The 57,406-nt window shown below is 69.2% G+C and carries 48 protein-coding genes and 5 pseudogenes (2 of these 53 cut by a window edge); 22 read left to right on the top strand and 31 right to left on the bottom strand.

All coding sequences use genetic code 11. The annotated features are described in order from the left end of the window. Together ACFV8T_RS01850 and ACFV8T_RS01845 are read left to right on the top strand one after the other, a co-directional pair. Window positions 1–1,396: the 3' portion of an MFS transporter gene (locus ACFV8T_RS01850; RefSeq protein WP_385323364.1), read on the top strand. The gene continues 146 nt to the left of window position 1, outside the view; 1,396 of the gene's 1,542 nt are visible here — the last part of the coding sequence; the start codon falls outside the window, past its left edge; its stop codon occupies window positions 1,394–1,396. Window positions 1,397–1,553: 157 nt separating this feature from the next. After that, window positions 1,554–2,501, top strand: coding sequence for an isopenicillin N synthase family dioxygenase (locus ACFV8T_RS01845; protein WP_385323363.1), 948 nt, complete (start codon window positions 1,554–1,556; stop codon window positions 2,499–2,501). 228 nt (window positions 2,502–2,729) lie between these two features. Here ACFV8T_RS01845 and ACFV8T_RS01840 read toward each other — a convergent pair whose 3' ends face one another. Continuing rightward, window positions 2,730–3,827, bottom strand: a complete 1,098-nt coding sequence (locus ACFV8T_RS01840; RefSeq protein WP_385323361.1) for an NAD(P)/FAD-dependent oxidoreductase — start codon at window positions 3,825–3,827, stop codon at window positions 2,730–2,732. A gap of 424 nt (window positions 3,828–4,251) precedes the next feature. Then, on the bottom strand, window positions 4,252–5,247 hold the full coding sequence (locus tag ACFV8T_RS01835; protein ID WP_385323359.1) for a hypothetical protein: 996 nt from the start codon (window positions 5,245–5,247) through the stop codon (window positions 4,252–4,254). A gap of 806 nt (window positions 5,248–6,053) precedes the next feature. Here ACFV8T_RS01835 and ACFV8T_RS01830 point away from each other — a divergent pair. Then, window positions 6,054–6,932: a carbon-nitrogen hydrolase family protein gene (locus tag ACFV8T_RS01830; RefSeq protein ID WP_385323357.1), complete on the top strand. Its 879-nt coding sequence runs from the start codon at window positions 6,054–6,056 to the stop codon at window positions 6,930–6,932. Between the two features lie 108 nt (window positions 6,933–7,040). On the opposite strand, the gene ACFV8T_RS01825 is transcribed toward ACFV8T_RS01830, so the two are convergent. Continuing rightward, on the bottom strand, window positions 7,041–7,634 hold the full coding sequence (locus ACFV8T_RS01825) for a phosphohydrolase (RefSeq protein WP_385323355.1): 594 nt from the start codon (window positions 7,632–7,634) through the stop codon (window positions 7,041–7,043). 169 nt (window positions 7,635–7,803) lie between these two features. Between ACFV8T_RS01825 and ACFV8T_RS01820 the strand changes: the two genes are divergently transcribed. Both ACFV8T_RS01820 and ACFV8T_RS01815 read left to right on the top strand, forming a co-directional pair. Beyond that, the gene (locus tag ACFV8T_RS01820) at window positions 7,804–8,010 is read left to right on the top strand and encodes a recombinase family protein (RefSeq protein ID WP_385323353.1); all 207 of its coding nucleotides are present in this window, start codon (window positions 7,804–7,806) and stop codon (window positions 8,008–8,010) included. 1 nt (window position 8,011) lies between these two features. Then, on the top strand, window positions 8,012–9,559 hold the full coding sequence (locus tag ACFV8T_RS01815) for a S1 RNA-binding domain-containing protein (protein WP_385323351.1): 1,548 nt from the start codon (window positions 8,012–8,014) through the stop codon (window positions 9,557–9,559). Window positions 9,560–10,060: 501 nt separating this feature from the next. Here ACFV8T_RS01815 and ACFV8T_RS01810 read toward each other — a convergent pair. From ACFV8T_RS01810 to ACFV8T_RS01790, 5 genes are all read right to left on the bottom strand, one after another. After that, window positions 10,061–11,680: a hypothetical protein gene (locus tag ACFV8T_RS01810; RefSeq protein WP_385323349.1), complete on the bottom strand. Its 1,620-nt coding sequence runs from the start codon at window positions 11,678–11,680 to the stop codon at window positions 10,061–10,063. A 300-nt stretch (window positions 11,681–11,980) separates the two neighbouring features. Then, a complete protein-coding gene (locus tag ACFV8T_RS01805) occupies window positions 11,981–12,889 on the bottom strand; it encodes a class I SAM-dependent methyltransferase (RefSeq protein ID WP_385323347.1) in 909 nt (302 codons plus the stop codon). Between the two features lie 165 nt (window positions 12,890–13,054). Then, window positions 13,055–14,158 carry an NAD(P)-dependent alcohol dehydrogenase gene (locus ACFV8T_RS01800; RefSeq protein ID WP_385323640.1) on the bottom strand — a complete coding sequence of 368 codons (1,104 nt, stop codon included), beginning with the start codon at window positions 14,156–14,158 and terminating at the stop codon, window positions 13,055–13,057. A gap of 2 nt (window positions 14,159–14,160) precedes the next feature. Beyond that, window positions 14,161–15,567, bottom strand: coding sequence for an aldehyde dehydrogenase family protein (locus ACFV8T_RS01795; RefSeq protein ID WP_385323638.1), 1,407 nt, complete (start codon window positions 15,565–15,567; stop codon window positions 14,161–14,163). Between the two features lie 7 nt (window positions 15,568–15,574). Then, complete coding sequence (locus tag ACFV8T_RS01790; RefSeq protein ID WP_385323346.1) at window positions 15,575–16,351, bottom strand: (5-formylfuran-3-yl)methyl phosphate synthase; 777 nt, start codon at window positions 16,349–16,351, stop codon at window positions 15,575–15,577. Window positions 16,352–17,017: 666 nt separating this feature from the next. On the opposite strand from ACFV8T_RS01790, the gene ACFV8T_RS01785 reads away from it, so the two are divergent. Next, entirely contained in the window at window positions 17,018–17,791 is a 774-nt protein-coding gene (locus tag ACFV8T_RS01785; RefSeq protein WP_385323344.1) for an SMI1/KNR4 family protein, read from the top strand. Window positions 17,792–17,917: 126 nt separating this feature from the next. Here the strand turns inward: ACFV8T_RS01785 and ACFV8T_RS01780 are convergent, their stop codons facing one another. From ACFV8T_RS01780 to ACFV8T_RS01770, 3 genes are all read right to left on the bottom strand, one after another. Beyond that, a complete protein-coding gene (locus tag ACFV8T_RS01780; RefSeq protein WP_385323342.1) occupies window positions 17,918–18,193 on the bottom strand; it encodes a hypothetical protein in 276 nt (91 codons plus the stop codon). 6 nt (window positions 18,194–18,199) lie between these two features. After that, complete coding sequence (locus ACFV8T_RS01775; RefSeq protein ID WP_385323340.1) at window positions 18,200–18,634, bottom strand: hypothetical protein; 435 nt, start codon at window positions 18,632–18,634, stop codon at window positions 18,200–18,202. A 432-nt stretch (window positions 18,635–19,066) separates the two neighbouring features. After that, on the bottom strand, window positions 19,067–19,201 hold the full coding sequence (locus tag ACFV8T_RS01770) for a DUF6191 domain-containing protein (protein WP_385323339.1): 135 nt from the start codon (window positions 19,199–19,201) through the stop codon (window positions 19,067–19,069). Window positions 19,202–19,344: 143 nt separating this feature from the next. On the opposite strand from ACFV8T_RS01770, the gene ACFV8T_RS01765 reads away from it, so the two are divergent. After that, on the top strand, window positions 19,345–19,695 hold the full coding sequence (locus ACFV8T_RS01765) for a 5-carboxymethyl-2-hydroxymuconate Delta-isomerase (RefSeq protein WP_385323337.1): 351 nt from the start codon (window positions 19,345–19,347) through the stop codon (window positions 19,693–19,695). A gap of 554 nt (window positions 19,696–20,249) precedes the next feature. On the opposite strand, the gene ACFV8T_RS01760 is transcribed toward ACFV8T_RS01765, so the two are convergent. The 4 genes from ACFV8T_RS01760 to ACFV8T_RS01745 form a co-directional block, all read right to left on the bottom strand. Next, window positions 20,250–21,509, bottom strand: a complete 1,260-nt coding sequence (locus tag ACFV8T_RS01760; RefSeq protein WP_385323335.1) for an MFS transporter — start codon at window positions 21,507–21,509, stop codon at window positions 20,250–20,252. Between the two features lie 50 nt (window positions 21,510–21,559). Further along, complete coding sequence (locus ACFV8T_RS01755) at window positions 21,560–22,318, bottom strand: GntR family transcriptional regulator (RefSeq protein WP_385323333.1); 759 nt, start codon at window positions 22,316–22,318, stop codon at window positions 21,560–21,562. 457 nt (window positions 22,319–22,775) lie between these two features. Next, entirely contained in the window at window positions 22,776–23,375 is a 600-nt protein-coding gene (locus ACFV8T_RS01750) for a cysteine hydrolase (RefSeq protein ID WP_385323331.1), read from the bottom strand. Between the two features lie 90 nt (window positions 23,376–23,465). Further along, complete coding sequence (locus ACFV8T_RS01745) at window positions 23,466–24,710, bottom strand: MFS transporter (RefSeq protein ID WP_385323330.1); 1,245 nt, start codon at window positions 24,708–24,710, stop codon at window positions 23,466–23,468. A 139-nt stretch (window positions 24,711–24,849) separates the two neighbouring features. Here ACFV8T_RS01745 and ACFV8T_RS01740 point away from each other — a divergent pair. Further along, window positions 24,850–25,793, top strand: a pseudogene (locus tag ACFV8T_RS01740) (LysR family transcriptional regulator). A gap of 370 nt (window positions 25,794–26,163) precedes the next feature. On the opposite strand, the gene ACFV8T_RS01735 reads toward ACFV8T_RS01740, so the two are convergent. From ACFV8T_RS01735 to ACFV8T_RS01700, 8 genes and pseudogenes are all read right to left on the bottom strand, one after another. After that, complete coding sequence (locus ACFV8T_RS01735; protein WP_385323328.1) at window positions 26,164–27,228, bottom strand: 2,3-butanediol dehydrogenase; 1,065 nt, start codon at window positions 27,226–27,228, stop codon at window positions 26,164–26,166. Between the two features lie 285 nt (window positions 27,229–27,513). After that, a pseudogene (locus ACFV8T_RS01730) lies at window positions 27,514–27,811 on the bottom strand (transposase); the annotation flags it as partial. Window positions 27,812–28,145: 334 nt separating this feature from the next. After that, on the bottom strand, window positions 28,146–30,917 hold the full coding sequence (locus ACFV8T_RS01725; RefSeq protein ID WP_385323326.1) for a hypothetical protein: 2,772 nt from the start codon (window positions 30,915–30,917) through the stop codon (window positions 28,146–28,148). A 293-nt stretch (window positions 30,918–31,210) separates the two neighbouring features. Further along, a complete protein-coding gene (locus ACFV8T_RS01720) occupies window positions 31,211–31,768 on the bottom strand; it encodes a GNAT family N-acetyltransferase (protein WP_385323324.1) in 558 nt (185 codons plus the stop codon). A gap of 191 nt (window positions 31,769–31,959) precedes the next feature. Next, complete coding sequence (locus ACFV8T_RS01715; protein ID WP_385323322.1) at window positions 31,960–32,625, bottom strand: response regulator transcription factor; 666 nt, start codon at window positions 32,623–32,625, stop codon at window positions 31,960–31,962. A 325-nt stretch (window positions 32,626–32,950) separates the two neighbouring features. Next, window positions 32,951–33,799 (bottom strand): annotated as a pseudogene (locus tag ACFV8T_RS01710) (IS5 family transposase); the annotation flags it as partial. Between the two features lie 203 nt (window positions 33,800–34,002). Further along, window positions 34,003–36,309 (bottom strand): FtsX-like permease family protein, encoded by a 2,307-nt coding sequence (locus ACFV8T_RS01705; protein ID WP_385323320.1) that lies wholly within the window; start codon window positions 36,307–36,309, stop codon window positions 34,003–34,005. After that, window positions 36,306–37,010, bottom strand: a complete 705-nt coding sequence (locus ACFV8T_RS01700; protein WP_385323318.1) for an ABC transporter ATP-binding protein — start codon at window positions 37,008–37,010, stop codon at window positions 36,306–36,308. The genes ACFV8T_RS01705 and ACFV8T_RS01700 overlap by 4 nt, the downstream gene beginning before the upstream one ends. 140 nt (window positions 37,011–37,150) lie before the next feature. Here ACFV8T_RS01700 and ACFV8T_RS01695 point away from each other — a divergent pair, with 140 nt between their 5' ends. The 5 genes and pseudogenes from ACFV8T_RS01695 to ACFV8T_RS01675 all read left to right on the top strand — a co-directional run. Continuing rightward, window positions 37,151–37,981, top strand: a complete 831-nt coding sequence (locus ACFV8T_RS01695) for a sensor histidine kinase (RefSeq protein WP_385323317.1) — start codon at window positions 37,151–37,153, stop codon at window positions 37,979–37,981. A gap of 11 nt (window positions 37,982–37,992) precedes the next feature. Then, a complete protein-coding gene (locus ACFV8T_RS01690; RefSeq protein WP_385323635.1) occupies window positions 37,993–38,688 on the top strand; it encodes a response regulator in 696 nt (231 codons plus the stop codon). A gap of 162 nt (window positions 38,689–38,850) precedes the next feature. Beyond that, complete coding sequence (locus ACFV8T_RS01685) at window positions 38,851–39,372, top strand: ester cyclase (RefSeq protein WP_385323315.1); 522 nt, start codon at window positions 38,851–38,853, stop codon at window positions 39,370–39,372. A gap of 130 nt (window positions 39,373–39,502) precedes the next feature. Then, window positions 39,503–40,982: pseudogene (locus tag ACFV8T_RS01680) on the top strand (IS1182 family transposase). 223 nt (window positions 40,983–41,205) lie between these two features. After that, a pseudogene (locus ACFV8T_RS01675) lies at window positions 41,206–41,921 on the top strand (FAD-dependent monooxygenase); the annotation flags it as partial. Window positions 41,922–41,932: 11 nt separating this feature from the next. On the opposite strand, the gene ACFV8T_RS01670 reads toward ACFV8T_RS01675, so the two are convergent. Next, window positions 41,933–42,427: a MarR family transcriptional regulator gene (locus ACFV8T_RS01670; protein ID WP_385323314.1), complete on the bottom strand. Its 495-nt coding sequence runs from the start codon at window positions 42,425–42,427 to the stop codon at window positions 41,933–41,935. Between the two features lie 291 nt (window positions 42,428–42,718). Between ACFV8T_RS01670 and ACFV8T_RS01665 the strand changes: the two genes are divergently transcribed. Both ACFV8T_RS01665 and ACFV8T_RS01660 read left to right on the top strand, forming a co-directional pair. Continuing rightward, window positions 42,719–44,242: a DHA2 family efflux MFS transporter permease subunit gene (locus tag ACFV8T_RS01665; protein WP_385323312.1), complete on the top strand. Its 1,524-nt coding sequence runs from the start codon at window positions 42,719–42,721 to the stop codon at window positions 44,240–44,242. 113 nt (window positions 44,243–44,355) lie between these two features. Continuing rightward, window positions 44,356–44,568: a DUF5988 family protein gene (locus tag ACFV8T_RS01660; RefSeq protein ID WP_385323310.1), complete on the top strand. Its 213-nt coding sequence runs from the start codon at window positions 44,356–44,358 to the stop codon at window positions 44,566–44,568. Window positions 44,569–44,746: 178 nt separating this feature from the next. Here the strand turns inward: ACFV8T_RS01660 and ACFV8T_RS01655 are convergent, their stop codons facing one another. The 3 genes from ACFV8T_RS01655 to ACFV8T_RS01645 form a co-directional block, all read right to left on the bottom strand. Beyond that, window positions 44,747–45,307, bottom strand: coding sequence for an SMI1/KNR4 family protein (locus ACFV8T_RS01655; RefSeq protein ID WP_385323308.1), 561 nt, complete (start codon window positions 45,305–45,307; stop codon window positions 44,747–44,749). A 255-nt stretch (window positions 45,308–45,562) separates the two neighbouring features. Next, window positions 45,563–46,819: an RNA polymerase sigma factor gene (locus ACFV8T_RS01650; RefSeq protein ID WP_385323306.1), complete on the bottom strand. Its 1,257-nt coding sequence runs from the start codon at window positions 46,817–46,819 to the stop codon at window positions 45,563–45,565. Continuing rightward, window positions 46,816–47,184, bottom strand: a complete 369-nt coding sequence (locus tag ACFV8T_RS01645; RefSeq protein ID WP_385323304.1) for a YciI family protein — start codon at window positions 47,182–47,184, stop codon at window positions 46,816–46,818. The genes ACFV8T_RS01650 and ACFV8T_RS01645 overlap by 4 nt, the downstream gene beginning before the upstream one ends. A 181-nt stretch (window positions 47,185–47,365) precedes the next feature. On the opposite strand from ACFV8T_RS01645, the gene ACFV8T_RS01640 reads away from it, so the two are divergent. Then, window positions 47,366–48,919 (top strand): MFS transporter, encoded by a 1,554-nt coding sequence (locus ACFV8T_RS01640; protein ID WP_385323303.1) that lies wholly within the window; start codon window positions 47,366–47,368, stop codon window positions 48,917–48,919. 440 nt (window positions 48,920–49,359) lie between these two features. On the opposite strand, the gene ACFV8T_RS01635 is transcribed toward ACFV8T_RS01640, so the two are convergent. Then, complete coding sequence (locus tag ACFV8T_RS01635) at window positions 49,360–50,037, bottom strand: tyrosine-protein phosphatase (RefSeq protein ID WP_385323301.1); 678 nt, start codon at window positions 50,035–50,037, stop codon at window positions 49,360–49,362. Between the two features lie 423 nt (window positions 50,038–50,460). Between ACFV8T_RS01635 and ACFV8T_RS01630 the strand changes: the two genes are divergently transcribed. Beyond that, complete coding sequence (locus ACFV8T_RS01630) at window positions 50,461–50,985, top strand: hypothetical protein (RefSeq protein WP_385323299.1); 525 nt, start codon at window positions 50,461–50,463, stop codon at window positions 50,983–50,985. A gap of 422 nt (window positions 50,986–51,407) precedes the next feature. Further along, window positions 51,408–52,178, top strand: coding sequence for a cytochrome P450 (locus tag ACFV8T_RS01625; protein WP_385323297.1), 771 nt, complete (start codon window positions 51,408–51,410; stop codon window positions 52,176–52,178). Here the strand turns inward: ACFV8T_RS01625 and ACFV8T_RS01620 are convergent. Then, the gene (locus ACFV8T_RS01620; RefSeq protein WP_385323296.1) at window positions 52,113–52,472 is read right to left on the bottom strand and encodes a hypothetical protein; all 360 of its coding nucleotides are present in this window, start codon (window positions 52,470–52,472) and stop codon (window positions 52,113–52,115) included. The genes ACFV8T_RS01625 and ACFV8T_RS01620 overlap by 66 nt on opposite strands. 10 nt (window positions 52,473–52,482) lie before the next feature. On the opposite strand from ACFV8T_RS01620, the gene ACFV8T_RS01615 reads away from it, so the two are divergent. Together ACFV8T_RS01615 and ACFV8T_RS01610 are read left to right on the top strand one after the other, a co-directional pair. Continuing rightward, on the top strand, window positions 52,483–52,725 hold the full coding sequence (locus ACFV8T_RS01615; protein WP_385323294.1) for a hypothetical protein: 243 nt from the start codon (window positions 52,483–52,485) through the stop codon (window positions 52,723–52,725). A gap of 481 nt (window positions 52,726–53,206) precedes the next feature. After that, window positions 53,207–53,935: an SDR family oxidoreductase gene (locus ACFV8T_RS01610; RefSeq protein ID WP_385323293.1), complete on the top strand. Its 729-nt coding sequence runs from the start codon at window positions 53,207–53,209 to the stop codon at window positions 53,933–53,935. Between the two features lie 432 nt (window positions 53,936–54,367). On the opposite strand, the gene ACFV8T_RS01605 is transcribed toward ACFV8T_RS01610, so the two are convergent. Next, window positions 54,368–54,946 carry a TetR/AcrR family transcriptional regulator gene (locus ACFV8T_RS01605; protein WP_385323291.1) on the bottom strand — a complete coding sequence of 193 codons (579 nt, stop codon included), beginning with the start codon at window positions 54,944–54,946 and terminating at the stop codon, window positions 54,368–54,370. Beyond that, window positions 54,943–55,365, bottom strand: coding sequence for a hypothetical protein (locus ACFV8T_RS01600; RefSeq protein WP_385323289.1), 423 nt, complete (start codon window positions 55,363–55,365; stop codon window positions 54,943–54,945). Before ACFV8T_RS01600 ends, ACFV8T_RS01605 begins: the two co-directional genes overlap by 4 nt. A gap of 1,255 nt (window positions 55,366–56,620) precedes the next feature. Here ACFV8T_RS01600 and ACFV8T_RS01595 point away from each other — a divergent pair. After that, window positions 56,621–57,115 carry a transposase gene (locus ACFV8T_RS01595; protein WP_385323287.1) on the top strand — a complete coding sequence of 165 codons (495 nt, stop codon included), beginning with the start codon at window positions 56,621–56,623 and terminating at the stop codon, window positions 57,113–57,115. Further along, window positions 57,116–57,406, top strand: the 5' end (the start) of a protein-coding gene (locus ACFV8T_RS01590; RefSeq protein ID WP_385323285.1) for a transposase. The gene runs 651 nt beyond the window's last position; 291 of the gene's 942 nt are visible here — the first part of the coding sequence; its start codon is at window positions 57,116–57,118; the stop codon falls past the right edge of the window.

The following is a 57,406-nucleotide window of genomic DNA, read 5'->3' as shown; positions in this document are numbered from 1 at the left end:
CGCGCTCGCGGTGGCGGCCGCCCTGCTGGGCGCCGGGATGCTGGCCGACCTTCACGGCCGACGCCGGATGTACGCGGGCGGACTGGTCGTCTTCGCCCTGGCATCGGTCGCCTGTGCGCTGTCGCCGGGCATGGCCGTACTGATTGCCGCCCGCATCGTGCAGGGACTGGGTGCGGCGGCGATGTTCACGACCACGCTGTCCCTGATCAGCACCCTGTACTCGGGTCGCCGCCTGGCCCTGGCCTTCGGCACCTGGGCGGCCGTCGCCGCCGGCGCCTCCGCCCTGGGGCCGATCCTGGGCGGCCTGCTCACCCAGGCCCTGGACTGGCGGTGGATCTTCTACGTCAACGTCCCCGTCACCGTGACCGCCCTGACCATGACCTTCCGCTACATCCCCCGCACCGCACCACCGGTACGGGACACCGCACGGCGCCTGGACGTTCCCGGTCTGGTGTTGTTCGCGATCGGTGCGGGTGGGTCCGTCCACGCCCTGACCGAGGCACACGTCCAAGGGTGGGTATCGGCAGGGACACTGGTGCCACTGGGAGCAGCACTGGGCGCGTTCGTCGCCTTCCTGCGAGTGCAACAGCGCCGCTGGCACCCGCTGCTGGACCTGTCGCTGTTCCGCCGGCCCGCGTTCACCGCTGCGATGCTCACGATCGCGGTCGGCGAGGGCACCGTCTACGGAATCATGCCGTACACCTCTCTGTGGCTGCAGTCCGTGCAGCACCTCTCCCCGCTCGCCGCCGGTCTGGTCGTGCTGCCGCACGCGGTGGCTGCCGCATCGGTAGCGGTGCTGGGCGGACGCCGGAGACTCAAGCCCTCCCCCCGCCTGCCCGCCCTCGGGCTCGCCCTCGCCGGTCTCGGGGTCGGCGCCGAGGGCTTCCTGGGACCCGATTCGGGCTGGCCCGTCCTGGTGGCGGGCCTGGCCCTGAGCGGGGTCGGCATGGGCCTGATCTTCCAGGTCGCCGCAGCTCTCGCGCTGGGCTCCGTACCGGCCGAGCATGCGGGTACCGCCAGCGGCGCCTACAGCACCTTCGAACAGCTCGGCTACGCCTTCGGAGTAGCGGTCTTCGGCGCCCTGGCCGTCTCCACCATGACCACGTCCCTCCGCAGCAAGGTCACCGATCCCGGCGGCACCGCGCAGACCCTCTCCGGCGGCGGCGCCGACAGTCTCCTGGCCCACGTCCCGGCCGCACAGCGCACCGGTCTGGAGCACACACTCCATGCCGTGTTCGCCACCGGGCACAACACCCTCGCGCTCACGGCGGGTGCCGTGGCCCTGGCCGGAGCTGCCCTCGTGCTGTGGCTGTCCCGACAGCCCCGGGAAGAACGCTCAACGGCCGCAGGCGAAACCACCACTGACGCCCAGCCGGCCACAGCCGCCATCGAATGAGCCCGGCGGCAACCCGATCCCCCACCAGCCGATCCGCGACACAACGCACGGAGCGAAACATGTCCTGACTCGCGCAGAGATCGCCGCACTCCCACGGGCCGTCTTCGGCCTCACTCATACCCCGGCCCTGACCATCGACGTCACAGGAGGAGCCACCATGGCCACCACCCCGATTCCCGTCATCGACCTCAGCCGCTGGACATCGCATCACAGCGCAGACCGGGAGCGGCTCGCCGCTCAGGTCGACCGCTCCCTGCAGTCCACCGGCTTCCTGCTGGTGACCGGACACGGCATCGAACCGGAACTGCCCGGCCACGTACGCGCCGCGGCACACGACTTCTTCCACATGCCCCAGGCGGGCAAGGAGCACTACGACCAGAACCGGCGCGGCTGGATCGGCCGGGAACGGGTGACAACCGCCCGGTCCGAAGGCACCCACACCCCGCCGGACCTGCTGGAGGTCTGGTCATGCGCCGTCGATTCCTCCGCGCGGCCCGGCAACGCACAGCAGATGCCCTGCGACTGGCCCGACGAAGTCCCCACCCTGCGCCCGCTCGTCACCGCATACACCGACCGGATGCGTACCCTGGCCGATACGCTCCTCGAAGTCATGGCGACCGCGCTGCGCCAGCCGGCCGACTTCTTCACCCGCCACACCACGCGCCCGCACTGGGACTTCACCATCAACTGGTACCCGGCGGCCCACGAAACCGGCACCGCCGCCCCCGGCCAGTTCCGTGTCGGACCGCACACCGACTTCGGCCTCATCACCCTCCTGAACCGGCAGCCCGGCAAGGGCGGCCTTCAGATCTACGACGACGAAGCCGGCTGGCAGGACGCCCCCTACGAGCCCAGCGCCTACACGCTCAACATCGGTGACCTCATGGCCCGCTGGAGCGGGGACCGCTGGCGCTCCGGCCGCCACCGCGTTCTGCCGCCGCCCCCCGAGGCCCCACAGGAGGAACTCACCTCACTGGTGTACTTTCACGCCTGCGCACCCCACACCGACATCACCTCGCTGCCGACACCCGTCGGCCGCAGGCCCTACAGCCCTGTACGTGCTGGGGACTACCTCCACGACAAAATGCGAACCATCCTCGGCTGACCCCCGGGTACACGCCGGCCCAACGCTGCGCCGTCAACAGGCCGCCCAGGCAGAAGCCCGTCAAGCAATGGCCCGGGTGGCCGATCACCAGGCCGACATGGGCGGCCCCCGCACCTGCACAACATCTGCGACGCCTGCCCCTCCAGGCCGCATCGAGCGGGCACTTCGCCCGGAAACCGCCCCGAACCCGTACCCGTACCTGTACCCGTCAGCACCATGCCCGCTGAATCACCCACCAGCGCCGCCAGACCAGCGCGCCCGAACATCGATAGCCGACACCGTCGTAGAGGCTGTCCCGAGTTGTTCCGCCGCACGCAGCGCCAGCGAGGCCGCGAGTGTCACCCCGGGATGCGCAGCCAGTGCGACGACCCCCGGAGCGCTCGCCAGCGGTGCGCAGAGCACGCCGTCGCCAGCCGGGATCGGGCGGACCCCTATGGTCACGTCTCCCAGCACCGGTTCCCGCGGCAGTCCGAACGCCTCCCTCACGGCACTCAGGGACGCGCGCACCCGCGCCCGCGTCGCCGTCTCCGTCTCGCCCGGGACCACGTCCTCGGCGCCGACGAAGCCGTGCCGGATGGACGGCCGGATCTCGAAATCCGGCGTGGACACCACCCGGTCCAGGCGTAGTTCCGGTGCGATGAAGGTGAAGCGCGCGGCCGGGACACCGGGTACTTCGATGTGCTCGCCGAGCTGCTCCGCGAGGGCGGGCAGGCCTGTCCCGCAGGCGAGTACGATCCGATCGACGGCGAGTGCCACTCCGGTGCCCTGCAGCTCGTAGCCGCCCGCCCGCCGCGCCCGGATGCGATCCACCCGAGCGGCGACGACGGTGGCCCCGCCTGCCCGCGCGCGGGCGAGGAACGCGCGGCGCAGGTCGTCCGGCTCGACCATGCCCTCGTCGCTCGCGTACGCGACGACCGGCGGCGGCACCCGCAGGCCGGGAAGGAGCTGTCGCAGCGCCTCCGCCTCGATGGTCGCGACGCCGGGACCCGATTGCTCGGCGAATCGAGCCGTCGCGGCTGCGGTGGATGCCCAGCTCACGGCGCCGTTCCAGGTGATGGCGCCGCGCAACGGCGGCGTCGCCGTGACGTTGCGCAACACGCCGAGCGACCGGGCGAGCTCGTTCCGATCGCGCGCGCCCGACGGTGGCTCCGCCGCCGACCCGTGCGAGTTGAGCCAGCCGAACGCCACATCCGTCACCGGCGGCCGCGACTCCTCCGCCGTGCAGACCACGACGGACAGGCCGCGGCGCACGAGCTCGTCCGCCACCGCCGCTCCCAGCGCGCCCGAGCCGACCACGGCGACGCGCATCATGCTCTCCCGGACCATTCGCCCACCTCTGTTTCCTCGGCGACCATGCGCACCGCACGGCGACGGAGCTCAAGCGGGTACGGGGAAGGCCGTGCCATGACTCGATCCTTTCATCAAATCGAGTCTCCATTCGAGCCGGGGCGGTCAGGCCTTGCACGCTTCGCTCCTGGCACCTTCTTGTGCTTTGCCTGCGATCTGAAGGTGAAGGGCGAGGAACTCCAGGAGCTGGGAGACCTCGGCCAGGAAACGATGCCGGCGAAGAACCTCCGCAACTACCTTGGTTCCGAACCGACGCCGCTGCCGCTGCCGAGAGCGCTGAACCTCGAATCGATCGACACTCTCGGCAGGCCAAGGAGCGTCCGGGCCGGCGGTGGTCGCCGCGGGTGGCGGCGAAGGCCCTTCACGCCATCGCGGAAAGGATCGTGTGGGGAACCTCGAGGCCCTAGGCGAGCACCCATCGGGGCGCGTGTCCGGGTTCGGCCGGGCAGGTGAAGACGTGCAGGTCCCGGTCCCGGCCGAAGCGGAGCCGGGTGGGTTGGGCAACGGACGGACCGCCCCGGATCGATGGCTTCCCCCGCAGGGACGGGTCGCGGTCCTCCAGCGGTACCCAGCTGTGCGAGTCGGCGTCCATCTCGTCGCCCCCGGCCGTCAGCAGCAGTCGCATCGGGGTCGCGCAGGACGCGCAGTCGATGGCCATCGGGCCCGTCGACGCCCAGCTGGGAAAGCCGCCGACCCGCCAGCCGGGAGGGATCGACAAGGCGGACTGGTAGTTGGGGGCGTCGCGGCCGTGTTCCGACGCCTGGGCGTCGTCCCACGCGTCGATGCGTGCGATCAGCGGGGCGGGCAGCGTGTCGTCCTCCGCCCAGGGATAGGTGTCCACCTCTTCCGGGTGCAGGACACACGGCTCGGGAAGTTCGTGCTCCCAGCGGAGCAGGGGCACTTCGGGCGGAGCGGTGAGGAAGCGCTCAGCGCGCTCGGTCTCCCGCGCCCGTCGCCACCGCAGGCGGTAGCGGCGCTCCAGGTACGGACCGTGGGTGAACGGGCAGCGGAAGAGCTGCACCAGGTCCGCGTCGTCGGGCCCGGACGCAAGGCCCGGGACATCACGGCGGAAGAGCTGGGCGAGCCCCACGAAGGGCACCGGTCCGTCCTCCCCAGGCGTTCCGGCGCCGGGCCACGGCCGGCTCGGCGGCCACGCGCCTGCGGTCCGGGCGCCGAGGATCTCGTCCGGTGCGTACCCCTCGGTCTCGCGCTGGTGCGGCTCGCGGCAGACCGGCCACGGTTCGTCCTCGGGCCACAGCATCGGCCCGCCGACATGACTGTCGTGCATGTCGGGCCGCCCCGGCCGAGGGTGCAGGCGGGTCGTCCGGCCCCGGTAGAGGGCCAGCTCCGGGAACACGGCCTCCACGGACACCGGTCTGGCCGGCGTGGTCCTCGTCATGCGCAGACCGTACGCGGCCGGGGAATCGCCATGCGAACGGATTGCCGCGAGCCCGGTGCACCACCCGAGGCTGACGTGGGGGCCTCCCGTTCTAGCCATATGTGCCCTTGACAGTCGCGGATCGTCGACTTGGCCGGCCTTGTTCCGCGGTGAGGGAGAACGACCACGAGCGACCACTCATCCATGTGAGCGGCTGTCCAATTCCAGGGGTACTCCTCACTGAACGTCATGAACTGACGTACGACCCGAGTTCGCTCGTCGACCGTGTCCGGTTCCAGCCGACGTTCGCGCTGTTGTTGCCCCCACCCATCCAGCATCGCCTCGAACACGGCTTCCTCCGGGTGCAGCAAGAACACCCCGTCGACGAGCTCCAGCCGAGCCGGCCCCGGCGACTCTCTGTCGCGCCGAACCACACCGCCCACCACCTGGCCCACCTCCCAGGTCCTGTCCTTGGACGCGCTGCGCAAGGTGGTCAGCAAGCATGTTGACGGAGCCTGCGGGCAACGGCATGATGACCGACTGCGTGGCCTACGCCGAACCTCCCGCGACCGTCCCCGGCACGGTCTCCCCTCGGAGGCAAAGGGACCAGCGTCTCAGGTCGTTGTTGCAGCCCGATCGCCTCGGGCGAGGTTGCTGGGGAGCCGTCGCTCAAGGCGTGGAAGGCAGCGATGACAGCCCGTAGGAACTTCAAGCACCAAGTACGTGCCCGCGCCGCCAAGACCGGCGAGTCCTACACGTCCGCCCTCCGGCACTTCCGTCCGACTCCACCAGGAGAGGTCATGTCGGAAGCAAGGAATCCCCAGAGCGTGCGGCTCGCCGTAGCGCAGACCCCCGTACGCGATGACCCCCGAGACGCTGAAGCGCTGCGCGAAAGCGGCCGTGAGGTCCGTGCTCTGATGCGCGAGGCCAGTGCTCAGGGAGCGAGGATCGCGCACTTTCCGGAAGGCGCGATCTGCTTTCCCAACAAGCTCGTCATGTCCGTCGACGGCCCGGACGCGGTCGGCCCGGCGGACTGGGATCGGTGCCAGTGGCCGGTGCTCCACTCGGAGTTGGCCGCGATCACCGAGTTGGCGCGCGATTTGCGGCTGTGGACGGTGATCGCCTCGGTGCACCGCCTGACCGAGCCGAACCGCCCGCACAACAGCCTCTACGTAATTTCCGATCGCGGCGAGGTCGTCACGCGCTACGACGAGCGCCTGCTGTCGAAGACAAAGGTCTCGTACATGTACTCGCCAGGCATCGCACCGGTGACCTTCGACGTCGACGGTGTGCGCTTCGGCTGCCTGCTCGGAATGGAGATCCACTACCCGGAGTTGTTCGCAGAATACGAGAAGCTGGACGTCGACTGCGTCCTGTTCTCCACGACCGGCGTCACCCCGGCCAACAGCGCAGCCCAAGCCCAAGGCCACGCCGCGGTCAACAGCTACTGGGTCAGCTTCTCGGTACCGACACAGCACAGCGCCATCGCCCCGTCCGGAATCGTCGCCCCCAACGGAGACTGGCTTGAGCAGTGCCCCGCGGACGGCTTGCCATCGGTGGTGGTCGTGAACCTTGACGACGGTTCCGAGGCTGCCGCCGAATCAGTGGCCTACGCACGTCCCTGGCGTCGTGAGGCACGCGCGGGCGTCTACGCCGAGCACCAGGTGACCGACCCGCGCAGCGAAGACCGCACTGCGGCCTTCTAGCCTCGCAGACCAGCGGAGTCCAGGCGGCTCCCTCGGAGCGGGGCGTCCGACGGGGCCGTCCGGTGGGTGAAGCACCGGAGTCCGCCAAGGGGTGACTCCTGAGGGCCCTCAGTTGCAGATCGGGAAGGATGCCTGGAATGCCAGGCGCTGGTCGGACTCGTCGCCGATGCAGGCGAGGACCCCGTCGAGCGCGATGAACTCTTCCCATGCCGCCCGGCCAGTCGCTTCGGCCAGCCGGGCCACGACGAGATCTTCCAGGTCGGGGACACGCTTGTTCTTCCAGATCTTGTCGGCGAGGCTGACCATCAGGTCTTCCAGGCCGACACTCGCGTCCGCCCATGACGCATGAGTCGCGGCGAAGCGCGCCAGTTCCGGGCTGATGCCGTGGCCGAGCAGAAGGGCCTGCCCGGCCTCCTCGTGCGCCGATCCGGGCCCGGAGAGTTCGGCGAGGTGCACCGACTTTCCTACGTCGTGCGTGGCCGCCCCGAAGAGCACCGCCTCGCGGTCGAAGATCACAGTGGGGTAGTGCTGTTCCACCCAGTCGACCAGCTGGTGCGCGACGTCATGGACGGCTCGCAGGTGAGCCGCCAGCCGCGGCGGACTTCCCAGCTCCGACAGAAGTTCCATGACACGATCCGGCAGAGGGAGCAGGGGCGGATTGATGGTGCCGCTCATGGCTCTCGACAAGACAGTGCTGGTCATCACCGCGTCAGGGTACTGACAGCGGGCCCCTCTTGTGTCCGTAAGGGGAACCCCCCAACGAACAATCGCGATCCTGCTCGGCGGGAGAGAGCGACCTGCGCTGACGGCGTCTCATTTAGGGTGTCCGGTGACTTGTTCGCTGAGCGGGGGCTTACCGTACGCTTCGGGCGTGAGTGAACGCGTCGGCTACGCGAGATGCAGTCCGGACAAGCAGGACCTCACCGCCCAGCGCGGGATCCTGCTCGGCCTGGACGTCCCGCAGGAGCGGATCTACCTGGACCACGGGCCGACCGGAACCAACCGCGACCGGCCCGGCCTGGCCCAGGCCCTCGCGGCGGTGCCCGCGCCCGCGCCTTCGACCTCCGGCGGGCAGTGACGTGCTGCCCTACGTCCACCGGGTCACCAAGTACGACCCCGCCGACCGCGATGAGCAGGGCCACCACGCCGGCGCCGAGCCCACGATCAGCGACCACGGACCGGTCGAAGCCGCCTACCTGCAGGCCGTTGCCGCCTTCGCCGAGGACACCGGTGTCGACCGACTGGCCATCCGTGAGCCGCAGATCGGAGGCTTCGCCCGCTTCGGCTTGGAGCCACCGCTCGACGGCTACGGTCTGGCCGGCCTGTTCCCGGCCGGCCTCGCCGGGTTCCACGATGGTGTGCTGGTGCCGATCGCCGTCGGCCTCGAACTCGTCCGGGCCATGCTCCGCGACAACGGCGCCTGGTGCCGCCTGGAGGCGGAGGGAGCGTTCGCGGTGCACGTCGGCTGGGACCAGTACCTCTACATCGGCAGCAGCCGCCCCTGCGAAGCAGCGCTGACCCGTACCCGCGCGCTCGGCCTGTTCCCGGAACCCCTGGACGCATCGCCGTACGACTTCGTCCCCGACGACCCACGACACGTGCAGCGGCCGGCCGACGCCGACTTCTGGGCCCGCCTGCACTGGACCGTCAGCGCCCACCACGCCACATTCCTGGAGGAGACCTACGCCGGGAACGCCTCCCGGTGGCACCGCCTCACCCGCGACAACATCGAGGCGGTGCAATCCCAGCTGACCCCTCGCGCCCAGCTGGCGGTGTGGCCGGACCTGCTCACCGATGTCGCCACGGCCGTGGCCTCGCTGCCCGACGAGGGCCTGGTGGAGATCATCTGGGAGGACGAGGACGGGCAGATCACCAGCACGGTCGCGGACGATACCCAGTTCGACGCAGCTACCTCCCAGCTCACCAGCGCGTCTTCTGCCGGCGTCGTATCCCTGACCACCGATGAGCATCACCCTCTGTTCACCGCTGTACTGCCCGACAGCGACGGTGTTCTCCGCGCACGCTGGCAGACCGAGCCGACGCCCAGCGACCGGGACTGGGCCTTCCTGAAGACCCTGCGGCGCGGCCAGGTCGTCACCGGCACGGTGACGACCATCGCCAGCTTCGGCGTCACCTTCGTGGACATCGGCGGCTTCACCGCGATGATCAACATTCCGGAGCTGTCCTGGCGTCCGATCAACCACCCGTCCGATGTCGTCAGCGTCGGCCAGGAAATCACAGCCGAGGTCCTCGACGTCGACCTGGTCCGGGAACGAGTGCCGCTGTCGCTCCGAGCAGTGCAGGAAGACCCCTGGCCGCGGGTCGCACAGCAAATCGGGCAGGTGGTCACCGGACCGGTCACCAAGATCGTCCCCTTCGGTGTCTTCGTCCGCATCGAAGACCGGGAGGACGGCTTCCAGGGGCTGGTGCACACCAGCGAGCTGGATGAAGCGTCCGAGAACGAGATCGAGGTCGGTGATGCCCTCGCCGTGAAGATCATTGTGGTCGATATCGCGCGCCGCCGCATTGCCCTGTCGCGTACCCAGGCCCGCACAACCAGCCCTGAGGACGACAGCAAGGGTGGATCAGCAAGAGGAGCCAGCAAGCCGAGCTCGACCGGGGCATAGCCGCGCTTCCGGTGGCCAGGGCGTTCACCGGGATCCGCCGTCCGGCCGGAGGCACACAGCGCGTGGCGCAGGAGAACTCCCCTGACAAGGCTCTGGACCGCATCAGGTTCCTGGCCGACTTGAGCCACAATCTTCCGGGCATCGCACGGCCACGGCCCAGGAGACCGCCCCGTCAGGGTAAGTCCTCCGGGAGCTTCGAACAGGCGATGGCCGAACGACCGATGAGCTGAGTCCGGAACACCGCCAGCCCAGAGGCGCGGGCATGGATGCTGCGTCACATCGAACAGGCAGGGCGAACCTGGATGCCGCCCCCACCACTGCCGGCATCCCGCAAGAACCCGTCGCCGATGACGCCGCAGCAACGGGTCGGCCTTCTGCTCAGGCGCTGGCCGGTCAAGACCCCTGCCGAGCTCCAGCCACTGCCTCCGGAAGCGAACGTGCGCCGTACTCCCGGAGACCTTCGCAGCGCTGCCCTCGACGGGCGCGCGGTCGACCTCTTCCTCACCGGTCGCCGAAGGTCACCTCCTTCGCGTCCTCGGCGTACTCGAAGTTGCCGGTGAAGCCCCAGTTCTTCCAGCCGCCGTCCCCCTTGTCGGTGATGGTTCCGCTGTCGAGGGCGAACACATCGACACCGTCCACCACCGCAAGATGTTCGAGGCCGGACACCCCGGAGAAGGAGAGGTTGTTGAACGATTTCGCCACGATGATGTTCTTGCCGGGGAAGCTGCGGCTGTACTCGTCGATCAGTGAATGGGTCAGCTCGGCGTCGTCGCCCGGCACCTTGCCCGAGTAGTCGGTACCGGGGTACGGCCCGCCGTCCGTGTACTTCGGCGACTCGTCGTCGAAATTGACCGTGCCCGATCCGGTGGCAGTGGAATCGGCCTCCAGGTCGGCGGGTTCCGGCTGGTCGAAGGCCACCTCCGAGCCGTCGCGGGTGAAGTCGCCGTAAAAGGCCCAGTTGGTGTAGCCGCCGTCGCCGTCGTTGCTGAACTTGCCCTTGTCGAAGACGTAGATGTCGAACACGCCCCGGCCCGAGGCGATGTCGTCCTCGTTCTCGGCGCCATGGTATTCGTTGGAGTTCAGCCGGTACCTGCCCCGGTGGACGAACGAATCCGGCTCCTCGGCCCAGTGCGACGCCTGTTCCGAGTGCATCGCGACCACGTTGTAGTCGGGGTAGCAACGACGCATGTCGTTCACGAGCATCCGCACCGCCTGCGTCGATCCCTCGTTGTCCAGCGGGGAATACGTGTCGTAGTACCGGCTCCGATCGGGCGGTTCCTGTCCCTCGACCTGGCAGCCCTCGTCGCCGGGCTTCCAGCCCTCCTTCCGCTTGGGACGGGGCGGCTCCTGGAACGTGACGGTGCGGCGGTCCTCGCTGATGTCGAACACGCCGTGGAACGCGCGGTTCTTCCATCCGAGGTCGGCGTCGTCCGCCCAGGTGAACTTGCCGGTCTTGAACGCGTACACGCGGTACGCGGTGCCGCTGATCTCCACTGTCTCGATCAGCGCCGTACCGTCCATCTCCTGCAGGTTGCCCTCGTGGGGCTGCGCGATGACGATGTTGTAGTCGGGGAGGCAGTAGGCGAGGTCCGCAAGCGCCAGCTTGACCCGCTTCTCCTTGTTCTTCTCGTTGTCGATCTTGTCGATGACGAAGTTGACCAGCCAGGAGTACCCCCAGGCGGCGGCCTTGCCGAGAACGCCGCTGCCCGGAACGGACACCGACGACTGCGATTCCCGCGGCTCGAAGCACAGGTCGGGGAGTGCGTTCACCGTCTTGCCAGGAGACTTGCCGACGGACTTTCTGACGGACTTGCCGACGGGCTCGCCGGCTTCGGTACGGAAGAGGGTGCCGGGCTTGACGGGGTCGTCGTCGGAACCCGTCTGCCGATAGTCGCGCTCGCGCTTGACATCGTTGTCGCCGAGGCAGTCGCTGCCGCCGCCCGGCGCCGCACCGATGCGGCAGACCTGTTCGCGTGCGAGGCGGGAGATGCCGCCCCCGATGGTCGCCGCGGCGATTGCACCGACCACGACGGCAACGATCCCCAACAGGGCCAGGTACTCGATTGCCGTCTGCCCCGCGCTCGCGCGCATGTCCAGGCGTATCCGGTCACTGCGTTTCACGCGTCACCTCGTCGTGGATTACTCGCGTCACCGGAGCCGTATGCCTGCCGGGGCTCGAACTGTAACGACGGCCCCTGGACCCACAGGTAGGGTCCGGGGGCCTGTCCCCCGGACCCAGATCACTGGACCCAGATCACCGGCCCTGGATCACCGGCCCCGAACCCGGACCTGGACCCGGATCGGGGCCTTCGGCAAGGGCCGGCCGCCCCGTCGCCGCACGGGAGAGCCCGCCCAGGGCCGCCGTCGGCCTGCCCGGTCGGGTCCGCCGCACGATCGGCGGCCCGGTCCCCGGTGGCAGCGTCATGGTCGGGGCTTGTTCGCGAATACCCAGCGGTTGCCCGCCAACGCGTCGTTCTGCTCGGGCAACGGGCCGCGTCCGTGATGACGGGTGAAGTCGAAGGGGGTCCGGACCGATGTGTCCCAGCCCCTGCTCACCAGGTCCCCGGCGGAGTCGGGCCGCGGCTCTCTGTCGAACAGGTTGAGCAGGTCGATGCCGATCTGGTGTGCCGTCGAGGTGTAGAGCGGGCTGTCGCGGTATTCCAGCAGGTCCTTGTCGAGCTTGACCTCGAACGCCAGCGCGCTTCCTCCCGTGCTCAACCGGTCCACCGTGTCGATGAGGTCCGTCTCGGCGGCGGCGGGCAGGTAGAACAGCAGCCCCTCGGCCAGCCAGACGCTCGGTGCGTCCGTGTCGAACCCGGCGTCGGCCAGCGCTCCGACCCAGTCGGCGCGCAGATCGATCGGGAGGGGTACGCGCGCTGCCTTCGGGGTGGCCGACAGTCCGTCGAGCACCTTGTGCTTGAACGCCAGCACGCCTTCCCTGTCGATCTCGAAGACCACGCAGCCGGGCGGCCAGTCGAGTCGGAACGCCCGCGAATCCAACCCCGCCCCGAGCAGGACCACTTGTCGGACGTCACCCGTGTGCACCGACTGGAGGAGAAAATCGTCGAGGACCCTCGTCCGCAGGCCGAAGTATCGCGCGAACCGCCCCCACAGCGGGTTGGTGTCCCCGTCCGGAACCTGTTGCATCCGGACCGGCCAGCCGGCGGACGCCGGTGCGGCGAGCACGAAGTGCTCCGCATAGACGTCCCGTGCCAGGGTGTCGTGGCGGTGGGTCTCGATCGCCCGTGCCGCGGCGACCAGGAGAGCGGTCAGGCCGACACCTCCTTCCACGCCTTCCACTCCGGTGTTCAGAGACGTTGTGCCGACCACATGTGCTCCCTTGGGCGAGTTGAGACCGCGAACAGCGAGGATCGCGAATGACGGATCAGCGGCGGACGCACGGCGCCACCGCTCAGGGCGCTCCGTTCCTCGGGGAGCGCCCGACAGCACACATTCCTGCGGCCGGCGGACGGGCAGGGGCGTCGAACACCTCGCTCATCGGCTCCTCCCCTCCGGAAGCAGGACGGGTTTGACCACGCGGCCCGCGTCGCAGTCGCGTTCGGCCTCGTTGATGTCAGCGAGTGGGTACGTACGGATCAGCTCGTCGAAGGGAAACCGCCCGGCCTGCCACAGCCCGGTCAGCCGCGGAATGAGCAGTCCCGGCACCGCGTCCCCCTCGCAGATGTGGGAGATTCTCCTGCCCCGGTCCAATGTCCCCGGTTCGAGCGGCAGCGCGGTACGGAGCCGTGCCACCAGACCGAGATGGCCAGTCGGACGCAGGGCCCGGAGCGCGTCGTTGATCAGCTGGGCGGAGGCCGTGGTGTCCAGCGCGTACTGCGCGCCGCCGTCGGTCAGTCGCCGGATGCGGCCGGGCAGGTCGGCCGATGCGGCATGCAGTGGGATCGCGCCGAATCGTTCGGCGAGGGCCAGCCGTTCGGGGTGCCGGTCGACGGCCACGGTGACCGCTCCGGAGGCGGCGGCCGCCATCACCGCGGCCAGGCCCACCGCTCCTGCGCCAAGGACCGCGATGGTGTCGCCGGGCCCGGCGCCGAAGGAGTTGAAGACCGCTCCGGCGCCGGTGAGGAAGCCACAGCCGAGCGGCCCGAGCAGTTCGACGGGCAGCGAGGGGTCGGCCCGGACGGCATTGCGGGCGGGGACCACCGCGTACTCGGCGAACGAGGACTGACCGAACCACCGGGGGGCCAGTTCGTCCCCGGCCGCGTCGGTGAACCGCGCGGCCTTCTCCTTTCGCCCTCCGAAGAGATTGATCGAGGCGAAGGAGTCGCAGTAGGCCGGGGCCGCGTTTATGCAGTTCCGGCAGTGCCCGCAGGAGTCGAAGCTCAGCACGACGTGGTCGCCGTTGCTCAGGCCGGTGTGCGAGCCGCCCGTCTCCACCACGACCCCGGCCCCCTCGTGGCCGAGCACCGCCGGCAGCGGTGAACGGCCGTCCGAATGCCGGACCGCGAGATCGGTGCGGCACATCCCGCAGCCCGCGATCCTGACCAGGATCTCGCCGTCGGCCGGTCCCGTGTTCAGGATCACCTCCTCGACGGCGAATCGGCTCTCGTACGAGCGCAGTACCGCCGCGCCAAACCTCATCGTCACGCCTCCTCCGGACGGTGCACGACGAACGGCCTGAGGTTCCCGTAGAGCCCCCACGGCCCGCCCGCGACGCCGACACCGCTCTCCTTGATGCCCGCGAAGGGCTGAGCGAGGGACAGTTCGGCGTGGTGGTTGATCCACGCCGTCCCGCACTCCAGCCGGTCGGCCACCGCCTCGGCCCGGTCGAGATCGGTCCCCCATACCGAGCCGCCCAGCCCGAAGCCGGTGTCGTTGGCCGCCTCGACGGCTTCGTCGAGGTTCCGGTACGGCAGCACCGGCAGGACCGGACCGAACTGTTCGTCCGTCACCACCGGGCTGCGGGGCGGGACATCGGCCAGGATCGTCGGGGCGTAGAAGTAGCCCGGTCGGTCCGGCCGGTGGCCACCGGCCACGGCTCGGGCACCGTCTGCCAGGGCCTGGGCCGTATAGCGCTCGACCCGGGCCAGTTGGGGGATGTTGTTGACCGGACCCAGCTGCGTGCGCGGGTCGAGGCCGGATCCGACGACAGTGGTCTTCGCGCGCTGCGCGAGGGCCTCGACAACGTCGGAGTAGAGCCGGGCCGGCGCGTAGACGCGCTTGACCGCCATGCAGACCTGCCCGCAGTTGCGGAACGCCGCCCAGAACAGCCGGTCCGCGATCCGCTCCACATCCACGTCCTCCAGCAGGATGGCGGCATCGTTGCCGCCCAGCTCCAGGGTGACGCGGCCGAGCGACGCCGCCGCGCCTGCCGCGACGGCCCGTCCGGTGGGAATCGAACCGGTGAAGGTCACGTGACGGATCCCCGGGTGGGATGCCAGGCGGGCCCCGAGAGGTTCATGACCGGTGATGATCGTGAGCACGTCCTCGGGGAGGGCGGTGGAGATGACGGATCCCAGCAGCCGTGTGGCGAGGGGCGTGAAGGGCGAGGGCTTGAGCACCACCGTGTTGCCTGCGGCGAGCGCGGGCGCCAGCTTCGCCGACGCCAGTTGGAGGGGAAAGTTCCACGGGACGATCGCGGCGACGGGCCCGAGCGGCCGCCAGCGGATCTCGCTCCGTACCGGGCGACCGTCCGTGATGGGCCGGGGCTCGGGGTCGAGTTCGGCGAAGTAGCGCAGGCGGGCTGCCGTGCGGGCGATCTCCGCGTACGACTCGGACAGGGGTTTGCCCTGTTCACGGGTGAGCAGAGGAGCGATCTCCGCCCCGGCGACCTCCACGGCGTCGGCTGCCGCGAGCAGAGCGGTGGCGCGGGCGCCGCGATCGGTCCGCCAGCTGCGCCAGGCCTCGTGGGCCCGGCCGACAACGACGTCCAACTCGTCCGGCTGCTGGTCGGGGGCCTCCTCGATTGCCTCGCCCGTTGCCGGATCGAGGACGGCGAAGCGCTCGCCGACGGTGTCGGGCGACACCTGACGGGGCTGGCCTGTCGCCATGCCGCGGTCAACTCGCGGCGGCAACGGCAGCCGTGTGTTCCCGGGCATGCCGGTCCATCTCCGCCCGGAAGGCGGCCACCAACTGCGGCTGAATCCTTCCGGTGGTGCGGTCGCCCCCCTCGCAGACCGCCCCGCGCACCCCCACGATGTCCGTGCCGATACGGGTCAGCGTGCTGAGGTCTCCCACCTTCACACTGCCCGCGAGGGCGGCGAGCAGCTCGGCCTCGTGGGCCCGCCGGACGAACTCCGCGCAGACCTCCGGCGGAACGTGGTCGAACAGCCGGGTCCCGTCCTTGACCGCGGTGTCGAGCATGGCCGCGTCGGAGCCGGAGCGGAGGGCGATGTCGGGCAGAGCGAGCGGGTTGACGCAACCGATCCGGTGGGCGTCGGCGTAGCCCGAGGCGACGACGAACGCGTCCGGCCGGTAGTCCTTCACCGCCCGGACGACCCCTCGCATGACGTCGATGGCCTGTTCGGGCGTCGTGCATCCGTAGAGGCCGACTTTGATGTACGTGGCTCCGGAGACAACCGCACCGAGCGCCGCCTGGGCCACCGTGCCGGGCTTGTACGGCACGTCTCCCACGGTGGCGGACACCGGCTTGTCCGCCGGGACCGCGTCACGGATCTCCTTGATGACCCACGGGAAGTTCGCGCCGAGCGAGCCCTCGTCGGGCTTCTTGACATCGACGATGTCGAGGTGATCCGCCGCCTTCGCGCAGTCGAGGGCTTCCTCGACGCTGTCCGGGGAGATGAGAAGCAACAATGTGGACTCCTTCCACCGCATGTCCACCTGGCCGAGAGGCAGGTGTGCGGTGTCGTCTGGATCCCTTGCGGTCAACTCATCATTCCCAGGGCCCGTGACCACCGGTAGGGCGCGCGGATCCCGAACGGTGTTGTCACGGCGTACCCGGTGCGCCGTGCACGCCGGTTCGAACCAGCACGTGCCCGAACCGCGGATGCCCTGGCTGTTCACGGACGGCTCGCTGCTCCGCTCCGGCCGGATCGCAGACGTCTGCCCGGATCGCGGACGTCTGCCGGGCTCGCGGACGTCTGCCCGGCCGAAGACCGGAGGCCCGGTTCGAAGACCGGAGGCCCGGCTAGAAGACCGGAGGCCCGCCACCTGCTACGCCGTGCGCAAGACCGTACGCCCCTGCCGACCTCGTCGGCCGGGTCGGGCAGCCCCGTCCGACGGTCGTCGATCCGACGAGGCCGTTCCGCCGAAGGCCGGAGGTGCTCCCATCAAAGGGGCTGGTCATGAAGAGGCTCCCTTCCCTCGACGAGCCCGACCTGCCTGGCGCAGTCCCCGGCGCAGTCAACGCCGGAGGGCGGCAGCCGAACGGCGGAGCGCACCGGGCGCAGCCTCGGTGTGGAGTGTGCGCCCCCGGGGCCGAGGTGCGAGGCCCGGGTCTCCCCTGCCTGTGCGGCACGGCCATGTGACAGGCTCGTGCCCGTGACCCCCGACCTTGTCCTCCTTCGAGCGTTGATCGACGAATCGCCCGCAATCGCCACTCGGCCCGGATGTGGTGCGCCGGAGGCGTGGATCCGCTCGGCCGAGTCGGCCGTGGGCCCGCTCGCGCCGTCGTTCCGGTGGTGGCTGGCCGAGTACAACGACGGCGAGCTCGACGGCGAACCGCTTGCGACGCTCGCCCCACCCGGCGAGCGGGGCACCGACGACCTCACCGCCGAGTGGCGCCTCGACGAGGACCGGCTCTGCTTCTACACCGAACCGGACGGCGACGGCACCTACCACTTCGCGCTCGACCGTTCCGCGGAGTCGAGTACGGGCGAGGAGCACGCGGTGATCCGGCGTGCTCGCCACAACGGCGCGGAGAAACTGGTGGCGGACTCGTTCGCGGGCTTCCTGACCCTGCACGTGGCACGGACCGCCGGGCTCGGCGACACCCCCACTCCCGCGCTGGCCCGGCTCTGGCGGTCCACGCCCGGTGTCCTCCTCCCCAACGGTGTCCAGGTCTACGGTCCGCTGGACATCCTCGAACGCAACGAGACCTACGAGGTGAGCACGTACCAGCCGGACTGGGTGCTCATCGGCGACGACAGCGGCGGGCGCGGTCTGTTCATGCGTCGCGGGAGCGGTCACCGGGCGTCCGTCCACAGCCTTGACCTCGGGGCGGGTGACAACGACATCGACGGCCCCGGCGTCGGCGAGTGGGTGACCGATGACCTCCTCGGCTGGCTGACCGCCGGGGCCGACATCGGGCGTTGACCTGGAGCTGCGACGTTCGTGGGACGAGCCCGTAGAGACCGCCCCACCCCGTCCCGGCCCGCCCCACTCCACACCTGAGCCCGTTGACCAGCGCTGGTGAAGAACTCCGGCTGGAGTACCACTGCGTCACGAGTGGTAGAGCACCCGTGCGACCATCGTGTCGCCGGGCAGGCCGTCCAGGTAGGCGTTGAACATCCGCTTGTAGTCGAGGCCGCCGGCCTCCACCCACCGGCCGTCGAGGGTGAGCAGGGCGGGGGTGGGCAGCACGGCGGCCACATGGCGGGTCACGTAGGTCTCCAGGTCCTCGTCGAAGTGGCGGACGGGGTCGAATGTGAACCGCTCCTCCAGGGCGGGGTCGGCCTCGATCGCCTGGATCAGGGGCTGTTCACGGAAGGCGGCCACGGCGGCCTACCTGGCGTGTTCGGGCTCCAGGTTCCTGACCCGCTCGGCGAAGTGGCGGAAAGGCAGCGCGGGCGGGTAGCGGTCGGCGAAGGCGCGGTACGCCGTCCAGGTGCCGGCCGCCCGGCGGGCCTCGGCGGCGCGGGAAGTGTCGAGGTCGAGGATGCCGCACGGGCCGCCGTGGCAGCGGGAGGGCGGCAGGTCCACGGGGGGTTCGGTCCAGTCGTCGCACCGCACGAGCCGGGGGTCGTCCTCGTGGCCGGGCAGTACGTCGAAGAGACAGCCCACCCCGGAGACGAACCAGTAGCTCCACTCTCCCACCCAGTCCGGGTGAGGGCGGTCCTCACGGTCGTACCAGAAGGGGGCCATGGCCTGCCCGATCGCCTGCTTCAGCCCGTCGGAGCCGACGGGCGGCAGGCAGACGGTGATGCGCTGTTTGCCCATGGTGTCCCCTCCTGTGGTGCGGTCCGTGCCGGGTGCGTGGTCGGACGGCGCGCGTGGTGCGGTGCGCGACCCACCTTTGCAGGTCGCGCCGGTCAGATGGCCGGCAGGGCCGGCAGGAGACGAGTGGGTTCGTCCCGTCGGCATGGGCTCTGCGGCCAGGATCACGGGCAAGTTCATGGGGCCGGGCCGTGAGCCGAAGTCGCCTCGGTGCTTATGCGTTGTGGCCCCAACCGAGTACGGCGGGCGCGGTGGTTTGGCCCCGGCTTCCACTTGGGCCTCTTGTGTGGCCGGGGCGGCTCTTGCGGGCCCGCGTGACGCCTCCGGCGACGCCTGAGGATCGGCGCGGCCGCGGTGCTGACCCGGGCCTGGACCGCGGTCTTCGGTCCCGGGGCACCCGTGTCCTGAACAGGCGTCGGCAATCCGCCGCCGGGATCACAACCGCCGGATCACGGACCTTCCGGAATCCAGGCCGATGCCCATCCGCGGCGGAGCCCCGTCCCGGTCGCCGGCCCGCTGGACGGCCTCTCGTTCCCGCTGCTCCCGCTGCTGCCGCTGCTGCCGCTGCATCTGATTGCAAGTGAAGGCCTCTGCGAAGTCGGCCCTCGCAGCGCGGCCTGCACAGTGAGAGTCAACACGGGGCGGTAGCGGTCGGCTGAGCCGCCCTTAGGGTGGGAGCCGATCATGTGATCCCATCCGAGGAGCTGCCCGCCATGCCGCAGATCACCGTCGACTACTCCGGCCCGCTCGACGCAGCCTTCGACCGCCCGGCCTTCGCGCTCGCCCTGCACCCGATCGTCGTCGACACCGTCGACGCCCGCCTGGAGGCCTGCAAGACCCGCTTCCGCCGGGTCGAGGACTTCACCGTCGGGACCGAGACCGAGGGCCACGCCGTCCTGCACATCGAGATCGGCCTGCTCCACGGCCGCACCGACGCGACCAAGGCCCGCCTTGCGGCCGCCGTGCTCGCTCTGGTCGCCGCCGAGGTCAAGCCGGTCGATGGCGTCACCCTGCACACCTCCGTCGAGATCCCCGACCTGGACGCGTCCTACCGAAAGCGCTGACACACCCACTTCCCGAACACCACGAACGGGCTGTCCGCCGGCTCCCCGGCCAGGGCCTGGCCGCCACGCGAGCAGACACCGAGCCCTCCGCCGGGCGAGCCGGTAGTGCGTGCCCGGCTGCTCCAGGAGCCCGAGCTCTGTATGCGGCCTGCACCAGGCAGTGACCGAGAACCGCGAACTGCGCGGGCAACCGGCCCGGCCCACCCCTCGCATCCGGTTCCTCACCTCCAGGTCCGCAGAAACAGGGCCAACCACGCTCCCAGCACGGTGACCTCCGAGTCGAACACGACCTTCTGCGCCGGACCCGCCCGTCCATCCGGTTCGGCAAGCTTCGCAACAACCGGGACGAGTGTCGCAGGCTTCAAGACCAGGTCTACGCCTCGGCCACCGTCATCGCCGCCCTGCTCGCGGAGAACGCAGTCCTGCGCGAGCAGGCCACCGGACGATCAGCCGTCGTCATCCCTCTGGCCCGCACAGACTTCGTGCCTGGGTGAAGCCCTCCTGACTCTGCAGGTGATACATGAGCCGCTTGTTTGTCAGCCACTTGTGAAGCCTCAGCGCGCGAGCTCGGGGGCCTTTTCCGTGGGCAATGTGCGCATGGTTCGAAGCGGTGACAGGAAGTTGGGGAGGACGCTCAAGGTCATACCGGCTGCACCGATCCACAAGGTGCCTGTTGCTCCGAACACAGAGCCCGAGGCTCCACCCAACAGTCCACCAAGAGGAATGCCACCCCAGGACACGAAGCGAGTCGTTGCGCTCATCCGGCCCAGAAGCCGATCCGGTGTCACGGCCTGTTGGAAGCTTGATTGAGACACAACGCGGACGACTCCGCCCAGCGAAAGAGCCGCGAGTCCGATCGCAGCCACATACACGCTCCAACCTGGTCGCGCCAGTGGCATGAGGACGGTCAACGGACAGGTGACCAGTGACGCGAGCCAGATGACCGGACCTTGCCCGACCCGACTGGAGACCGTGGTTGCCAACAGTGCGCCCAGCAAGGCGCCACAACCCATTCCCGACAGAATGAGGCCAATACCGAAGGGCTGGAGACCTATCTCCCGCTCCAAAAAGACCAGCAGCATGCTTTGGTACATGACCAGGAAGAGATTGAATACCGCATCGCCGAGCATTATTGCGCGCAGGGTGGGGTGTTTCAGAACGAACTTCAATCCCTCCTTGATCTCTCGACCCAATTGATGATGCTCACTTCGCTCTGGCTTCTGTTCGCGTTTCCGGATAGCAATCGCGAGAAGTCCCGACATAGCCATCCCGGCCGAACTCACCAAAAGCGTTGCAGGGGCGCCGATCAGGCCGACCAGCGGCCCTGCCACCGTCGGCCCGCTGATACTGGCCACCGAGCGCATTGTCGACAGTTTTGAGTTTCCCTCCACGAGATTGCTGCGTCCCACCAAGTGCGGGAGATAACTGACGTACGCGACATCGAAGAAAACAGTCAACACGCCATGGACCAAGGCGACTGCGTAGAGCCACCAGATGGCGAGAAGGCCTGCCCACCACGCCACCGGTATCGTCAGGAGGACCAGCGCGCGAACGAGATCAGTGCTGATCATCACCGATCGCTTCCGCATGCGATCGACCCACGCGCCCGCCGGCAGCCCGACCAGGAGCGAGCCTGCCGAGGTCATCGCGGCCAGCAATCCGACCTGGAACTCGTCGGCGCGCAATGCCGCTATGGCAACCAGAGGCAGGGCCAGAAAGATGATGCGGTCGCCCAGCTGCCCGAGCGCAGTGGCAGCAAACAATCGTCCGAAGTCCCGATCGTGTAAGAGGCCGAGCCGGGAGGATTTTGACATTCGAATACCCCACTGTCGAATTTGCGATGTCTCTCTGATGGCATCAACGACTACGGACGGTCGACTCCGAACTCGTAGACCACTTCCCGGCGCACGTCCGGAATGACCATGTCGGCCGTTTCCACCGGACGTCCGTCCGTGTCGTAGATGGTCCGCTCGATCTGAAGCACGAGGTCCCCCACACTGATCCCCAGGAGGTTCGCCTGCACCTGGGTGGCACGAGCCGGGCGCGGCACCTCGACCACAGTCGAGATGACCACGCCGATGGAGCGCATGCGCTCGACCACCCCCTTTCCCGCCAGGGGACCCATCTCGGGCAGCACGATCGGCGTTCCATCCGTGATAGCCATCGGCTCCCAGGATTCGGAGAGCTGGACCGGTTGCCCGTCGGCGAGGAACTCGTAATGCGTATTGACGCAGAGGTCTTCGGGACTGATGGCGAGCCGCTCGGCGATTGCCTCGGGGGCGGGGACGCGCACCTGGCTGTGTGAATCCCAGGCGTCGGCCCTGCCCCGCTCTCTCCCGCCCGCCCAGGAGGGAGAGCCCTCCTGGCGTTCGCGGTGCCGCGAGCGGACCAGCCGCAGGCGCTCGCGCGGCAGGCGGACGTAAGTGCCCGAGCCGGCGCGTCCTTCGAGGAGACCGTCGATGATCAAACGGTCCATGGCTCGCTGCATGACGTTGCGTCCGACCCCGTACTCCTCGGCGAGCCGTGCCCGGGACGGCAGGCGCTCCCCGATCTCCCACTCTCCCGAGAGAATCCGTGCGCGCAGCACGTCGGCTACTGCGAGGTACGGCGCCTCTCGGGGCATGGGCGATCCTCCGGTTGTCCTGCGCTGCGGCAGCTGGTCGTTCCCAGGGGGCGTTGGCAAGCTACTGCACCGGATGAAAGCTGCTGGAGTAGAAATACGCTCGGCGCTCACGCGCCTACGGAGGTTCGCGGCATCGTGCCCGTGATCGCCGGCCGCGGCACCCCGCGCGGAGTCGGGCCGGGCACCTTCGCTGGTGATCGCTTCGATCCAATTCACCATCGTGCGCGAGAACGCCGCAAGGAGCATCAGTAGACGTTGCCGCGGCGACGCTTGGTCTCGAAGGCGCGCTCGGCCTCGAAGCGCGCACGGCCTGGAGGCCCTCGCCGTACAGGTCGATCACACCGGTGCAGGCGGCCGGGGAGAGTTCCGGGCTGTTGCTGAGCCGGCACCGGGGTGTGGACGGCCGCCACACCGGGTGGGTGCGGCGGCCGTGGGTGGGATCGGCTCGTGGTCCGGGTCACTCAGCCCGGAGCAGGGCGTGCAGCTCGGCGGTGTCGATGATGTGGGCCCGTGAGGGGAAAACTTGATGGAGCAGGACGTTGTGGGCCTCGGTGTCCGGGTCGGCGACGCCGTCGGACAGGACGTGGAGCTGGTAGTCGCGGTCGGCCGCGTCGATGACGGTGGACAGGACGGCGCCGCTGGTACTGATACCGGAGACGACCAGAGTGGTGATGCCGCGCTCGCGCAGCTGCTGGTCGAGGTCGGTGGTGGACATGCCGCTGTAGCGGATCTTGCGCACGATGATGTCGCCGTCCTGGGGAGCCAGGCGCTCGTGGATGGCGGCGGCAGGGTCCTCGTGGTGCATGACGCGGTGTTGGGCCAGCGGGGCGAAGGACTTGTTGGTGGCCGGGATCGCGTCCCAGTCGGTCTCGGTGAAGCCGACGCGTACGTAGGCGATGGTGCCGCCGTTCGCGCGAACGGCGGCGATGGCGCCTTCCACGCGACCGAGCAGCGCTTTGCCGTCCCCGCCTTCGGGCAGAGCGGCCAGGATCGCGGGCTGGCAGTCCATGACGAGAAGGGCAGTGTGCGTGGGGTCAAGTGCAGGGGCAGTACTCACGTGAGTGTTCTCCTTGCTGGTGGTGTGCCTGGTCGACGCGGGCGCCCATCAGCGGACAAGCTGCGGGCCGCAGCAGCGAGTTGCGGGGTGTCATGAGTGGCTACGGTCGAGTTCCGGCTCGTGCTGCGGCGTGTGATCGTGTCGGGGAAGCAGGAGCGGGGTGGTCAGGATGAGCAGTCCCGCGACCGTGAGAGCGGTGCGTGGGCTGGTGGCATCGGCGAGCAGCCCACCGAGCGCCGTGAGGATGGCGATGGACGCCTGCTGGCCGATCGACCAGGCCGACAGGGTGCGGGCGACGAGATGCTTGGGGGTGCGTTCGAGCCGGTAGGTGGCGAGCACCGGGGTGTACAGGCTCATGTTGATGATGATCGCCAGTTCGACAGCTATCACGGTGACGAGGCCGACGATGCCGGGACGGACGAAGGCCAGGCCGATCAGCCAGATGGCGCGCAGGGTGCCGACGGTCCGGAAGACCCAGTGCTGGCCGTAGCGGGCCACGACACGGCGGGCCAGCCGGGAGCCGATGAGTCCGCCGACGCAGGGAGCGGCGAAGGCGAGGCCGTACTGCCAGGGCGGGAACCCGAGCTGGCGAAGCAGGAGCACGGCCAGCAGCGGCTCGGTTGCCATGATCAGACCGGCGACGAGCATCTGGTTGAGGTAGAGCGCCCGCAAGCCGGGATGGCCCATGATGTGTCGCCAGCCGTCAAGCAGTGCGCCCGCCCGTGCCGGGCTTCTGTCGGTTGGTTGCGGCGCCTCTTCTCGGCCGCGGATCGCGGTGATGCTCAGCGCAGAGAGCAGGTAGCTGAGCGCGTCGGCCACCACGGTGATGACCGGCCCGAACAGGGCGATCGCCGCCCCGCCGAGCGGTGGCCCGACCGCGATGGAGCTCCAGTTCGTCGACTCGAACCGCGCGTTGGCCACGAGCAGGTCATCCGGCCGGACGAGGGCCTTGAGGTAGGCGCCGCTGGCCGCGTTGAAGGCGATCTTGGCTGCGGCGACCAGGGCCGAGATCACGAGCAGTTGGGCAAAACCGAGCCATCCGAAGGCGTAGGCGACCGGGATCGTCGCCATGACCCCGAACCGGGTCAGATCCATCGCGATCATGACCGGGCGCTTGCGCCGGAACTCCACCCACGGCGCGAGTGGCAGCGCGATCAGCGCGCCCACCGCGGGCCCCACCGCGGACAGCGCCGACACCTCAGCGGGGCTGGCGTGCAACGCCAGCACGGCGATCAGCGGGAATGCTCCGAACCCCAGCCCGGACCCGTAGGCGCTGACCGCATATGCCGCCCACAACCAGCCGAACTGCCGACCCAACGGTCTCCTGCCCACCATGCTCAGCATGCCCCTTTGATGTCCCACCCGAACAGACTGTCGTTGACCAGTGAGAGCTAAGCGAGCAGCACAACAGCAGGTCAAACAACTGCCCTGCCAGCGATTCACAACCATCGGTTGTTCGCTGAGGTGGAGCGGCGTGGATCTCGAAGCCGTGCGTACCTTCGTCGCCGTCGCGGAGGCGGGCCAGTCCCAGGAAACCGCCGCCGGCCTGTCGATCACCCAGTAGGCTGTCTCCGAGCGCATCGCCACGCTGGAGAAAGATCTGGATGTGCGCCTGTTCACCCGCACCGTCCGCGGCGCCCGGCTCACCATCGACGGCCAGGCGTTCCTGCCCCACGCCCGTGAACTTCTCCGGGTGGCGGAGCGGGCTGATGCGTCCGTCCGTCCTGGCCGGCGCGCTCTACGCGTCGATGTCGTCAACCGGCGGATCGTGACAGCGGGTTTCTCCAGGACTTCTACCGCATGCATCCCGAGATCGAACTGGATGTCGTAACCCTGGACGCCGACGTCGACGGCGCAATCGCCGCTGTCGAAGCCGGGACGATCGACGCCACCTGCCACGCGGTTGCCCCGCAGCAGCACCTACCAGACGCGATCAACACTGCTCAAGTGATCGACGAGCCGCACCAGCCGCTCGTCGGACCGCGCCACCCGCTCGCCAACGCCCGTGCCGTCGCGCCAGGGCAACTCGCCGTTCGCCGAATCCGGAAGCCCGGCCTGGACGCCCGCGGCGAGGTGGCCGCCTACTGCGACGAAATCGCCACCGCCTTCGGCGTCACGATCGACGTGGTCGGACCCGTCCTCGGGAACGAGGCACTGCTGGACGAGATCGCCGACTCCTCGGACCTGGCGACCCTGGTCGGCGAAGGCTCGCGGTATCTGTGGCCGGACAGCTATGACCTGCGGCGCATACCGATACGCGACCCGGCACCGGTCTGTCCGATGTCACTGATCTGGCGCGACGACAACCCCCATCCCGCGCTCATCGAACTTCGCAGCCACCTCGACTCCAGACGAACGGACTCACCCGATATCAGCGTCTGGATGCCGAAATGGGAACGGGCAGTCCCGAAGTCATGAGCGAGACACGCACATCATCGGCTTCCCGCACTGACCGGTCGGCGACACCAACAGCCTTCCCTTCCGTCCGGCATCAGCTGCACGCGAGGAAACAGGCTCGACCATGTTGTGATCGCGGCCGTGGAGCCAATCTCATGAGATGGCGCAGTCAGCGCTGAGAACGATCGAGGAGTGCGGCTCATCGGCTGCTATCGCCGGGAGTGAGCAGGCTCGTTGGCTCGGCGATCACCTCTGGAAAGGGCTTGAAGCAGCGGTGGACGTTCTCCGGCCACTTGTGCCGGAACTTCGCCATGAGCATCGGACAGATGACGCCAGTGGATGAGGCGGTGCTGAACGAGCCCCGGAGCCCGTGGCCGGGTCTGCCGACGGGTCAGGAGCGGGGGTCCACCAAAATCTTGACGGCTGTCTCGTTGTGGTGGATCAGGGTCTCGAAGCCTTCGGTCACGAGGTCGTCCAGGCCGATGGTCTTGGTGATGAACGGCGCCAGGTCGATGCGCCCTTCCTGTACGAGCTTGATGGTTTGCGGGTGGGAGTTGACGTAGGCGATCGTGCCGCGCAGGTCGACCTCCTTGAGGACGAGTTTCTGCATGTCGAGCGATGCCGGCTTCCCCCAGATCGAGATGACGGTGATGACGCCGCTGGGCCTGATGGCATCCAGCAGTGCGTCGAGGACGACGTTGACGGACGTGGCCTCGAATGCGACGTCCGCGCCCCTGCCGCCGGTGAGGCGCCGGACCTCCTCGGCAACGTCGGTGACGGCGGGGTCGATGACGTGGTCGGCGACCTTGGTGTCCAGCGCCTTCTGCCGGCGCAACGAGCTGAGCTCGGTGACCGCGACCTCGACGCCCATCGCCTTGAGCACCGCGCAGGTGAGCAGCCCGATAGGACCGGCGCCGCCGACGAGGGCGAAGTCGCCCGCCTTCGCGCCCGAGCGCTGGAACGCGTGGTATCCCACCGACAGCGGCTCGATGAGTGCCGCCTGGTCCAGCGGAACGTCTCCGACCGGGTGCACCCACCGGCGTTCGACGACGATCTTCTCCGCGAGCCCGCCGCCGCGGCCGCCCAGCCCGATGAAGTTCATGTCGGGCGAGATGTGATAGGCCGGGTTGTTCTTGCTCGTGTCGACATCGGGGCGCAGGATGTAGGGCTCGACGACGACGTGGTCGCCCGGCTTCAGTCCCTCGACGCCATCGCCCACCGCGTACACGACGCCGGACATCTCGTGCCCGAGCGTCACGGGGGCGGACTCGCCCGAGACCGGGTGCGGGTGGCCGGCCGGCGGGACGAAGATCGGTCCGTCGAGGTACTCGTGCAGGTCGGTGCCGCAGATCCCGCAGTACGCGACGTCGATGCCCACCGTGCCCGGTCCTACAGCGGGCTCCGGGATGTCCTCGATGCGGATGTCACCACGGTCGTAATAGCGTGCGGCCTTCACTTTGGGCAGGCTCCTTCGTCTGTTTTCTGCTCACGCCTCGTGTCGAGTCTCGCCGTGGAATGAGGCACGCACCTCGCGCGACGCATTCACACTAAAAGCTAACAGTACGGTTCAATATGGCCAGGCGCTCACGCCGTAGGTGGTACCTGACTGACTCTCTTGTCGCAGTAGGCGCGGGATCGTGGGTCGGCGAGGGCTGCGAACGCGGAGAGGAAGAAAGCCCTTTTGAGCTGTTTGTTTCCGCGTCCGGAGGGTTGCTCGCCTCAGATCGATGCCGCCGAGTTACGGGTAGAGGTCGGCGATCCGTCGCATCGCCAGACCGGGCAGACGGGCGACCCGGCAGCTCCACGTCCCTCGCGACCGCCCGGGGCAGGGCGCCGATCGCCGCGGGCTGGTCGACCACGACGAACACGGTCCCGTGCTTGGCCCGGAGCTTCGCGAACACCTCGCACAGTATCGGTTCGCTGTTGAGCGGGCGCTTGTCGAACGCCTTCTTCCCGGCCGGGGTGACGGCGGTGGCGTGGTGTTCGCCCTTGCCGATGTCCAGGCCGAGGAAGACGTCGATGCCGCCGGTGTCAATCACGTGCGTCCTTCGGTCGTGCCTGCCCGGCCGTCCGTCGGCACCGATCGCCACATCCACATCACGAAGAGCCTCCCTGCCTCCCTGCCTCCCTGCCTCCCTGCCTCCCTGCCTCCCTGCCTCCCTGAGAAGTCGGTGGTCATGCCCCTAATCAGTGGGCGGGACCCCGAGAAAGGCAATGGGAGGTGGAACGGGATGACGTCTTGAACCGTACGGGCTTCCGTGGCCCTCGCCCGACCCCCTCGCGCCGATGGCACCGGCCCCCGTGGCGGGGGCCGGTGCCATCGGCCAGGTGGTGCGCTCGGGCACCGTCAGCGCGGTACGTGGACCCCGGGCGTCAGCCCTGGCGCGCGTCCGTGACCTTCCCCGTGAGGAGGGGGCCCTCCAACCACTCGTTCTCCTTGAGGATGTTCACCTGCATCCGCAGGGACTCCTCCGACTCGGTCAGCGCGTCGGTGACCGTGGGCACGGACACTTCGGTGCTCGTCTCGCCCTTGGGGACGGACACCCAGAGGGAGGGACTGTTCGTGGACAGGGGCCGCTCCGGGTCGGCGTCCTCGCCGAGGCTGGAGAGCCACTCCTCGTCGACGTCCTTCGTGGACAGCTCCGTGCCCTCGCGCACCTGCAGGAGGTCGAACCGCGTCTCGATGCTGACGTCGGCGGGCTGGGAGAGCTCCACCTTCCAGGTGAGCTTCTGGCCCTCGGTGACCGAGTCGGCGACCGGGGTCACGGTGACCGTGGGCATGGGGTCGTCGTTCTCGACGAGCACGCCCCCGAAGGCGCCGCCGACCGCCGTGCCGCGCACGGCCTTGGCCGCGACCTCGTGGCTGAGGTCGTAGTTGAAGCGGGAGTTGCCCTCGACCGTGATCGGCACGTCCACGGAGCCACCGGCCTTCACCGTTACGGTGCGGACGGTGGACTCGTGGGTCTCCGGGTCGCGGACGGCGAGCTTGATCACGCCGGTGCCCTTGCCGGTGACTTGGATGGGCACGCGGTAGGTGCGGGTGCCGGAGTCGCCCTCCTTGACCGTCAGCCTGCCGATGTCGACGCGCGGGAGCGCTACGGGGCGTACCGCCGGGGTGCCGGGGCGCCAGCCCCAGGCGTCCATCAACCAGAGCTCGCCGGAGCCGCTGCGCGGGGTGAGCTCCAGCGACTGCGTCCGCTTCAGGTCGACACCGGCGCTGACGGCGGCCTTCAGCGGGACGCGGACCTCACGCGCCCAGTACGCGGCCGTCGAGTCGGAGCCGGGGAGGCCGTCGACGGTGACCTGACCGAGCCCCACCCGCTTGCCGGAGGCGTCGGTGAGGGCGACGTCGAGCCGGGTGCCCCGGGTGTTCGGCGGCACCATCACCCGCAGGGCGAGCACGTCGGAGCCCGCCAGCGAGAAGGCGCGCTCCGGCGTCAGCCGGACCGGGGTGCCCGGCTCGGTCCAGCGGGCCGTGACCGCGTTGCGGCCCGGCTCACTGGTGGTCTCCGCCCAGGATGCGAAGTGCGGCGACCTACCGGGGGCGGAGTCCGGCCTACAGGCCCGGGTGGTACTCGTCGTGATCTGCTGGCACACGCGCCCGTTCGTCACCGAGAGCGGGTCGTCGGGCCGGATCGCCGGGGTGCGGTTGCCGCCGACGGCGTGGGTCAGCACCCGGGCGGGATCGGCCGAGGGCGCGCGCCGGTCGGAGCCGTCGAGCAGCGGGCGGACCCGGTCGTCGCCCGCGAGGAAGAGCCGCGCGGCGGCGGCGATGTAGGTGGCGCCCGCCTTCTGCTGCTGCTTGGCGCTCAGCCGGGTCTCGGCCCGTGCCGAGCAGACCGGGTCCGGGTTGTTCTTGTCGTCCCAGAAGTCGTCGGCGGCCGGGGCCTCGGCCTGGCCGGGCGTCCACTCCGTGTTGAAGAAGTTGTGGTTGGCGCCGACCATGTACACCGCGCTGTGCAGCGCCGTGCCCTGGCCGATGCCCCGGGTGCCGTCGAGGTACATCTGGCCCTGAAGGTCGCTCACATCGCCGTCACAGCCCGGCAGGATGGTCATGGAGGGCACGTCGGGCGTGGGGTTCTGGCCGAAGTTGGTGGGGCCGATCAGGACGGTGCCGCGGATCCGCCAGCCCACCGGCCCCCGGTAGCCGTCCTCGGCGGGCGGCGGCGGGGAGACGCTGTCGAGAGCCGCCCGGTTGACGCCCTCGCCGCCCCGGGAGTGGCCGACCAGGAGCACCTTCGAAAGGTCCGCGGGCTCCGTCGCGCGCACGGCCTTGGGTGCCTTCGCGGGGCTCGCACCCCACTCCGCCCAGCGGGCGAGGTGCCGGCGCACCAGGGACGAACGGGCCTGCGCCCCGAAGTCGGCCGCGCGGCCGTCCTGCGCGTTGACACCGTTCGCGGAGATGGAGACCGTCACATAGCCCTGGGATGCCAGGAGCTTCTGGTCGTGCAGAAAGCCGCGGTAGCTCGGGATCTCCTTGTTGCCCGGCTTGCACGGCCACTCCATGCCCGCGCTGTTCTTGCCGGGCTCGTAGCAGGTGGCGCCGCGGCCGTGGACGAAGAGCGCCAGCGGTCGCTTCCCCGGCGCGTCCGTCGGGCCGACGACCGTGGCGCGCATCTCCACGGGCTCGGCGTAGCCCGGCAGCCTCACCGACTTCAGGGAGTACTCACCACTGATGGTGTGGTACTTACCGGCGACACCGGGGTCGACCGGGTTGGCGGGGAACGGCTCCTGGGGTGCCTCCGCAGCCGACGAGCGCCGCTGACGGGGTGCCTGGCCGGCCTTTGCGGCGTCCAGCCGCCGCGAACCGGCGACCACCTGGAGTTCGCTCACGGGGCCGATCTTCGCCCCGTCGAGGCCGAGACGGAAGGTGCGTTGGTCGGGGGAGGGCTTCGGTACGCCGAGGGTCCGCTCCCCCGAGCGGAACTCGACCAGGGCGCCACCCATGCCCACGGGCTCGGGGGAGCTCCAGACCAGCTCCCTGCCCTCGAAACGCCACCCCTCCGGCAGCCGCTCCCCGGAGGCGCCCGGCGGCGTGCCGGGTATGGACTCGGCGGCCGGCTGCGCATGCGCCGGCCCTGGCACACCCGCCGCCAGCGCCACGGCCGCCAAGGCAGCCGTCAGTACGCGTGAGACCTGTCTCACGATGGTTTCTCCTCATCGTTGGTCATGCTTCAGCGCCCCAGGAATCCCAGGGGCACCCCCCGCACCGGGAGAGAGTGACGTGCCATCACCGGTTGCCCCACCTCGGGGAATCTGACAGGAATCTGACAAGACTCTGACAGGAGTCAGACGAGGTCAGCCGGGAGTCATGGGTCCGGTCCGCTGATCAGGGGGTCCTGGCCCAGCCGCACATCGCGCTGGGTGATGAGGATGGCCTCAGCGTCGTCGCCTTGCCGACGGTGGCGCAGCTACCGGCCCCGGCACGAGAACGGGAGTCAGAAGCCTCGACCGGACGGCGTGACCAAGGACCACACGCCCGTCCACTGTTCGGCGCCCCACGCCTCGTACCGTTGCACCTCGGTGAACCCCAGCTGCGCCGCGAGGCGCATCGAGCGGTCGTTGGCGGTCTGGGTGCAGAGCACCACCGGCTCGCCGGGAAGCGCGTCGGCGAACCAGCCGAGCGCCGCCACGCACGCCTCGGCGGCGTACCCGTGTCCCCATGCCTCCGGCAGGAGCAGGTAGCCGAGTTCGGCCTCCCCGGCATCCGGACGGACATGACTCCGACGCTCCGCGTCGCGCCGGTTGAGCTCGATGGTGCCGATCACCGCTCCGGCGAGCTCGATCACGAAAAGGCCGGGGCGCCTCTCGGGCGTCTCAGGCAACGCGCGCTCGCACTCATCACGCGGCCGGGGGCCACCGATGCAGGCGCCCACCTCCGGCGAGGAGATCAGCTCGATGAACGCCGCACGGTCCCGGGACTCGGGCTCGCGGAGCACGAGCCGCTCGGTCCTGATCGGGGCAGGTGGCCAGGCGGCGGCTCCGAGTTCAGTCATGGCGGGCAAACTGTCGCACGCCCGTCGGCCAGGAACCTCAGCCGACCGACAGCGGCAGCAGCTTCTGATCCGTCGGCCCGCTCTGGATGTCGGTGTCCGTGGCCGGGAGGTCCGGCGCTGATCGCGGCGCGCAGCGCCTCGGTGGTGTCGGGTCGGACGGCCACCGTCACGCGCACCGGTGCGTCGCCGTCTCAGGCAGGCTCGACCAGGCGGTAGCCGATCCTGCGGACGGTCTGGATCGGATCCGGGGGACCGAGCCGATGTCGGATCCGTCCGATCAGCGTGTCGACCGGGTGGGATTCCGGCTGGTGCTGTTCGGCGGCGCACTTGGCCAGCTGGTCACGGGTGACCAGCGCGCCGCCGGCCAGCATCAGGGCCCGAAGGACAGCGGCCTCCGTGACGATCAGGGTCAGCGGTACCCCGCGGCGGGTGAACGTGTTGTCGTGTCGGCCCCATTCCAGATCGCCAACGCGTAACCGGGACGCCTGGGCGGGAACCACGGGGGCGCGGCAGAGGCTGCGCATCCGGGCGGCCAGTTCGGCGGTACTGAAAGGCTTGACCAGGTAGTCGTCCGCGCCCTGTTCGATGAGGGCCGCCCGTTCGCCGTGCGAATCGAGTGCGGTGAGCATCAGGACCGGGCGGGTCCAGCCGGCCCGGCGGTGGGCGGCGACCAGGCGGAGGACATCTCCGTCGGGCTGGGCTCGGTCGGCAACAAGACCGTGGCAGGTGGTGGCACCCAACTTGAGGTCGGCGTCGGCGAGGTCGGCGGCCACGTCGACGTCGAAGCCGATCCTTCGCAGGCACTCGGCAATCACTGCCGCAAGCTCCGGGTCGTGCTGCACGACGAGTATGCGCATGCCGTCAGATTCTAGGCGGTGAGTGCCGGGGCGAGTGCTTTGCGGTGAGCGGCCCAGGCCGGGGAGAGGGCGGCCCTGCCCCACTCGGGAGTCTCGTAGACCACCGGCTCATGGGCTCCGTCACCGGGTGGATCCCCGGTTGGTTTGGTCGTCTGCCGCGTGCTCGTCGGCGGTGCCACCATGGTGGTTCGGGATCAGACTTGAATTCGGCGGTACCGGCGGCGACGACGGCGCGAGCGCCGCCGGAGCTTCCCCCCACCGTGCCCACAACGCCCATAGGCCTTGGCGCTTTGCGGCCGCTTAAGACCGACCGGCAAATGGACCACTCGAGGCGGCGTGTGGTGGGACGCTGATCCCAGCGGTAGCGAATGGTGGCGTGGCGGATCAGCATACGGAGTGTGACGAGTGCTGCGGCCGGGTGGAGGCAGAACTCGACGACGGTGCTGTGCTTCTCGGTGCAGCGTCGTAGTTTGCCGTAGCTGCTCATCCACGAGTGCGTTCGCTCCACGACCCATCGCTTGCCGGCCTGGATCGGGGCGGGCACGCCTTTGCGGGCGATCTCACCGGTGAAGCCCAACTCCTGGAGCAGAGCGCGGGACGTGCTGCTGTCATAGCCCCGGTCGAGGTTGACGTTCACGTCGTCCGGCAGCGGCCCGACCTGGTCCATGGCTGCGTGGAGAGTCGGTCCGAGCAGAGGCGAGTCGTGGCGGTTGGCTCCCGCCGCGACCAGGCCGAGCGGGACGCCGCGGGCATCGGTGGCGACCGAGCGTTTCAAGCCCTGCTTCCCACGATCCACCGGGGACCGGCCCGCACTCTGGCCGCCACACGGGGCCTTGGTGATGCAACCATCCACGGATATCTCAGACAGTTCCAGGCCGATCATCCGGTCGTACGCTTCCAGGGCGAGAACGTGCACCATTTCGGATATCCCCTGCTCAGCCCACTCTTTGACACGTCGACGGATGGTCCGGTCAGAGCATCCGGGGCCAGCGACCCGTTCGTAGCCCGAGCCGTGGACCAAAGCGAGCACCACGTGCTCGAACACAGTCCGGTCGGGGACACAACGGCGGTGGCAGCCAAGCGGGTGGCCCGCGGCAAACTTCCCCCGAGCGGGCAAGAGCGCTACGAACTCGTTCCAGAGGGGTTCGAGCAGGCAAGACGGCAGTACGGGCACGGCTGTCCTTCGTGATCACTGAGGTTTTCTCAATGTTGATCATTTCCAGATCCTCTTGAGGACATCAGCGATAGAGCATCTACGTCCGAAACCTGACTGGTTCAGCGGCCGTCGAGGGTCGGCTCTGTTAGCGGCCTGACGGCTGGCGCGTCGTCGGCCTTCCGGGAGACTTGATCAGGCCTTGCTTTGGGGCGGGGCGGGGTTCACTCGTTGTGCAGCACCTCGGCGATGGTGAGCCGTGCCGCCGAGCGAGCCGGGACCAGTGCGCCGAGGACGGCGATCGCGACGCCCGCCAGGGTCAGGGCGGCCAGTTGCGGCGCGTGCCAGACGTCCTTCATGGACTCCGGGAAGGTGAGCACTCCGGCATGGTCCACGAGCAGCCGGTGTCCGGCCATCCCGAGGGGGATGCCGATCAGGCCGCCGACCGCGCCCAGTCCCGCCACGGACGTCACTGTCATCGCCACGACCTGGCGCGGCGTCATCCCGATCGATTTGAGCATGGCCAGGTCGCGGCGCCGCTCCCTGGTGTTCAGCAGGACGGTGTTGAAGACGCCGAGCGCAGCGACGATGGTCAGCAGCAGCGTGAACGCCGATGAGAAGCCGACTACGGTAGTGGTGGCGGCATCCGGCGAGTCACTCCTCAGCGACGGATAGAGGCCCGAGTCAGCCTCCTCGATCCCCTTGACGTAGGCCTGGGCATCGGCATGGGGGGCGAGCCGGACCGTGTAGCCAACGGCGCTCGTTTCCGGAGCGAGTTCGGCTGCGGTCTGCCAGTTGGAGTCCATGGCCTGGGCGTTGCCCAGCATGACTTCGCCGACGACGGTGACGCCGGTCTGCCTGCCGTTCAGATACATGGTTGTCCGGTCACCGACCGCGAGCCCGTGCTGTTTCAGGAACGACGGCCCGACGGCGACCTCACCCGGTCCGCTCGGCCAGTGCCCCTTGACGATCTGCTCAGCCTCGGCCGGAGCGTCCCCGCGGTAGAAGTTGACGAATACGGTGTTCGTGGTCCCCGCGAGACGCACCTTGGTGAGCGCGCGAGCGGTCACCCGCTCCGCTCCGGGAAGGGATCGCAGCCGTGCTTCGATCTGGCTGTCATCCAGCTTCGGCACGTGTCGGCCTTGTGCGGGCGTGCCCACCTGTACGTCGACCAGCGCGACCCCGCCGTGCTTGCCTGCCTTCCCGGCCGCCACCATGCTGCTGGCCAGGCCGGTCGTCAGAGTCACGGTGGTGACCCCGAGGATGACGGCCGACATCGTCATCATGGCGCGGCCGGGGCGGGTGAACGGCTGGCCCAGGCCCAGGCTTACGGAGCGCGGCAGCCGGGTGCCGCTGAGCTTGCGTTGGACGCGCAGCCCGCGCCCGGTCCGCGGCGCGGTGCCCGCGCTGATCGCCTCTGTCGCGGAAAGCCGGTGTGCGCGCAGCGCGGGGATCAGCGCGGCGGCGGCGACGAGGGTGGGCATGGCCAGCAGGCAGATGACGGGCACCCAGGGGCTGGTGGCAATGGTGGCGGTGCCGGTTTCGATTCCGGAAAACGCGACGTCGAGGATGGGTTGCTCCAGCAGGGTGCCGAGCAGCGTGCCCAGGACGCAGCCCACGACCGCGGGAGCGGAGATCATCGCGAGGTAGACCGCGACCACCTGGTTCGGGGTGAAGCCGAGGGCCTTGAGCACGCCGATGTGCCGGTATCCGGAGACGACCGCCCCGCTGACCACGTTGCCGACGATCAATGCCGAGACCAGGAGGCCGAGCACGCCGAACATCGTCATAAAGGGGATGTAGGAATCGGCCGATGCGGAGAAGGCCTGCTTGAGGGTGAGGTAGGACTGGGCAGCGGTCAGCGAGTCCGCTGGTTGTCCGGCGGTGACCGTTGCCAGGCCGGCGCGAATCCGCCCGTCCGTCGAGGCCGACGTGAAGCGGTAGAGCATCTGGAAACCGGTCGGGTGCAGGGCGGTCATCTGCTCGGGTGATACCCAGGCTCCGGCGGACTTGCTCATGCTGGTGGCGAAGCCGACGACGGTGAGCGGCGGGGCTCCGGGGACATCGAGCTTCGTTCCCAGCAGACGCGAGGGATTGCCGCCGACAGGCGAGTTGACGACGATCTCACCTGGGGCGGTGGCCCAGCGGCCGGCCAGGAGGTCGACGCGGTCCACCGGGCCTGCCGGATCGGCCCGGCCCACCACGGTCAGGGGACCGGCCGACATCCACAGCCATCCCTTGGGGATCTCGATGACGGCCCGGCCGAAGGGGCCGGCCGCAGCCTGGACACCCGGCCGCCGGACCGTCTGTTCCAGGTGTGTGTCCGTGGTCTTCGAGGCATCGAAGGTCGCCACCACATGGGCGCCGCGTTGGCGGGCGAAGGCGCTGTCGAAAGGAGACGAGGCGGCATTGAGCACCGACAGCGCGAGCAGGATCGTCGATGTAGAGCACAGGACGACGAGTCCGATGACGACCGTCTGGACCCTGCGGCGCTTGACGGCCGCGCGCGAGGCCCGCCATACGGCGCTCATACGGTCCGCTCCAATGTGCTCTCGCTGGCCACCCGGCCGTCGGTGACCTCGATCAGGCGGCTGGCGCATCGGGTGGCCAGATGCGGGTCATGGGTGACGATGAGCAGGGTCTGGCCGATCTGGTTGAGGTCGATCAGCAGGTCCATCACCTGCTCGCCGGAGCGGCTGTCCAGTGCGCCGGTCGGCTCGTCGGCCAGCAGCAGGGCCGGACGGTTCATCAGTGCCCGTGCCACCGCAACCCGCTGGCGCTCGCCACCGCTCAGCGCGGCCGGATAGACATCCTTGCGGTCGGCCACGCCGAGTTCGTCGAGGAGTTCCAGTGCACGGCGGCGCGCCTGCCGGGCCGACGTCCCGGTCAGCTGTGCGGCCAGCGCCACGTTGTCCAAGGCCGGCAAGTCGTCGATGAGATTGAAGAACTGGAAGATCATGCCGATATGCCGCCGCCGGAACAGCGCCAGCCCGGTCTCGTTCAACTTCCCCAGATCCTCGCCGTGTACGACGACCGACCCGAAGGTCGGACGGTCAAGACCGGCGACCATGTTGAGCAAGGTGGACTTCCCGCAGCCCGAAGGACCCATCACCGCTACCGCTTCCCCGGCCCGGATCTGCAGGGAGACATCGTCCAGAGCGACCGAGTCGCCGTACTCCTTGCGCACGCCGTCGAGGCGCACGACCACCTGTTCTTCGCTGCTGCCACTCATGTCAGGAAGCTAAGCGCAGCGTCTCGGGTCGAAACATCAGCCTGCTGAGGTATCCCGTCGGCCTCGTCATCCCAGAGATGTAGGGCGTTGGATCCCGGGGATGATGCGGCGGGCGGCGCGGTGCTGCAAGGATGATCACCATGTGGGAATCGGGGACGGGCTGGCTGACCGCCGCTCTGGCGGTGGTGTGCGCTGCCGCTGGATGGCTCGGCGCCGCGCTCGTCCGGGCCCGGCGCCTGCACAGGAAGGCGATCGAGGACCGGGGCCGGCTTCTGGAGCGGGAGCGGGAGAACGCGGCCCGGACCGCCGTCGACGCCGAGCGCGCCCGGATCGCCCAGGAACTGCACGACATCGTCAGCCACAACGTGAGTCTGATGGTGGTCCAGGCGGGTGCCGCGCGCGAGGTGCTGACCACCATGCCTGACGCGGCTGCCGAGGCCCTGGTGGCGGTCGAGGGCGCCGGCCGGGATGCGATGACCGAGCTGCGGCATCTGCTCGGCCTGCTCGCTCCGTCGCAGAGCGGCGAGGACGAGGCCGACCTGACCCCGCAGCCGAGCCTCGGCCGACTCAGTCCGCTGATCGACCGGATCGCGTTCGCCGGATTGCCCGTGGAGGTTCGGATCTCCGGGAAGCCTCACTCGCTCCCGGCCGGGATCGACGCGACCGCTTATCGGATCGTGCAGGAGGCGCTGACCAATGCGCTCAAGTACGGCGACGGGGGGAAGGCCGAGGTGACCGTGCGGTACGCGGACAACCATCTGCGGGTAGAGGTGCTGAACAGCGGGCCCAGCGTGCTGTCCGGCGGAGGATCCGCGACCAGGCCGTCGGGCACGGACCGCAGGGACGGCGCCGGGCGCGGGCTGCTGGGGCTCAGGGAACGGGTCGCCGTGTACGGCGGCGATCTGGACGCCCGACGACGACTCGGCGGCGGGTACCGGGTCCGAGCGCGTATCCCGCTGGACCGGGCGTGACGGCCCCCACGGTGGCCCCACCCCCGCGCGTGCTCATCGCCGACGACCAGGAGCTGATCCGTACCGGGTTCCGCCTGATCCTCACCTCACGAGGGATCGATGTGGTGGGCGATGCGGCCGACGGGGCCGAAGCCGTGGCGTTGGCCCGCAGCCTGCGGCCCGACGTCGTGCTGATGGACATCAGGATGCCGAACCTGGACGGCCTGCAGGCGGCCCGGCTCATCCTGGCGGAGAACCCGGACTGCCGGGTGATCATGCTGACCACCTTCGACCTCGACCACTACGTCTACTCCGCGCTGGCCCTTGGAGCGAGCGGTTTCCTTCTCAAGGACGTCACCCCCGCACACCTCGCCGCCGCCGTCCGTCTCGTCGACACCGGCGATGCCCTCCTCGCCCCCACGATCACGCGCCGCCTGGTAGAGCGCTTCGCCCCCGGCGAACCCAGGCACAGCGTGGGCGGTGACGCCGCAGCGCCAGCGATCCACCGCGACCTCGCCCAGCTCACCCCCCGCGAGCTGGAGGTTCTTACCCTGATGGGCCGGGGCCTCTCCAACACCGAACTCGCCCAGGAGCTGACCCTCAGCGAAGCCACCGTCAAAACCCACGTCGCCCGCATCTTCGCCAAGCTCGCCCTGCGCGACCGCGCACAGGCTGTCGTCCTCGCCTACGAGACCGGACTCGTGTCTCCCGGTGAACACCGCGATTAGCGCCGGTCGGGGTACCGGAATGCGCGAGCCACGCGTGAGCGGACGGCGTACCACGCGCCGCGTCGAGTGAGTGAGTGGCTAGCTGGGAAAGTTCAAGCAGGCAAAATGCCATCGCTAGGAGCGTGGGTCAGTAAGCGGTACTCATGGGTTTCGTGATCGCTCGTGCGGGATGATCTCGGTATACGTGGTGAGGACAGCCTGTTCGAGCCCGAGTCGGTCGAGACGAAGTTCTTCGCTGTCTTCGCGGGGTCAGCATCTCGCGCAGGTCGCTACGGCTCTTCTCATAAGCTGATCCACGCCCATGTCCTGGACAGGAAGCGTGAGATGACAGACGACGTAAGAGCCATCGCACAGCGCATGTATGAGGCATTCAATGCCCGTGACCTCACCGCGGCGAAGACGATCTTCTCCGGCGACTTCGTGAGCCACCCGTTGGGCACCGTTGGTGTCGACAGTGTTGTGAAGGCGTGGAGCGGGCTCCACGCCATGTTCCCGGACATCCAGGTCATCGTCGAGGACATGCTCGTGGATGCAGACAAAGCTGCAGTCCGTACGAGCCTGCACGGCATCCCGGCGGGAGTTGAGGAACAGGCTCTCCCCTCGATGATGGAGATCTTCCGGGTACAGGACGGCCGCATCGCCGAGCTGTGGGGCCTATCTTCACTCAGCCGCCCCGGGCGCTGAACTCAGCGCTCAGCCTCCATCCTCGGTTCACGCGTTGAGCAGAGAACCGGGTTTTCGCTGTTCGGCGGACAGCAGAGCGGCCGTGGGTGATCAGGTGCGGGATGATCTCGGCATGCGGAGTGGGGAGGGTCTGTTCGAGGTCGAGCCGGTCGGGCCGAAGCAGCCGCAGGGCCGTCCGGCGGCGGTGGACAAGCGTTTCAGGGCGTTCGACCCGCACCAGGTTCTGCTGCTGCCCCCGTCTGGACGACTGGCTGCCCCAGGACCATCTCGCCCGGTTCGTCGCCGACCTGGTGGACGAGGTGCTGGACCTCGGGCCGGTCCTGGCGGACTACACCGAGAAGCGCGCCTAACCGCCCTGCAACCCGCGGCTGATGCTGCGTCTGCTGAGCTACGGCTACACCACCGGGGTGCGCTCCTCACGGGCGATCGAGCGCAAGTGCGCCGACGACATCGCGTTCCGATACCTGGCCGCCGACCAGGCCCCGGACTTCCGCTCCATCTCCCGGTTCCGCCGCCGCCACCTCGACGCCCTCGCCGACCTGTTCACCCAGTCCCTGCACCTGGCCACCAAGCTCGGCATGGTCAAGATGGGCCGCGTCGCACTGGACGGCACAAAGCTCGAAGCGAGCGCCTCCAGGCACAAGGCGATGAGCTACGGCCGCCTGATCGAAAAGGAGGAACGGATCGAAGCCGAGATCGCCACCCTGGAGGCCAAGGCCACAGCCCTGCTGGCCGACGCCGAAGCCACCGACACCGCCGAGGACCAGAGCTTCGGCATCGACGGCAAGTACACCGACCTACCCGCCGAGCTCGACCGACGCGAGAAGCGCCTGGCCAAGCTGCAGGCCGCCCGCGCGCAGATCGAGGCCGAAGCCGCCGACACGGCACGCCGCCACGCCGAGGGCCTCGAACGCCGCCGCCAGGAACGCGCCGGCACCCGCTACGAGCAGGCCGTCACCGACGCCGGGCACAAGGCCGCCGCGAAGGCCCGCCCCAAGCCCAAAGCACAGGCCAACTTCACCGACCCCGACTCGCGGATCATGAAGAACAGCGACGGCGCCTACATCCAGGCCTACAACGCCCAGGCCGTCGTGGACGAAGAACACCAGGTCATCACCGCCGCCGACGTGACGACCAACGCCTCGGACGCGCTGAACTACACCACGATGCTCGACCAGTCCGCTGCGAACACCGGCGCCCACCCCCAGCAGGCACTGGTCGACGCCGGCTACTGCTCCCAGACCAACCTCGAAGCTGCGAAGGAACGCCAACTGTCCTGCGGCACCGACACGTTCATGGCCACCGGCCGACTCGCCCACGACAAGCAGGTCCCGCCCGGACCACGCGGACGCATCCCGGCGAACGCCACCCTCAAGGAGCGGATGGCCCGCAAGCTGCGGACCAAGCCCGGCCGGGCCGCATACCGCCGCCGCAAGGCCATCGCCGAACCAGTCTTCGGACAGATCACGACCTGCCGGAACGGCCGCCAACTCCTCCTACGCGGCAAGGACGGGGCCCGCGGCGAGTGGCGACTGCTGGCCGCCTGCCACAACCTCCGCAAGATCTTCCGAAACGCCGGAACAACCGGACTCGCCGCCCTGGCCGGCTGACCAACCCGGCCTCCCGGCCCCGCCACGGGCCCCTGCCAAGCCGAACCCCCGACGAACAGGACGCCGAGCACGGCCTCACAAGCGCCCGCAGGCCGACCGCGACCGATCCCACCGATCACGGTCAGCCAACCGCTTGCTCGTTACTGACCCACGCTCCTAGGCCATCCCTTGTGACTACTGAGCGTAAAGAACTCCGTGATCACGTGGGCTCGTGGCCGTTCTGATGACGCTGCCACCTCACGGGCGCCTATTGCCGGTCGGTCTAAGCCCCGTGGCGGAAGCTGAGACCATGTCTGATCCCATAGTCATTGTCGGTAGTGGCGCCGCTGGTCCGACGCTTTCGTGCGAGCGGGGGCTGGCCGGGGTTCCCACGGTCGTACTGGAACGTCGGTCCGAGCTCCTGGAACGTTCCGGCGGCATGCTTCTCAACGCACACATCGCGGACTTCCTGCGCAAGAGAGGCCTGGAAGAACGCTTCCGGACACCGGATACGCCTACCTGGGGGCGCAGTCACTTCGGTCTCGTCTACCGGGATATCGACGGCGAACTGGCGGAGACCGACTACGACTTGATCGTTCCGCAGTGGCGCAGCGAGCAGTTGCTGCGGGAGGCCGTCGAGCTGGGTGTCGAGGTGCGGCTCGGCCAGGAGGTCATCGGCATCGAGCAGGACGCGGACGGCGTGACGCTCACAGTGGTTTCGCAGGAGGGCCCAGCAGTCTGCGTGCCGCCTATGTCGTCGGGTGCGACGGGCCCCGCAGCCTTGTGGCCGAGGCGACCGGCTTCGAGTTCGAGTCCCTCGCCCCCGCGTACTACGGGGTCACCGCCGATGTCGTGGTGGACGACGAGGCGCAGGCGCTGTTCAGGGCGGGCTCGTATCCGAGTGGTCAGTTCGGTGTCCTGCCGGTCAATCCGGCGGATCCGACCGAGGTGCGGTTGATGACGGTCGAGTTCTACCGTGAGCCTCCCTCCGACGGGGAGCCGCTCACGGTCGAGGCCTGCTTGCGGGACCGGGCCTGCGGGGACAGGTGGCGGGCCAGCACGTCCAGGGCCTCGGTGACCTCCTTGAGCCCGTCGGGATCGTCGCCGAGCGCGTCGGCCAGCGCGCCCTCGATGGAGGTCGCCCTGACCTGGGCCATCCGGTCGGAGGGGCGGGCGGACTGCCGGACCAGGAGGCGGCGGCGGTCGGCGGGATCGGGGTTGGTGACCACGGCGCCGGCTTCCTTCAGCCGGGCCACCGCGGTGGAGACCTGGCTCTGCGGAAGACCGGTACGGGCCGCGATCTCGCCGACCGCGCTGTCCGGGTGGGTGGCCAAATCGCTCACCACGATGAGGACCGAACGCACACCGCCGCCGTAGCGGGCCGCGCCGCCCTCAGGCTCGGGCATCGCGCCCTCCCCGATCTTCATGAGAGTGCGTCCCAGCAAGAACAGCTCGACTCCATCCATGCCACCACATTACATCACCTTCGATACATCTTCCAGAGATACATCTCTCGGAGATGCATTCCCGAGACCTCGGAACCCCGAGCCCCCACACCCCCAAGCCCCCGAGCCCCCGAGCCCCCGAGCCCCCGAGCCCCCAGACGCTCGTCGCACGCCGCCGGAGCCCACGGGCATCGAGATGCATCGAAGCAGATACAACAACTCCGATGCATCTATCTTGATACATCAAAGAAGATGTATTAGCTTCGAAGCAGACGCCGGGACACCGGCCATCGACGGACGAAGGAGACGGTCGTGCTCAAGTGGCGCGGGAACCCCTGGGCAGTCCTGGTGACGCTCTCGCTCGGGTTCTTCATGACCCTGCTGGACCTGACGATCGTGAACATCGCGATCCCCGACATGATCAACGACCTGGGAGCCTCGCTCGACCAGACCCTGTGGGTGGTCAGCGCCTACGCACTGACGCTTTCGGTGCTGCTGATCACCGCGAGCCGGCTCGGCGACATGCGCGGCCCGCGCAACCTGTTCGCCGCGGGCCTGGTCGTCTTCACCCTGGCAAGCATCGCCTGCGGATTCGCCCCGAACGCGGCGGCCCTGATCGCCGCCCGCGGAGTACAGGGGCTGGGCGCCGCCCTCCTCGTGCCGCAGACGATGACCCTGATCGTGTCCGTCTTCCCGGCTTCACGGCGCGGCTCCGCGCTGGGCATCTGGGGCACCGTCGCGGGCCTGGCCACCCTCTCCGGGCCGACCCTCGGAGGCATCCTGGTCTCGGCCGTGGGCTGGCGCTGGATCTTCCTGGTGAACGTACCGATCGGGATCGCCGCGCTTGCCCTCACGTTCCTGATCATCCCCGACATCCGCCCCGCCCGCACCCACCGCTTCGACCTGATGGGCGTTCTCCTCGCCACTGCCACCCTGTTCTGCCTGGCGTTCGGTCTCCAGGAGGGCGAGCGCTACCAGTGGGGTCCGGGCATCTGGGCGCTGCTCGCCGCGGGCGCGGCCCTGGCCGTCGGGTTCCTGCTGCACCAGCGCGGCCGGCAGGGCCGTGAGCCGCTCGTCCCCTTCGCGCTCTTCAAGGACCGCAACTTCACCGTGATGACCGTGCTGGTCGGACTCGTCTCGATCGCCATGCTGGGGCTGGTGCTGCCCTTCAACCTCTACCTCCAGTCCGTCCTGCACATGAGCGCGATGAAGGCGGGCCTGGTGCTGGCCCCCTCCTCCCTGGTGTCGATGGCCCTCGGCCCGTTCGCCGGGCGCATGTCCGACCGGATCGGCGGTAAGTACCTGATGATCACCGGACTGGCCCTGTACGCGTCCGGCAACCTCGCCATCGCCCTGATCGCGGGCCCGGCGACCTCCTGGTACGCATTCGTCCCCGCCACCCTGCTCACCGGGCTCGGCGTCGGATGCCTCGTCGCCCCGATGTCCACCGAGGCCATGCGCAACGTGTCGTCCCAGCTCGCCGGTGCCGCCTCCGGCGTCAACAACACCGTCCGTCAGATCGGTTCGGTCATCGGTGCCGCCGCTGTCAGCGCCCTCGTGCAGGGACAGCTCTCCGCCGGGATCTCGGCCGGCCAGACCTACTCGGCCGCTTTCCTCTCCACACTGCACAGCACCGTGGCCCTGCCCATCTCGGTCCTGATGGTCGGTCTGCTCGCCTGCCTCCTGATCCGCAACCACACCAAGTCCCGCACACCGGCCGCCGACCCGTCCGCCAACCCGGCCACGCCCTCTGTCGCCCCTCCGGCCGAGGCCGGCCCCCGGACCGGTCAGGCCGTCGGCACCGCAGCGGGGCAGGCTGACCGGAAAAAGCTTTAGTCGAGCTTTAGAGCGACCACCGATCCTGCGCGCAGCGAAGCACCCCCTACTGCCAAGCCGAAGCAATGAGGACTTCCGAACAATCCGCACCTGCGCCGAAGGAGACGGCAGTCATGGAGAATCCCAACGTCATTCTCACTGGTGGTCCTACGTTCCTCATCCACGAGGAGGACCGCGTGCGCTACGTCGCGAACACGAACTCCAAGGTGAAGGTGCTCTCGGGCAATCGGTACGAGCACTTCGAGCCGACCGACGAGACCGTCGTCGAAGACAACCAGGAGCTCCAGGTGTTCGCCTGGAGCGGCTGCACCTACGTCGCCGAGTAGAACCAAGAAGGCCGAACGCGACCGGAACCGGTCAGCTCCGGCCGGCGACACGAAACGATCCACGAGGCAGCGGCCCGGCACCGTACCAAACCGCTGCCTTTCCCTGTCCGCACCACCGCGGGAACGGGCCGTACTCGCTCGGCAGCGGAGGCCGACCGTGATCAGCATCATTCACGCGTCATTCCGCGTCGAACCAGGGCTTGTTGGCAGCCCAGTGCTCGACCCACCCTGCGAATCCGGGTTCAGCCGTGGTGAACCCGAACCCGGCTCCGAATGGAGTCGCCCCTTCGCCGGTGATGAACCAAACGTGTCCGCGATGCGGGCCGGTGACGACGAGATGCCAGTACATACCGCAGCCGTCTGTCCCGAGCACGATTGTCCCGTGATTGAACATCTGGTCCAGGATCGGTTCAATCTCCTCCGACGGCCTTGAGTCCTCATCCCACAGCCAACTCGAGGTGAGCGGGAAGGGCCGGCTCAGGTCGCGTTCGTCCCGGCCGTCACCCCAGTCGGCGGGCAGCTCTGCCAGTCCCACCAACCCATAATCCGGCGGACCGGAGTGCGACCCGTCGGTGACCTCCGCAACGAAGGTCCGATAGGGCTCCGGCAGGACTATGCCGTGCTCCGCTTCGAAGGCTTGCACCGCTTCCCAGCCCAGCGCGGCCTCACCGCCGTCGTCGATGCCGAAGGCCGCACGAATCGCAGCGAGGTCGTCAGGGTCTGCGTGCTCGGTGTTCATGCGGCCTATTGGTATCAGCCGGCAGTGACAGCGACCCCAGCACATCGGCTTGGGTCCCTGGCTGCCGGTGCGGCCCAGGACGCGGGCGGCGGCGAGGCCGTCCATGATGCGTCCGGACATCAAGGGGTACGCGAACTCGGTGATGGCGCCCAGGAGCAGGACCGGAAGAGCATCGAGTCGATGGCGGTGGAGGCGTCGTTGGCGGTGGAGGCGTCGATGCCCCTGGTCGAGGACGACCAGGTGGCGTGGGAAGGGTCAGCCCGAGGCGGGACGTGGCGTCAGTCGGGCGGCGCGGGTTTCCAGGTAGCGGCGCTCGGTCAGGCTGCTGGTGCCGTGGGCGGCGCGGTGGTAGTACTCCCGGGCCGCCGGATGGTCGCCGGCCATCTCCAGCAGGTGTGCGCGGACCGCGTGCAGCCGGTGGTGGTCGGTAATCCGGTCGTCCGCGGCCAGATGGTCCAGCAGGGCCAGGCCGGCCTGCGGTCCGTCGATCATGGCGACCGCCACCGCCCGGTTCAGGCTGGCCATCGGGTTCGGCGAGAGCCGCTCCAGGATCTTGTACAGCGTGTTGATCTGGCGCCAGTCGGTCTCGCCGGTGCTGGGCGCCTCGTCGTGCAGCGCGGCGATGGCGGCCTGCAACTGGTAGGGGCCGAGCGTCGAACGGGTCATCGCGTCGGTGACCAGCGCGACGCCCTCGACGATGCGACCGCGGTCCCAGCGCGAGCGGTCCTGCTCGTCGAGCGGGATCAGCTCGCCGTGTGGGCCGGTGCGGGCGGCCCGGCGGGCGTCGGTGAGCAGCATCAGGGCCAGCAGGCCGGCCACCGCGCCGTCGTCCGGCAGCAGCCGGTGCAGTAGTCGGGTCAGCCGGATGGCCTCGGCGGCCAGGTCGTCGCGGCGCAGCCGGTCGCCGGAGCTGGCGGTGTAGCCCTCGTTGAAGATCACGTACAGCACGTGCAGTACGACCCTCAGTCGGTCCGCCCGGTCCTGCCCCACCGGCATGGTGAACTCGCTGCCGGCGGCCTTGATCCGTTGTTTGGCCCGGCTGATCCGGGACGCCATGGTCGGTTCCGGCACGAAGTAGGCGCGGGCGATCTCCGCGGTGGTCAGGCCGCCGACCGCGCGCAGTGTCAGCGCGATCTGCGAGGCCGGGCTCAGCGCCGGGTGGCAGCACAGGAACAGCAGGGTGAGGGTGTCGTCCCGGTCGGCCGGGATGTCCTCGCCGGGGCCGGGCGACGTCGGGTCCGGCTCCAGGGCGGCCACCGCGTCCTCGCGTCGGCGCCGGGCCTGTTCGCTGCGAATCTGGTCGACCAGGCGGCGGCCGGCGACTGTGGTCAGCCAGCCGTGCGGGTTGTCCGGGACGCCCTCGGTCGGCCAGCGTGTCGCCGCGGCGAGCAGCGCCTCCTGCACGGCGTCCTCGCTCAGGTCGAACTGCCCGTACCGGCGCACCAGCGCGCCGAGGGCCTGCGGCGCGAGCGCGCGCAGCAGGCCCTCGACGGTGGCGCGGTCGGAACTCACGCGGTCGGGCCGCCGGAGAAGATCACCTGGCGGACCTCGATGCCCAGGCCGTTGAACCGGGCGTCCGGGATCATCGCGGCCAGTTCCAGCGCGCGGTCCCTGCTCGCGACGTCGACCAGGTAGTAGCCGCCCAGGAACTCCTTGGCCTCCAGGTAGGGGCCGTCGGTGACGACCGGCACACCGTCGCGTACGCGGACCACCGAGCTCTGCGACGGGTCGGCCAACGCCTCGGTGCTGATCATCTCGCCGGACTCGCGGGTCGTCTTCATGAATGTGCCGTGGCCTTCCATGATCTCCTGGCGCTCGACCTCCGTCAGTTCCTCCATGATGGCCGGGTTGATGTGCATGATCAGCAGGAACTTCATGTCCAACTCCTCACCGTCGCGGCGCCCGGTCGGGCCCCGTCATCGGGTAGTCGTCGCGGACCGAACGGTCTTGACATACCGGCGACGGGTTCAGCAGATCAAATATTTCTGCCGGCGCGGGTCAAGATCCGCCGATCGGCTCCGACCGTACCGCGACGATCCACCCTGAGGAGGTTGCCCCATGAGCACGACGACGACCAAGACGGCACCAGCCGTGGACCGCGCCGGGCGGCGGGCCTGGCTCGGCCTGGCACTGCTGGCCCTGCCCACGCTGTTGGTCGGCCTGGACATGAATGTTCTGTTCCTGGCACTGCCGAGGCTGACGGCGGACCTGGGGCCGAGCGGCACCGAGCAGTTGTGGATCACCGACAGCTACGGGTTCATGACGGCCGGGTTCGTGATCACGATGGGCACCCTGGGCGACCGGATCGGCCGGCGAAGGCTGCTGCTGATCGGCGCGGCCGGGTTCTGCGCCGCGTCCGTGCTGGCCGCGTTCTCGACGGGCGCGACGATGCTGATCGCGGCGCGGCTGCTGCTCGGCCTGGCCGCTGCCGCCCTGATGCCGTCCACGCTGGCGCTGATCACCAGCATGTTCGCCGACGGCCGGCAGCGCGGGCGGGCCATCTCGATCTGGGCCACCTGCAACTTCACCAGCGCGGCTGTCGGGCCGGTGCTCGGCGGGTTCCTGCTGCAGCACTTCTGGTGGGGTTCGGTGTTCCTGGTGGCCGCGCCGGTGATGCTGCTGGTGCTGGTGGCCGGGCCGGTGTTGCTGCCGGAGTACCGCAACCCGGACCGGGGCAGGCTGGATCTGGTCAGCGTGGCGCTGTCGATGGCGGCCGTGTTGCCGATCGTCTACGGGATCAAGCGACTGGCCGTGCCCGAGGGCGGCGGCCCGGCGCTGCCGGCGGTCGCGATCGTGGTCGGCGCCGGCGTCGGCGCGCTGTTCGTACGGCGGCAACTGCGCCTGGCCACGCCGCTGCTGGACCTGCGACTGTTCCGGAACCCGACCTTCACCGCGGTGCTGTGCGCGCTGGTGCTGGCCGGCCTCGTGATGGCCGGCACCGCACTGCTGGGCACCCAGTTCCTGCAGAGCGTGCTCGGCCTGTCGCCGAGCACCGCGGCGCTGTGGTTCGCGCCGATGGGGCTGGCCATGGGGCTGGGCACGATGCTGGCACCGGCGCTGGGCCGGAGGCTGGCGACGTCCGCCGCAATCGCGGTCGGGCTGGCCGGCTCGGTGCTGGGCTGTCTGCTGATCACCCAGGTCGGCGCCGGCGGCGGGCCACTGCCGTTGGCGGTCGGGGTGGCTGTGCTGGCGCTGGGAACCGGTCCGCTGTTCGCGCTCGGCATCGGCGTGGTCGTGGGCGCGGTGCCGGCGGAGCGGGCGGGCTCGGCCGCGTCGATGTCGGAGACCAGTAACTTCTTCGGCGCGTCGCTGGGCATGGCGCTGCTCGGCGCGGCGGGCGCCGGCCTCTACCACCAGCGGATGGCAGGCCCGGTGGCGGGCGCAACGTCGGCCGGGCTGCCCACGGAAGCGGCACGCCCGGCCCGGGAGACGCTGGCGGGCGCGGTCGGCGCGGCGCACCAGCTTCCCGACCGGGCCGCGGCCGACCTGCTGCGCGCGGCGCACGACGCGTTCACCGCCGGGCTGCAGGTGGCCGGCGTCGTCGGCGCGGTCATCTTCGCGGGCCTTGCGGTGTGGTTCCTGCGGGTGCACCGCCGATCCCAGCGGGGCTGACCGGCGCCCGGCGCATCCGCACCGGCCCGGAGCGGGTCATCGCTGCGGCCGAGGAAGCGTTCCGTCTGCGGGTCCTCGCCCAGAGCCGTGCCCGACACCCAGATGACGACCGTCGGAGGTGTGCTCTCACCAGGACATCGCGTTCGAGGAAGGCCTGTCCGCGGCCCGTCCCTGGACGGCCCCGTGCACGGGCACTTCCTGCCGCCGAGCCCAGGCCGAGTCGGACGCGGCCGACGGGATCGACTGGGACATCGCCGTCGATCCGAGAGCGGCTGGCTACCGGCCGGCCTCGGGGCAAGCCGGACAGCGTCAGTACGGACAAGGGCTACAGCAACCGCCGGCCCCGGGGCCAGAAGGTGTCTCAGGGGTGGCTGGTCGGGAGCGAGCCGTCGCCCATCAGTGCATCATGAGTGCCCCGCCGTCGTGATCCTTTTGGCGCGTCATGCTTTGTCGAGCAGCACTGACAGTTCCCGCTTCGTAGCGCCCTGCGCCTGGAGGTAAGCGGGTACGGAACCGTGGTGACTGCGGATCCACAGGAGCGCGCGGTGGAGGTGCTCGGCCGCGACCGGCCGGGGGTTGTGCCCTCGCGGAGCCGACGGCTGCACGGCTGACAGGCCCAGCTCGGTGTTGGAGCGCACGAAGTCCGTGGTCACCTCCGCCTCGGACGCCCCGAACAGGGTCTGCACGACGGCGACTACGACACCGGTCCGGTCCTTTCCCGACGCGCAGTGGACCAGCACCGGCCCACACTCCTCGGCGGCCAGTCGCCGCAGCACCGCCAGTACGGCACGTCCCGCGTGCTCGGCCATCAAGGGGTACAGCTCCATCTGCTCATCCGGCCACCGCTGCTCGGCGAACACCGGAACGTGCAGATACCTGATCCCCGTACCGTGCAAGGCGTCCGGCCGGTCGGTGACCTCGGGCCGGCTGCGCAGGTCGACGACCGCACGCACCCCCAGCCCTTCCAGCTCCCGCGCACCGCCCGCCGACATGGCGTGCAGCGCCCCGGACCGGTAGAGCACACCACGCGGCAATGCCCCCACTTCGCCGGCGTCCCGGAAGTTCCGCACCCCGTCGATGCTGGTCAGCGCCGTTTTCCCCACCCCATGGATCGTCATCGGCTCACTGTACGTCCACGCGTTCGGGGAAGTGTTCCGAGGTGTTGCACACGCCGTCGGAACAGCTTTCCAACCTGTGAACGCGCGCTGGGGCCAGCCGCTGAAACACCCGTACACGCTTCAGGCGGGTGCCGCTGCGGCAGGCAGGCGGTCTGTCGGACTGTCCCCCGGGCGGAGTCGGTGCACGATCGACGCCCTCGCGAACCACTTGAACACCCTGAAACACCCTCAAGACCGATAGCGGCGGAGCGGGGGCATGCCGGAACGTCTTCACCGATCCGAGGTTCGCGTACTCCGGGCCTGTCGATGAGCACAACACAGTCGACGTCGAGACAGTGTTGCGGCGGGTCCGAGCTCTCACCCGCCCGGTCGTGGCAGACGTGATGGCCATCAAGGGCAGGGGGTATCGGCCGGCCAAGGAGGATGAGTCGGACTGTCCAAACGCCGTGGGCACCGTCGCCCCAGTCACCGGTAGACCCGCTCCTGCCCGCGGAGCCGCTCCGTCGCCGTCGTGGACCAGCATGGCGGCCGCGAGCTCGTATCGGCGCCGGAACCTTCGACGCCTCTTTCCGCTGCCACCGGATCCGCCGGTCGATCGACAACTCCTACCGCTACAACGAGATCATCGGCATCCTCACCGACTACGCCCACGGGGAAACCTGCAACGAGGCACTGCTGGCCATCGCCGCAGGAGGACTCCGGGCACTCACCGGATACGCAACCGCGTGCGCCCGCGTCGTCGATGACGTACTGGCGTGCGACTGCGGAGAAGACGGGCACGAGGAGGTGGCGGAGACGGCCATGGGCGCGCTCGCCTGGTACCTGGTGACCCCCCGCTACGGCGTCCGCGCCCAGCTGCACGCGCTGTCCACCACCGGGGGCGACCTTCAGCGGGCGTTCCCCCTGAGCACGGCAAAGGGGCCCTGTGCCACTGGTCGTGATCTGTGATCCGGAGCTGACCCGTCAGGCCCTGGTGGACGACTGCCTCTTCGACAAGGGCGGCCCGGTGTTCGACCGCTTCCGTGACGTCCTGGGTGACGGCCTCAGCAGCTGTCCGCACCGTGCTCACCGTCGGCTGCGCCGACTGTCCCAGCCTGCGTTCCATCCTGACCGTCTTCCCGGCTACGCACGGACCATGACCGCCTGCATCGAGGAGGTGACCGGTTCCTGGCTGGCGGGACAGACCCTGGCCGTGCCCACCGAGATGATGGCGATCACCTCCCAGGTCACGGCCGCCACCCTGTTCTCCAACTCCCTGCCCGCAGCCGAGCTCGGACAGCTCATCGGCGACGTCAAGACCATCGCGGGCGGGCTCTTCCGGCGCATGCTCCTGGCCCCGCCGCTGGACCGGCTCCCCACTCCGGACAGCCGTGCCTATCTGCGCACACACTCGCCTACGTCACACCTGCGACCTGCTCATCGCCGAGCGGCGCGCCGATGGCACCGACCACGGCGACCTCCTCTCGGCCCTGGTCGCAGCCCGCGACCTCGAAGACGGCGGCCGCGGCATGACGGACGCGGAAATCAGCGACACGATCCTCACCGTCTTCCTGGCCGGGACGGAGACGACGGCCAGTACCCTGGCCTGGGCACTGGACCTGCTGGCCCGCCACCCCGAGATCGAGCAACGACTGCACACCGAGGTCGACACCGTCCTGCGCGGAAACCCGGCCTCCCACGCCGATCTGCCCCGCCTGGAGCTGACCGAACGCATCATCACCGAAACCCTCCGCCTGTACCCCTCGGCCTGGTTCCTCACCCGCACAGTCACCCATGACACCCACCTCGGCGGGCACCCACTCCCCGCCGGCACCAGCGTCGCCTACAGCCCCTACCTCATCCACCACCGCCCCGATCTCCACACCGATCCCGAAACCTTCGACCCCGACCGCTGGGACCCCCAGCGCCCCCAAGCTCCCCGCAACGCCTTCATCCCCTTCGCCACCGGCGCCCGCAAGTGCATCGGCAACACCTTCGCGATGACCGAGGCCACTCTCGCCCTCGCCACCATCACCGCCCGCTGGAGCCTGAAACACCTGCCCGGCCAGCCACCGGTCCGCCCCGTCCTGGGGGCGTCATTCGGACCGGGCAGACTTCGGATGCACGCAACACCCCGGCCACGAGGCTTTCGCAGCAAGTAGGCCGATGATCTCGTCGCGCCGGCGCCGCACGCTAGTGGCGGAGATGTTGTTGCCGCCGGCCATGTCGGCCAGTCGCCGGTCGTGCCGCAGCACCGCGAGGACGATCAGCGCGATCTTCCCTGGCGGCAGCGCCCGCCGGCGCGAGCGTGTCGCCTTCAGGTGGCGGCGCAGCAGGTCGGCGACGTGGTCCAGCCCGAGCGCCTCGCCGACCTGTCGGGTCATCACCGGCCCCGCGGCCTGCTGCACGACGGCGAGGATGCGCTGGTACTCCGGCGGCAGCGCTCCCTTGTCCACCCCCGGCGAGGTGCGGGACCAACAGCACCCCGCGCCCGCCCACCTGCGCAGACACCGGCTCGGTCGACGCCTGTTCCGCGGCGACCTGCTCGCTCATCCGGGCCGGCACCTTCTCGGCGACTGCGAGCTCGTCCCGCTCGGCGCGCACCTCCTCCAGTTGCTTGGCCAACCGCTCTTCGAGTCCGTCCAGCTCCGCACGACGCGTGGCGATCCGCTCCAGCACCTCGGGGCCCGTCATGGGCCTGATCCCTGACCTGCCTTCAAGATGGCGGCAGCTCAGTGTTGAGCCTGTCGGCAGGCATTCGTTGAGCGAGCCTTGATCGACAGGACACTGCCATAGTCCCGTGCGGGAGTTTCGACGCCGGAGAGGTGTGCGGGGCGGTCTTCAGTCTTGATCGGGGTTCGGCTCGATTCGGCTCGATTCGGCTCGGCTCGCCCGAAGCCGGGCGCGGTCCCGGCGTGATGGGTGCTGGTCGGGGCGGGGCGGCCGAAGTGTCCGGAAGCCCTGCCCGTCCCCGGCCTGTGCTGACACACCCGACAATTCCGCCGGTTCCAGGGTTTCCGGGCCGCGCCGAAGGCCTGCGGAAACTTGAGCGTCGCAGTTGGCCACCGAGTGCGGGCGTCGGCCAGTTGAGCAACAAGTTGTCCAGATATACGACCCTGACCTCACATCAAACACCAATATAGGAATCATGTGCCATATTGCGGATACTCCTCCCGATGAAAGGCATGTCATGAAATTCTCGGTCATCGGCGGTACCGGGCTGATCGGGTCGCAGGTCGTCAAGAATCTGAACGCCGCAGGGCACGAGGCAGTACCGCACTCGCAGTCCACCGGTGTCGATGTCCTCACCGGCCAGGGACTGGACGCAGCGGTTGCGGGAGCCGACGCGGTCGTCAACCTGACGAATTCCCCGACCTTCGACGAAGCCTCCCCGGCCTTCTTCCAGACCTCGATGGACAACCTTCTGGCCGCGGCCCAAAAGGGCGGCGTCGGCCACTTCGTCATCCTCTCGATCGTCGGCGCGGACCAGGTGCCGGAGCTGGACTACTACCGGGCCAAGGTGCTCCAGGAGAAGCTCCTCGCGGCCGGGCCGGTCCCCTACTCGATCGTCCGGGCGACGCAGTTCATGGAGTTCATGGACGCCGTCCTGTCCTGGACCGCCGACAACGGCACCGTCAGGTTGCCCGCCACACCGATCCAGCCGATCGCCTCCAAGGACGTGGCCGACGCGGTGGCGGAGGTCGCCGCGGGCGCCCCGCTGAATGGCATTCGCAACATCGCCGGCCCCGAGATCTTCTCCCTGGACGAGCTGGGCCGGATCACCCTGTCCCACAAGGGCGACGGCCGTACCATCGTCACCGACCCGACCGCCGGCATGTTCGCCGTCGTCAAGGGTGACGTCCTCACCGACAAGGACGCTCACCTCGCCCCTACCCGCTACGCCGACTGGCTCTCCTGAACCGCTCGCGCTCTCGACCTTCCAGTTCGGCCAGACGCGCACGATCCGGGTAGCCGACAGTGCTCCACGTTCCGCGCACCACAACGGTCGCGGTCCGGCTACCCGGCGACAACGGGGCGGTCCGCGCCAGGAAGGCGGTACGGCGCGGCGCGATCCCGCCGGGGACAGTCAGCGCCCCGCATACAGCCCGCACACCCTCGGCGAGAAGGTCTCCCGCCGGGAGCAGCACTGTCCGTCGCGCCGTCGGGGCCGCAACGCGCAGGTCCGGCCCGCTAGTTGGCGGGCCGGACATCAGAAGGACCGCCTCTGCCACGGAATGCGCTCCTCCTCGTGGAAGCCGATGATCCGGCCTCCCTTCTTTTCCTGCTCCGTCACAGGGACCATGGCGATGCCACGACTGGCAGCGGCATCGCCTTGCCGCCCTCGTGGGTCCTATGCGAGATACTGCCGGACCAGATCGACCAGGCCGTCGATGAGCGGTCCGGGGTCGACGGATGGGTCGAGCGAACGCTGGAGCAGGTAGCCGTCGATCGCCGCTGTGAGGACGACCGCGACGACGAGCGGTCGTGTGACTCCCCGGGCGGCAAACCAGTCGCACAACCATTGCCGGAACTCGGCCAGCGAGGCGGCGATTTCGGCACGCAGTTGGTCGTCGCGACTCGCTGCGACGAGGGACTCGTACAGCAGCAGCAGTTCCGGGTCACGCGGATCGTTGGCCGACAGCGCGCGGAGCATGGTTTCGACAGCCGCGGCCGGATCCGGCTCTGCCAGGGCTTCGCCGACCCGGTCGAGGAAGAACGTCCGGATCTTCCGCACTGCGGCGATGCGCCGGAGTTCGCCGATGCTTCCCACGTGGTAATGGATCACACCGGTGTTCACGCCCGCGCGTTCCGCAACCCGTCGGCTACTCACATCGCCCCAGCCCAACTCGGGGATGAGTGAGGCAGCAGCCTCGATGATCTTTTCGCGTGTGTCCGTCCGGCGTGAGGGGTTCGTGGAGTCGCTGTTCACAGTCGCATTCCCTGGATCGAAATCACCACGTTCACACCGGCCGAGGCCAGTGCGACCGCTTCGAGGACGAGCAATTGCACGGGCAGAGGGTCGGGCACGACGGGGAAGACCGCACCGAGATCGGCCGCAAAGACCGCGATGTAGCCGAGGCTCAGCACCAGTGCCGCCACGAATGCCCAGTGATGGTTCGCCATGGCGAAACCGGCCACCACGAAGCTGGCAATCCCGAGAGAGGTCAGATACACGTTGAAGCTGTTGAACTGCCACCGGGGAAGCTGGGAGAAGTCCCTCGTGTCGATCAGCTTCCCCGGGACCATCGGAATCAGTAGGAGCGCTTCCCAGACCAGAAGCGCCGCCGTCACCGTTGCCAACAGGGGTTGATTCATTACGCCCTCCAATACCGGGCCGGCATCGGCCATCTGTTTGGACGATAGTCCTGGACGGTCGTCCAAATCAACTTGAGGAAGGAAGAGTCACTCGTGGGGCGAGGTGTGACGGCAAGGCCGGTTCGCAGGCGCGAAAACGTGCTCGACTTCGGATCCCATGCATGGACCAAGATCCAAAACGTCCATATCGTCGGTGGATGCGAATCGTGGGCGGGTGAGTGCCCGGCCACGGCCGGCCTGCCCGGCGCCCTGCCCGGCGCCCTGCCGGCAGGAGCGGCACATGGGTGCGGCCTGCGGTGCATGGTCAGCGTCGGCACCGAATCGAGCGACACCGAACGCACCGCACTCGCCGGCCTGCTCGAAGTCGCAGGAATCGACGAGTGCCCCTTCGAGACGGCGCCGGGCACGGCCGCAGCGCGGTGGTGTTGCCGCGTTCAGCCGGCGAAGCCCGCTGGTGTTGCCGCGTTCGGCCAGCGAAGCCCGCTACGCGACCGGGACCCGGGTGGGACTGCTACGACACCCCGCCCGGCACCGGCTGCGTCCCGGCCTCGCCCCGGACGGCGCCACCAGAAGACGGCTCTGCTCCGGTACGCCGCCGGGCCGATCGGCCGCATGGCGTCGCGGGTCCCGCCTTCCAACTGCGGGGACATCAGAAGGCACCAGTCAGTCAGGGGAAAGTCCTCACCTGACGATCCCACGCTCGGCAACTACTGGGGCCAACGCCGCAAGACGCGCACACCCCCACCGATGGACAGAATCAGCCTTACTCCGGCAGCCCGTCAGAAGGGACTCTGTCCGCTCTGTGGTCAGGCGCTCATCGTAGGCGCGGAATACGAGCCAGATAGTCCACGCGAGTGGATCGACTGGTTCGACGCGATGAAGAAGCGGTTGCACAAACACCACTTCACCTACCGGCGAGACGGCGGATCTGCGATCCTGCTGGTTAATTCCGTGCCGTCCGGTGTGATGGCTCGTTGGCCAGGGTGGCGATCGTTTTGCCGTTCCGGTCGCGGGTGGGGTGCTGGATGTCGATGCAGTCGCGGCCTTGGCCGCAGGTGCCGGAGCTGACCGGGCAGGTGGCTCGCGCGGTCGCAGCCCGTGGGCCGTATCCGCTGGCGATGCGGGTCCGCGATGAGCTGGGCGAGCTGTTCCCGGACACCGAGTTTGCCGAGGCGTTCGCAGAACGGGGGCGGCCGGGCTGGTCGCCGGGCCAGCTCGCTCTGGTGACGGTGCTGCAGTTCGCAGAGAATCTCACGACCGCGCGGCGGCGCATCGCTTCCGCTACGGCATGGACTTCAAGTACGCGCTGGGCCTGGAGCTGGACGATCCCGGGTTCGACGCCTCGGTCCTGTCGGAGTTCCGCGCCCGTCTGGTGGAGCACAGCCTGGAGGAGAAGGCACTCGACCTCTTGCTGACCGCGCTGAGGGACCGAGGCCTGTTGAAGGCCGGTGGCAAGCAGCGCACCGACTCCACCCGGGTCTTGGCCGCAGTCCGGGACCTGAACCGGCTGGAGCTCGCCGGGGAGACGCTGCGGGCCGCACTGGAGACCCTGGCCTGCGCCGCCCCGGACTGGCTGGCCGATGCACTGCCGGTTCGGGAGTGGGCCGAACGGTACGGGCCGCGAACCGACTCGTGGCACCCGCCCGCCTCGAAGACCAAGCGCGCGGAGATGGCCCTGGTCTACGGCCGGGACGGATTCGCACTCCTGGAGGCGGTCCACTCCCCGGCCGCGCCGGTGTGGCTGCGCGATCTGCCGGCGTTACGGGTTCTGCGCACGGTGTGAATGCAGAACTACCACCGCACCGTCACCGCAGCAGGGACGGAGGTGAAGCGGCGGGAGAGCGAGGATCTCCCGCCCGGCAGGCTCCGCCTCGCCTCTCCCTACGACACCGACGCACGCTACGGCCTCAAGCAAGGCTCCTGGTGGACCGGGTACAAGGTCCACATCAGCGAGACCTGCGACGATCCGGTGCCTGAGCGGGCCGACGGCGAACCCGCGCCCCGGATCATCACCAACATCGCCACCACCGACGCCACGGTCACCGACGCGGAGATGACCGAACCGATCCACCAG

The sequence above is a fragment of the Streptomyces sp. NPDC059832 genome, from assembly GCF_042731715.1.
Classification (GTDB): domain Bacteria; phylum Actinomycetota; class Actinomycetes; order Streptomycetales; family Streptomycetaceae; genus Streptomyces.
The sequence above is the reverse complement of the archived record's forward strand: the minus strand, read 5'-3'. Positions and strand labels throughout refer to the sequence as shown.

Excerpts from the sequence above, each read along its gene's own strand:
- ACFV8T_RS01700 (WP_385323318.1), bottom strand. The coding sequence starts at position 37,010 with ATGAGTGGCAGCAGCGAAGAACAGGTGGTCGTGCGCCTCGACGGCGTG.
- ACFV8T_RS01835 (WP_385323359.1), bottom strand. The coding sequence starts at position 5,247 with ATGACGAGGACCACGCCGGCCAGACCGGTGTCCGTGGAGGCCGTGTTC.
- ACFV8T_RS01795 (WP_385323638.1), bottom strand. The coding sequence starts at position 15,567 with ATGGCGACAGGCCAGCCCCGTCAGGTGTCGCCCGACACCGTCGGCGAG.
- ACFV8T_RS01645 (WP_385323304.1), bottom strand. The coding sequence starts at position 47,184 with ATGAAGTTCCTGCTGATCATGCACATCAACCCGGCCATCATGGAGGAA.
- ACFV8T_RS01745 (WP_385323330.1), bottom strand. The coding sequence starts at position 24,710 with ATGGTGGGCAGGAGACCGTTGGGTCGGCAGTTCGGCTGGTTGTGGGCG.
- ACFV8T_RS01655 (WP_385323308.1), bottom strand. The coding sequence starts at position 45,307 with ATGAACACCGAGCACGCAGACCCTGACGACCTCGCTGCGATTCGTGCG.
- ACFV8T_RS01610 (WP_385323293.1), top strand. The coding sequence starts at position 53,207 with ATGAAATTCTCGGTCATCGGCGGTACCGGGCTGATCGGGTCGCAGGTC.
- ACFV8T_RS01670 (WP_385323314.1), bottom strand. The coding sequence starts at position 42,427 with ATGGATGGAGTCGAGCTGTTCTTGCTGGGACGCACTCTCATGAAGATC.
- ACFV8T_RS01630 (WP_385323299.1), top strand. The coding sequence starts at position 50,461 with ATGAGTCGGACTGTCCAAACGCCGTGGGCACCGTCGCCCCAGTCACCG.
- ACFV8T_RS01765 (WP_385323337.1), top strand. The coding sequence starts at position 19,345 with ATGCCGCAGATCACCGTCGACTACTCCGGCCCGCTCGACGCAGCCTTC.
- ACFV8T_RS01775 (WP_385323340.1), bottom strand. The coding sequence starts at position 18,634 with ATGGGCAAACAGCGCATCACCGTCTGCCTGCCGCCCGTCGGCTCCGAC.
- ACFV8T_RS01715 (WP_385323322.1), bottom strand. The coding sequence starts at position 32,625 with ATGCGCATACTCGTCGTGCAGCACGACCCGGAGCTTGCGGCAGTGATT.
- ACFV8T_RS01800 (WP_385323640.1), bottom strand. The coding sequence starts at position 14,158 with ATGAGGTTTGGCGCGGCGGTACTGCGCTCGTACGAGAGCCGATTCGCC.
- ACFV8T_RS01760 (WP_385323335.1), bottom strand. The coding sequence starts at position 21,509 with ATGTCAAAATCCTCCCGGCTCGGCCTCTTACACGATCGGGACTTCGGA.
- ACFV8T_RS01600 (WP_385323289.1), bottom strand. The coding sequence starts at position 55,365 with ATGGCCGATGCCGGCCCGGTATTGGAGGGCGTAATGAATCAACCCCTG.
- ACFV8T_RS01755 (WP_385323333.1), bottom strand. The coding sequence starts at position 22,318 with ATGCCCCGAGAGGCGCCGTACCTCGCAGTAGCCGACGTGCTGCGCGCA.
- ACFV8T_RS01825 (WP_385323355.1), bottom strand. The coding sequence starts at position 7,634 with ATGACCAGCACTGTCTTGTCGAGAGCCATGAGCGGCACCATCAATCCG.
- ACFV8T_RS01660 (WP_385323310.1), top strand. The coding sequence starts at position 44,356 with ATGGAGAATCCCAACGTCATTCTCACTGGTGGTCCTACGTTCCTCATC.
- ACFV8T_RS01770 (WP_385323339.1), bottom strand. The coding sequence starts at position 19,201 with ATGCAGCGGCAGCAGCGGCAGCAGCGGGAGCAGCGGGAACGAGAGGCC.
- ACFV8T_RS01845 (WP_385323363.1), top strand. The coding sequence starts at position 1,554 with ATGGCCACCACCCCGATTCCCGTCATCGACCTCAGCCGCTGGACATCG.
- ACFV8T_RS01840 (WP_385323361.1), bottom strand. The coding sequence starts at position 3,827 with ATGGTCCGGGAGAGCATGATGCGCGTCGCCGTGGTCGGCTCGGGCGCG.
- ACFV8T_RS01640 (WP_385323303.1), top strand. The coding sequence starts at position 47,366 with ATGAGCACGACGACGACCAAGACGGCACCAGCCGTGGACCGCGCCGGG.
- ACFV8T_RS01635 (WP_385323301.1), bottom strand. The coding sequence starts at position 50,037 with ATGACGATCCATGGGGTGGGGAAAACGGCGCTGACCAGCATCGACGGG.
- ACFV8T_RS01695 (WP_385323317.1), top strand. The coding sequence starts at position 37,151 with ATGTGGGAATCGGGGACGGGCTGGCTGACCGCCGCTCTGGCGGTGGTG.
- ACFV8T_RS01595 (WP_385323287.1), top strand. The coding sequence starts at position 56,621 with ATGGACTTCAAGTACGCGCTGGGCCTGGAGCTGGACGATCCCGGGTTC.
- ACFV8T_RS01705 (WP_385323320.1), bottom strand. The coding sequence starts at position 36,309 with ATGAGCGCCGTATGGCGGGCCTCGCGCGCGGCCGTCAAGCGCCGCAGG.
- ACFV8T_RS01720 (WP_385323324.1), bottom strand. The coding sequence starts at position 31,768 with ATGACTGAACTCGGAGCCGCCGCCTGGCCACCTGCCCCGATCAGGACC.
- ACFV8T_RS01790 (WP_385323346.1), bottom strand. The coding sequence starts at position 16,351 with ATGCGGTGGAAGGAGTCCACATTGTTGCTTCTCATCTCCCCGGACAGC.